Source organism: Pseudomonas sp. LABIM340, from assembly GCF_040017195.2.
Taxonomy (GTDB): Bacteria; Pseudomonadota; Gammaproteobacteria; order Pseudomonadales; family Pseudomonadaceae; genus Pseudomonas.
On sequence record NZ_CM200227.1, the window covers coordinates 5,181,889 to 5,239,166 of the forward strand.

General features: G+C 65.0%; 49 protein-coding genes and 1 tRNA gene (2 of these 50 only partly in view). 22 read left to right on the top strand and 28 right to left on the bottom strand.

Translation table 11 applies throughout. The annotated features are described in order from the left end of the window. Positions 1-276, bottom strand: the beginning of a protein-coding gene (queA, locus tag ABKS89_RS23875) for a tRNA preQ1(34) S-adenosylmethionine ribosyltransferase-isomerase QueA (protein ID WP_348587305.1). 768 nt of this gene lie to the left of the window's left edge; 276 of the gene's 1,044 nt are visible here — the first part of the coding sequence; its start codon is at positions 274-276; its stop codon lies off the left edge, out of view. Positions 277-381: 105 nt separating this feature from the next. Here queA and ABKS89_RS23880 point away from each other — a divergent pair. Further along, positions 382-467, top strand: a tRNA-Leu gene (locus ABKS89_RS23880). Between the two features lie 119 nt (positions 468-586). On the opposite strand, the gene ABKS89_RS23885 is transcribed toward ABKS89_RS23880, so the two are convergent. From ABKS89_RS23885 to ABKS89_RS23915, 7 genes are all read right to left on the bottom strand, one after another. Beyond that, entirely contained in the window at positions 587-1,087 is a 501-nt protein-coding gene (locus ABKS89_RS23885; protein ID WP_348587306.1) for a GspH/FimT family pseudopilin, read from the bottom strand. 11 nt (positions 1,088-1,098) lie between these two features. Then, positions 1,099-4,149, bottom strand: coding sequence for a pilus assembly protein (locus ABKS89_RS23890; RefSeq protein WP_348587307.1), 3,051 nt, complete (start codon positions 4,147-4,149; stop codon positions 1,099-1,101). 2 nt (positions 4,150-4,151) lie between these two features. Continuing rightward, positions 4,152-4,640, bottom strand: a complete 489-nt coding sequence (locus ABKS89_RS23895) for a PilX N-terminal domain-containing pilus assembly protein (protein ID WP_045210564.1) — start codon at positions 4,638-4,640, stop codon at positions 4,152-4,154. Further along, positions 4,637-5,755, bottom strand: coding sequence for a PilW family protein (locus tag ABKS89_RS23900; protein ID WP_138216186.1), 1,119 nt, complete (start codon positions 5,753-5,755; stop codon positions 4,637-4,639). Before ABKS89_RS23900 ends, ABKS89_RS23895 begins: the two co-directional genes overlap by 4 nt. Continuing rightward, positions 5,752-6,303, bottom strand: a complete 552-nt coding sequence (gene pilV / locus ABKS89_RS23905) for a type IV pilus modification protein PilV (RefSeq protein WP_138216185.1) — start codon at positions 6,301-6,303, stop codon at positions 5,752-5,754. The genes ABKS89_RS23900 and pilV overlap by 4 nt, the downstream gene beginning before the upstream one ends. 5 nt (positions 6,304-6,308) lie before the next feature. Next, positions 6,309-6,698 carry a type IV pilin protein gene (locus ABKS89_RS23910; RefSeq protein WP_348587308.1) on the bottom strand — a complete coding sequence of 130 codons (390 nt, stop codon included), beginning with the start codon at positions 6,696-6,698 and terminating at the stop codon, positions 6,309-6,311. A gap of 588 nt (positions 6,699-7,286) precedes the next feature. Beyond that, complete coding sequence (locus tag ABKS89_RS23915) at positions 7,287-8,834, bottom strand: EAL domain-containing protein (protein ID WP_138216183.1); 1,548 nt, start codon at positions 8,832-8,834, stop codon at positions 7,287-7,289. A 161-nt stretch (positions 8,835-8,995) separates the two neighbouring features. On the opposite strand from ABKS89_RS23915, the gene ABKS89_RS23920 reads away from it, so the two are divergent. Beyond that, positions 8,996-9,511, top strand: coding sequence for an RDD family protein (locus ABKS89_RS23920; protein ID WP_138216182.1), 516 nt, complete (start codon positions 8,996-8,998; stop codon positions 9,509-9,511). Between the two features lie 70 nt (positions 9,512-9,581). Here ABKS89_RS23920 and lptG read toward each other — a convergent pair whose 3' ends face one another. Together lptG and lptF are read right to left on the bottom strand one after the other, a co-directional pair. Further along, positions 9,582-10,649 carry an LPS export ABC transporter permease LptG gene (gene lptG, locus ABKS89_RS23925; RefSeq protein ID WP_348587309.1) on the bottom strand — a complete coding sequence of 356 codons (1,068 nt, stop codon included), beginning with the start codon at positions 10,647-10,649 and terminating at the stop codon, positions 9,582-9,584. Further along, the gene (lptF, locus tag ABKS89_RS23930; protein WP_138216180.1) at positions 10,642-11,766 is read right to left on the bottom strand and encodes an LPS export ABC transporter permease LptF; all 1,125 of its coding nucleotides are present in this window, start codon (positions 11,764-11,766) and stop codon (positions 10,642-10,644) included. The genes lptG and lptF overlap by 8 nt, the downstream gene beginning before the upstream one ends. 190 nt (positions 11,767-11,956) lie before the next feature. Here lptF and ABKS89_RS23935 point away from each other — a divergent pair, with 190 nt between their 5' ends. The 4 genes from ABKS89_RS23935 (at position 11,957) to ABKS89_RS23950 (ending at position 17,280) form a co-directional block, all read left to right on the top strand. Then, positions 11,957-13,447: a leucyl aminopeptidase gene (locus ABKS89_RS23935; RefSeq protein WP_348587310.1), complete on the top strand. Its 1,491-nt coding sequence runs from the start codon at positions 11,957-11,959 to the stop codon at positions 13,445-13,447. A 34-nt stretch (positions 13,448-13,481) separates the two neighbouring features. After that, entirely contained in the window at positions 13,482-13,910 is a 429-nt protein-coding gene (locus tag ABKS89_RS23940; RefSeq protein ID WP_024762886.1) for a DNA polymerase III subunit chi, read from the top strand. A gap of 20 nt (positions 13,911-13,930) precedes the next feature. Next, positions 13,931-14,299 (top strand): DNA polymerase III subunit chi, encoded by a 369-nt coding sequence (locus ABKS89_RS23945; RefSeq protein ID WP_348587312.1) that lies wholly within the window; start codon positions 13,931-13,933, stop codon positions 14,297-14,299. Between the two features lie 131 nt (positions 14,300-14,430). Next, positions 14,431-17,280 (top strand): valine--tRNA ligase, encoded by a 2,850-nt coding sequence (locus ABKS89_RS23950; protein ID WP_348587314.1) that lies wholly within the window; start codon positions 14,431-14,433, stop codon positions 17,278-17,280. 62 nt (positions 17,281-17,342) lie between these two features. On the opposite strand, the gene ABKS89_RS23955 is transcribed toward ABKS89_RS23950, so the two are convergent. Beyond that, positions 17,343-19,247 (bottom strand): M14 family metallopeptidase, encoded by a 1,905-nt coding sequence (locus ABKS89_RS23955; RefSeq protein ID WP_348587316.1) that lies wholly within the window; start codon positions 19,245-19,247, stop codon positions 17,343-17,345. A 250-nt stretch (positions 19,248-19,497) separates the two neighbouring features. On the opposite strand from ABKS89_RS23955, the gene ABKS89_RS23960 reads away from it, so the two are divergent. From ABKS89_RS23960 to rlmF, 5 genes are all read left to right on the top strand, one after another. Continuing rightward, on the top strand, positions 19,498-21,153 hold the full coding sequence (locus ABKS89_RS23960) for a thiamine pyrophosphate-binding protein (protein WP_348587317.1): 1,656 nt from the start codon (positions 19,498-19,500) through the stop codon (positions 21,151-21,153). A 111-nt stretch (positions 21,154-21,264) separates the two neighbouring features. Continuing rightward, positions 21,265-23,094 carry an SLC13 family permease gene (locus ABKS89_RS23965; protein ID WP_138216174.1) on the top strand — a complete coding sequence of 610 codons (1,830 nt, stop codon included), beginning with the start codon at positions 21,265-21,267 and terminating at the stop codon, positions 23,092-23,094. Between the two features lie 23 nt (positions 23,095-23,117). Then, the gene (locus ABKS89_RS23970) at positions 23,118-23,414 is read left to right on the top strand and encodes a winged helix-turn-helix domain-containing protein (protein WP_024762881.1); all 297 of its coding nucleotides are present in this window, start codon (positions 23,118-23,120) and stop codon (positions 23,412-23,414) included. 10 nt (positions 23,415-23,424) lie between these two features. Next, positions 23,425-24,003 carry a VTT domain-containing protein gene (locus ABKS89_RS23975; RefSeq protein ID WP_138216173.1) on the top strand — a complete coding sequence of 193 codons (579 nt, stop codon included), beginning with the start codon at positions 23,425-23,427 and terminating at the stop codon, positions 24,001-24,003. Between the two features lie 52 nt (positions 24,004-24,055). Continuing rightward, a complete protein-coding gene (rlmF, locus tag ABKS89_RS23980; protein ID WP_348587319.1) occupies positions 24,056-25,057 on the top strand; it encodes a 23S rRNA (adenine(1618)-N(6))-methyltransferase RlmF in 1,002 nt (333 codons plus the stop codon). Positions 25,058-25,199: 142 nt separating this feature from the next. Here rlmF and ABKS89_RS23985 read toward each other — a convergent pair whose 3' ends face one another. Further along, entirely contained in the window at positions 25,200-26,723 is a 1,524-nt protein-coding gene (locus ABKS89_RS23985; RefSeq protein ID WP_348587320.1) for an MFS transporter, read from the bottom strand. 158 nt (positions 26,724-26,881) lie between these two features. Between ABKS89_RS23985 and ABKS89_RS23990 the strand changes: the two genes are divergently transcribed. After that, positions 26,882-27,772, top strand: a complete 891-nt coding sequence (locus ABKS89_RS23990; protein WP_348587322.1) for a LysR family transcriptional regulator — start codon at positions 26,882-26,884, stop codon at positions 27,770-27,772. Between the two features lie 19 nt (positions 27,773-27,791). On the opposite strand, the gene ABKS89_RS23995 is transcribed toward ABKS89_RS23990, so the two are convergent. Beyond that, positions 27,792-28,334 (bottom strand): hydrolase, encoded by a 543-nt coding sequence (locus ABKS89_RS23995; RefSeq protein WP_348587323.1) that lies wholly within the window; start codon positions 28,332-28,334, stop codon positions 27,792-27,794. A gap of 38 nt (positions 28,335-28,372) precedes the next feature. Beyond that, positions 28,373-29,095 carry an energy transducer TonB gene (locus tag ABKS89_RS24000; RefSeq protein ID WP_348587324.1) on the bottom strand — a complete coding sequence of 241 codons (723 nt, stop codon included), beginning with the start codon at positions 29,093-29,095 and terminating at the stop codon, positions 28,373-28,375. A 158-nt stretch (positions 29,096-29,253) separates the two neighbouring features. Between ABKS89_RS24000 and ABKS89_RS24005 the strand changes: the two genes are divergently transcribed. Further along, a complete protein-coding gene (locus ABKS89_RS24005) occupies positions 29,254-30,489 on the top strand; it encodes a dienelactone hydrolase family protein (RefSeq protein ID WP_348587325.1) in 1,236 nt (411 codons plus the stop codon). Positions 30,490-30,518: 29 nt separating this feature from the next. Further along, positions 30,519-31,334, top strand: a complete 816-nt coding sequence (locus tag ABKS89_RS24010; protein WP_348587327.1) for a PA3715 family protein — start codon at positions 30,519-30,521, stop codon at positions 31,332-31,334. Positions 31,335-31,380: 46 nt separating this feature from the next. Here ABKS89_RS24010 and ABKS89_RS24015 read toward each other — a convergent pair whose 3' ends face one another. The 4 genes from ABKS89_RS24015 to sbcD all read right to left on the bottom strand — a co-directional run bounded on the left by ABKS89_RS24015 (position 31,381) and on the right by sbcD (position 37,394). Beyond that, positions 31,381-32,118: a ferritin-like domain-containing protein gene (locus ABKS89_RS24015; RefSeq protein WP_518300964.1), complete on the bottom strand. Its 738-nt coding sequence runs from the start codon at positions 32,116-32,118 to the stop codon at positions 31,381-31,383. Between the two features lie 139 nt (positions 32,119-32,257). Further along, entirely contained in the window at positions 32,258-32,707 is a 450-nt protein-coding gene (gene aac(6'), locus ABKS89_RS24020) for an aminoglycoside 6'-N-acetyltransferase (protein ID WP_431312065.1), read from the bottom strand. A 5-nt stretch (positions 32,708-32,712) separates the two neighbouring features. Beyond that, the gene (locus ABKS89_RS24025) at positions 32,713-36,177 is read right to left on the bottom strand and encodes an AAA family ATPase (RefSeq protein WP_348587328.1); all 3,465 of its coding nucleotides are present in this window, start codon (positions 36,175-36,177) and stop codon (positions 32,713-32,715) included. After that, a complete protein-coding gene (gene sbcD / locus ABKS89_RS24030) occupies positions 36,174-37,394 on the bottom strand; it encodes an exonuclease subunit SbcD (protein ID WP_348587329.1) in 1,221 nt (406 codons plus the stop codon). Before sbcD ends, ABKS89_RS24025 begins: the two co-directional genes overlap by 4 nt. Positions 37,395-37,527: 133 nt before the next feature. Here sbcD and ABKS89_RS24035 point away from each other — a divergent pair, with 133 nt between their 5' ends. Together ABKS89_RS24035 and yejK are read left to right on the top strand one after the other, a co-directional pair. Continuing rightward, positions 37,528-38,892, top strand: coding sequence for a TAXI family TRAP transporter solute-binding subunit (locus ABKS89_RS24035; protein WP_348587330.1), 1,365 nt, complete (start codon positions 37,528-37,530; stop codon positions 38,890-38,892). Between the two features lie 115 nt (positions 38,893-39,007). Continuing rightward, positions 39,008-40,015, top strand: a complete 1,008-nt coding sequence (gene yejK, locus ABKS89_RS24040; protein WP_138216162.1) for a nucleoid-associated protein YejK — start codon at positions 39,008-39,010, stop codon at positions 40,013-40,015. 174 nt (positions 40,016-40,189) lie between these two features. Here the strand turns inward: yejK and ABKS89_RS24045 are convergent, their stop codons facing one another. Further along, a complete protein-coding gene (locus ABKS89_RS24045) occupies positions 40,190-42,061 on the bottom strand; it encodes a sulfatase-like hydrolase/transferase (RefSeq protein WP_348587331.1) in 1,872 nt (623 codons plus the stop codon). 997 nt (positions 42,062-43,058) lie between these two features. Here ABKS89_RS24045 and ABKS89_RS24050 point away from each other — a divergent pair. Continuing rightward, entirely contained in the window at positions 43,059-43,802 is a 744-nt protein-coding gene (locus tag ABKS89_RS24050; RefSeq protein ID WP_348587332.1) for a DUF4344 domain-containing metallopeptidase, read from the top strand. On the opposite strand, the gene ABKS89_RS24055 is transcribed toward ABKS89_RS24050, so the two are convergent. From ABKS89_RS24055 to ABKS89_RS24070, 4 genes are all read right to left on the bottom strand, one after another. Further along, positions 43,783-44,718: a glutathione S-transferase family protein gene (locus ABKS89_RS24055; RefSeq protein WP_348587334.1), complete on the bottom strand. Its 936-nt coding sequence runs from the start codon at positions 44,716-44,718 to the stop codon at positions 43,783-43,785. The two genes, ABKS89_RS24050 and ABKS89_RS24055, sit on opposite strands and share 20 nt — an antisense overlap. Positions 44,719-44,781: 63 nt before the next feature. Beyond that, entirely contained in the window at positions 44,782-45,087 is a 306-nt protein-coding gene (locus tag ABKS89_RS24060; RefSeq protein WP_045210634.1) for a GIY-YIG nuclease family protein, read from the bottom strand. Beyond that, positions 45,084-45,785, bottom strand: coding sequence for a glutathione S-transferase C-terminal domain-containing protein (locus tag ABKS89_RS24065; protein WP_192223974.1), 702 nt, complete (start codon positions 45,783-45,785; stop codon positions 45,084-45,086). The genes ABKS89_RS24060 and ABKS89_RS24065 overlap by 4 nt, the downstream gene beginning before the upstream one ends. Before the next feature lie 73 nt (positions 45,786-45,858). Further along, the gene (locus ABKS89_RS24070) at positions 45,859-46,341 is read right to left on the bottom strand and encodes a nuclear transport factor 2 family protein (protein WP_138216159.1); all 483 of its coding nucleotides are present in this window, start codon (positions 46,339-46,341) and stop codon (positions 45,859-45,861) included. A 123-nt stretch (positions 46,342-46,464) separates the two neighbouring features. On the opposite strand from ABKS89_RS24070, the gene ABKS89_RS24075 reads away from it, so the two are divergent. Next, positions 46,465-47,421, top strand: a complete 957-nt coding sequence (locus tag ABKS89_RS24075) for a GlxA family transcriptional regulator (protein WP_138216158.1) — start codon at positions 46,465-46,467, stop codon at positions 47,419-47,421. 128 nt (positions 47,422-47,549) lie between these two features. Here ABKS89_RS24075 and pcsA read toward each other — a convergent pair whose 3' ends face one another. From pcsA to ABKS89_RS24100, 5 genes are all read right to left on the bottom strand, one after another. Continuing rightward, positions 47,550-48,266 carry a phosphatidylcholine synthase gene (gene pcsA, locus ABKS89_RS24080; RefSeq protein ID WP_138216157.1) on the bottom strand — a complete coding sequence of 239 codons (717 nt, stop codon included), beginning with the start codon at positions 48,264-48,266 and terminating at the stop codon, positions 47,550-47,552. A gap of 245 nt (positions 48,267-48,511) precedes the next feature. Further along, positions 48,512-49,288, bottom strand: coding sequence for an amino acid ABC transporter ATP-binding protein (locus tag ABKS89_RS24085; protein ID WP_024767156.1), 777 nt, complete (start codon positions 49,286-49,288; stop codon positions 48,512-48,514). Positions 49,289-49,300: 12 nt separating this feature from the next. After that, complete coding sequence (locus ABKS89_RS24090) at positions 49,301-50,398, bottom strand: amino acid ABC transporter permease (protein WP_138216156.1); 1,098 nt, start codon at positions 50,396-50,398, stop codon at positions 49,301-49,303. 10 nt (positions 50,399-50,408) lie between these two features. Then, positions 50,409-51,593: an amino acid ABC transporter permease gene (locus ABKS89_RS24095; protein WP_138216155.1), complete on the bottom strand. Its 1,185-nt coding sequence runs from the start codon at positions 51,591-51,593 to the stop codon at positions 50,409-50,411. Positions 51,594-51,711: 118 nt separating this feature from the next. Next, positions 51,712-52,740, bottom strand: coding sequence for an amino acid ABC transporter substrate-binding protein (locus ABKS89_RS24100; RefSeq protein ID WP_138216154.1), 1,029 nt, complete (start codon positions 52,738-52,740; stop codon positions 51,712-51,714). 513 nt (positions 52,741-53,253) lie between these two features. Here ABKS89_RS24100 and ABKS89_RS24105 point away from each other — a divergent pair. The 4 genes from ABKS89_RS24105 to ABKS89_RS24120 all read left to right on the top strand — a co-directional run. Next, positions 53,254-53,907 carry an alpha/beta hydrolase gene (locus tag ABKS89_RS24105; protein ID WP_348587335.1) on the top strand — a complete coding sequence of 218 codons (654 nt, stop codon included), beginning with the start codon at positions 53,254-53,256 and terminating at the stop codon, positions 53,905-53,907. Between the two features lie 32 nt (positions 53,908-53,939). Beyond that, on the top strand, positions 53,940-55,832 hold the full coding sequence (locus ABKS89_RS24110; RefSeq protein ID WP_348587337.1) for an acyl-CoA synthetase: 1,893 nt from the start codon (positions 53,940-53,942) through the stop codon (positions 55,830-55,832). A gap of 151 nt (positions 55,833-55,983) precedes the next feature. Further along, complete coding sequence (locus tag ABKS89_RS24115; RefSeq protein WP_138216151.1) at positions 55,984-56,922, top strand: GGDEF domain-containing protein; 939 nt, start codon at positions 55,984-55,986, stop codon at positions 56,920-56,922. 77 nt (positions 56,923-56,999) lie between these two features. Continuing rightward, positions 57,000-57,278, top strand: partial view of a dipeptidase gene (locus ABKS89_RS24120; protein WP_348587338.1) — the start only. 879 nt of this gene lie beyond the right edge of the window; only the first 279 of its 1,158 coding nucleotides appear in the window; its start codon is at positions 57,000-57,002; the stop codon falls past the right edge of the window.

A 57,278-nucleotide genomic window follows, 5' to 3' on the forward strand; every position in this document is an offset into this window, starting at 1 on the left:
CAGCACGCGGTGGCTGTCCAGTACGCGCTCCACGAGGATTTCCAGTTTGCCGCCGGAAGCCTTCTGGCCGAACAGGCGGGCAGGGATTACCCGGGTGTTGTTGAACACCATCAGGTCACCCGGCTTGAGGAAGCCGAGGATGTCAGCGAATTGCCGGTGGCTGAGCTCGCCGCTCGGACCGTCCAGCACCAGCAGACGGCTGGAGCGGCGTTCAGGTAGCGGATGGCGGGCGATCAGCGCCTCGGGCAGGTCGAAATGAAAGTCAGCGACGCGCATGGGGGAGCTTTCTCGAAGGGGCGCACATCTTACTGGATATGCCGATTTCTGACCATGCGAGCCGATTGACCGGCGCAGAGCGCCTCCCTATACTGCCGCGCCATTGCCTCGGTGGCGGAATGGTAGACGCGGCGGATTCAAAATCCGTTTCTGGCGACAGAGTGAGAGTTCGAGTCTCTCCCGGGGCACCACCACATTGTTCCGGCAGTTCCGATGAACTGTCGAAACCCACGAAAAACCGGCCCTCGGGCCGGTTTTTTGTTGCCTGCGATTTGCCCTGCCGGGTTTTGCCGGCGGCACCCTCTTTGTCTCAGGAGCAACTGCCCGTGGCGGTCTTGCTGACGTAGGCACGCCCGGTCGCACTGACGTTCACCACCCGCTCCTGGGCTCCAGCCGTGGGCGCCGAGCGGCAGACGGTGACGCTCGCCTGGGTATTGCCCACGCCGCTGGGCTGGAAATCGATCTTGGCGACACTGGAAGTGACCTTGAACCCCGTCGGCGCGGCGGGATGTTTCTGGATAACGGTGGAGCCGGAAATGACGATCCAGCCCTGCTCCCAGCCGCCCGAGCCGCAACTGGTGCCATTGGTGGATACGCACATGCTGGTCACCGTGTTGCGTTTGATCGCTTCACTGCGCCCCATGGCGACGCCCGCCACCAGATCGTTGGCACTGGAGGCAAGCTTGCCGGCGAGGGTCGCATCACTAAGCGAAGGCACGGCGATGCCAATCAGGATGGCCAGCACCGCGAGTGTCACCATCAGTTCCAGCAAGGTGAAACCGTTGGCCGGGCGTCTGTTGATCGCTTTCATGGCTCGCCCTCCTATCGCTCGATATCCCAGAACACCCAGGACTTGGGCTGCGGACTGGTACCCGGCGCGGTTGGCTCGGAGACCTTCAACGGCGAGTCGGAAGAACCGCCGATGATGAAGTCCCTCAGGCTGCCGTCGTCGAGTTGTACGCGCCCTGCCACGGGTGACGGAGGCAGGCCGCCGCCGGAGATGACGCCGAAGCGCTGGTCACCGGTGCCTGCGGCGTTCAGGTAGCTGATGTTGTAGACGCGCGCGGTGCCCAGGCTGGAGCAGCTGGTGGGGCTGGCCACGGCAGGCTGGTGGGTGCTGAAGGTGATGTTGTTGTAAAGCAGCAGCGCCGAGGTCACTACCTGCTCGGTGGATTGCAGGCCCAGGTACCAGCCTTTGGGGTAGGCCGCGATCTGCGTATTGGTAGGCGTGGCCGTAGAGGTAATGGGCAGCAGCGAGTTGTTGCAGATCAGGTTGGCGGCGCAGGTGGCGTTCTCCAGAGTCAGCCAGTTGACGTCGCTGGGCTTGTCGCGCAGGGCATAGAAGCGGTTCGCCACGCTGGCGGCGGAGGTGTAGGTGAGCAGCGGCTTCTCGCGGTCGCCGGAGCCCAGCAGGATCACATACTCGCCGTTGACGGAGGCCACCTCCGGGCCATAGAGGAACTTGCGGTTGGCCGTACAGGAGGTCGCCGTTGCGCACCCCAGGGAAGCGATCTTGGTCATGGTCCAGTTGGCCGGTGCGGTGCTGCCGATGGCACTGAAGGCATCGACGCCGGAGATCCGGTAGACGTTGCCCCCCAGGTCGGAGGCATAGCCGTAGGCGATCAAGCCGCTGCTGTTGGTGACCAGTGCGACGCTGCCGACGACGCCGCGATCAGTGTCGAAGGTCTTCAGCAAGGCGCCGGTGTCGGCATCCAGCAGATAGATGTGATTGCCCTTGGAGGACGTCGTGCAGGTATTGGGGTCGGCATCCTCGCACGTGTCGTAGCCACCGCCCATGGCCAGGATCGTCGATGCACCGCTGCCGTAGCCTTGCGCCAGGACAGGAACTGGGGTCGCCCAGGTCTGCCCCATGCCGCTGAGGCCTGTACCACAGCCGGTGTCATTGGCCATGTTGGGACAACCGATCTTCCACTTCAGGGTCGGGCTGGCCGGGGTGGTTACGTCAAAGGCGTAGATGGAGCGACCGCCACGGCGCATGGCGGAATAGATCCAGGTGCTGGTGCCCTGCTGCACCACGGAAACCGAGCCGTCCATGCCGTAGTCCTTGGGCTGCGGCGTGGGCGTACCCGTGGTATGGCCGGGGAAACTGATGGTGGTGGTGTTGTCACGCAGGCGCTTGATCCGCGGGTAGAACTCCGGCGGCATGAACGACCAGATTTCACTGCCGGCCGAGACGCCTGCGACGGTTCCGCTGCGGTTGCCGTTGATGGCGTGCAGCAGCCCGTCGTTGGCACCGTAGTAGACCACCACCAGCGGTGAAGACGTGGTGCCGTAGTTGACCGCTGCGGGGCGCGAGTGCACGACGTCGCCGTGGACCGACGAGCGCATCTCGGTGACGTTGGCGTTTAGGTTCTCGTCCTGATTGTCGGCACCGATGGCCCAACCGATCAGGTTGGTCCGCTCAGTGGCGTCCGCCGCCCCCAGCAGGGCCTGGGTGACTGCCGTGTTGGCGGTGTTGAAATTGGTCAGCGCTGTGCAGGTCGTGGGGTCGCAGGTCTTCATGGTCCGCGAACTGGCCTGGCGCAATACATAGGCCTGGGCGCCCTTCTCGACGATGTTGCCGTCGGGATAGTTGGACACGTCGGACCCGGTCACGGTCAGGCAGTTGCCCTGGGGCTTGAAGGCCCAGTAGTTATCCAGGGAGGTGGGCGTCCAGAAGCTGCGGGCGCATTCGGTGATGAAACCAGTGCCGCTGTTGATTGCGCTGTTGCCGTTGGCGTCCACCGTGGTGAGCTGGCTGCTGACCACGCCCACCTTGTATTGCTTGAGGTTGCCGGGCCAGCGCGGGAAGGAGTCGGAGTCCGGGCGGAACATGCCGACGAACACCTGGTTCAGGTAGGTGCTCTGGGAGCTGACGCTGATCGGCAGGGTGACGGAGGCGAACACGCTGTTGGTGGCCTGGATCTCGGAGAAGATGGCATTCAGCGCATCGGAAATCTGCGTACCACTGGCCGTCACGTCGAAGTACTTGCCACTGCTGACGTTGGCCATGCTTTTCAGCAGGGCGGTCCAGCCCGGCCCCTGGCCGGTGGTGACTTTGTTGATGTCCACGGTATAGGTGGTGATGGCCTGGGTGCTCTTCTTCATGAAGCGCGCCCACTCGTCAGCCATGTTGTCCTGCGAACCGCTGGGGGAGATGGGGATCGCCGTGGTATTGCCCCCGGCGGCGGTCAATGCACTGGTGGCCTGCTTGATATCGTTGCTGTTGTCCTGCGCCGCGCCGTTACTGATGTAGATGATGAAGTTCTTCGCGCAGCCAGCGACGATCGGGTTGTTGTAGGTAGTGGCGTCCTTCGACGCCAGGGCGTTGCCGCCCAGGGCATAGATGGCGTTCGATGCCGTGGTGCCGCCGACGTTGCCGGTGAAGTCTGTCTTGGCTTTCTGGTTACCGGAGTTGGGCGTGCCCGCCGAGTAATACAGCCAGGCTTCCTCCATCGCCTTGCTGATCTTGCCGCCATTGGACTTGTCGCTCCCCACGTCCAGGCTGCTGACCAGCGTCTGGTACTTGGGCTTGGTCGAACTGTCGAGCAGACGCATGGCGGCACGCACATAGGCGCCGTCGTCGCCCTTGTTGCCGCTACCGGTCTCGCTGAACAACATCAGGCTGACGCGGAACTTGTTCACCTGCAGCCCGTTGACCACCGACGCCAGCGCGGTCATCTCGTTGCTGAACGGCGTATTCCAGTTGGCGGTGTTGTCCAGGATGATCAGGACGTTGGGCGCATCCGTGGCACCTGTGGGCGTGCCGACGAACAGGTCGATGTCCTCGGCACGAACGGCCGACTGGACGACACACAGGAGGCAGAGGGCGACTATCCGCCGGAGCATTCCGGCCTGGCAGCTCTTGTTCATGTTCATGCTCCGCACGCGGCGATCTTCTGCGAATCGGTCAGGTGCACCCGCACCCCGGAACGCACTCTTACCGAAGTGCCAGTCACGGCATCGGTGACATTGGCGTTGAGCCCCCAGACGGTGTCCCACCCCGTGGAACACATGGCTGCCTGGCCACCACCACAAGCCAGATTGGAGGGACTCGGCCTGGCGCTCATGCACACCGGCGACGCCATGGAGACCTGGTAGTCGGTGGTGCCGTCGTTATTGATGTCGACATTGAGCTGCTCGGCCGTCGGCGCCGCAGTGAAGGCCGAGCCGATGACCCGCTGGATGCCCACATCTGCCGCGGCGATGGCCTCGTTGCGGAACTGCATGTTGCCCACTGCCTTCAGATTGGTGCCGCTGAGGGTGTAGGCGCTGCCGACCATCAGCATCAGCATCAGCAACATCACCAGGGCGACCACCAGGGTCGCGCCCTGCTGGGCTCTCGAATTGCGCTGCGTCGTCATGGCGTCTGCCTCCGACGGGATACGTTCACCAGCGTGGCGCTGGAGGTGAACAGATGCCGTTTGTAGCCATCGGTGAACGGGCCCAGGGTGGAACCACCCAGGGCGTAGGTCTTGTCCGAGGTGTAGCCCGCGGTCTGGGTACGGGCGCGAGCCAGGACGTAGAGCCGGGCTTCCACCACGTTCGCCAGCTGGGCCACCGTGCAGGAGCCAGCCCCGCAATGGACGAAGCTGCCATCGGGAGAGCCATCACCGCGGTTGGTCACGGTGACCCGGGTATTGGGATCATCCCAATGCGGCGCCGAGAGGTAATCGGTCGGATCGTTCGACTTGCTGAGGCTGTCGAGGCCCAGTTCGACGCGGAATGCCTCGACCCCCTCGATCAGCGGTACCGCCGCCTGCAGCGCGTTGGCCGGCGTGGCCCCACCGGAAAGATCGAAAGTGGAGCGCATCAGCGTCGGTATGCCATCGCCTGCGCTCACCGCGTAATCACGCACGTAATACAGGTCGATGACGAACTTGCGACGCTCGGCGACAGTCAGGCAATTGAGGTTCTTCAGGGTGAAGCCAGTGGTGTCCAGCACAAAGGCGCCGAGGGTCTCGTCCTTGCAGAAGGACGACTGGAAATACACCTTGCCGGCCGCCAGTGCATCGCAATTACCGACGCCCGGTGAGCAGGTATCGACATGCCGCACCACCAGCACATCGGAGTTGCTCGCCAGGTTGGTGACTATTGCCGAACAACCTGGGGGCACCGCGGAGAAGGTCTGTGCCACGATGCCGACGGAATTGATCCTGTCCTGCTGCGTCCAGGTGGAAAAGGCCGAGCACACCGGTGGCAACGCCGTGGGGTAATCGGCCGGTGGATCGGTCGCAGTCAGGTCATCGAACTGCGGTACATAGCCATTCCAGAACCCGGCGTGGGCCAGGTCCTCCTGCAGCAGGCCCACGGCGAAGCGGCCGTTCTCGATCAGCGAATTGGTATTGGCCATGTCGTCGCTGGTGCGACGCAGATTCAGGTAGAGCGTCAGCACCGCGACCATGATCAGCAGGCTGATGGTCACGGCAATCATCATCTCCACCAGGGTGAAGCCCCTGTGGCGGGATACGCCGCTCATAGCGACGCCACCCGCACAACCGTGGTGACCACGCGCCGACACAGATCGCTGCTGCATCCGGAGCTGCCGTTGTAGCTGCCACTGCCGCAGGCCACACTCGAAGGCGGTGCCGAGATCGGCGACATGCCCTGCCAGGCCACCGTGATCAGGTACTGATTGCTGCCCAGCGACTCGATGCAGCCGCGCCCGCCGAGCATGGCGCCGGCCTTCACACTGCCACCACCCACTTCCGCCGCGCCCTGCAGGCTGTTGCACCAGTCGGAAAGGTCCGCTTGCTGGCGGGTCCCGCTACTGGTCGGGCAAGTCATGCCCGCGCCCACCGGCGAGCTGCTGCCGGTGACATAGCTGGAAGAGTTCTTCGCGTTGGCGTTCATCCGACTGGAAATGTCATTGAGCAGCAGCAGCGCCTGGGCGCGCTGGTAGGACTCCATGTCCGACAACTGCATGCGCATCTGCAGCTTGGCCAGACCGAGCAGGCCCAGCGAAATGATGAGGATGCTGACGAGCAGCTCGATCAGGGTGAAGCCGCGTTGCCGGGAGGTCATCATGTTGATCACCACTTCGCCGATGGCGTCCGAGTGCCGTCGCTGCCCAGGGTCAGGTTGCCGTCGCTGGCCTGCCCGCCGCTCGGGGTGAAGGTGATGGTGAAAGTCGGCGGTGTGCCGCTGCCTACGGTGATGTCGTAGCCGTAGTTGCCCGACACCTCACTGGGCAGCGCATAGCCACCGCTTTCCAACGCCGACTTGCTGGCGTAGGTGCGGTTGGCCAGCAGGTACTGCTGCTGGCGGTTGGCGATATCCATCATCTGCGCCTGGGCCGCGGACCGCTTGCCCCGGATGACGTACTGCTGATAGCTGGGGTAAGCGACTGCAGCCAGGATCGCCACTATCGCCGTCACCACCATCAATTCGATCAGGGTAAAACCACGGGAACTAACAGGCATTATCGGAACTCTCTTTTCCGGGTTCTTTTTCAAAGACTCTATTAGTTAAATGGCGAATCGCCACCCCGCCGACACGGTAATTCAATACCAGTCGTCGCCGACGTATCGTCATATATAAAATTAGCTAACGAAAAGATGGCCAATTCTGGAGCGCCAGAATACCAACACCCCTCTAGAACCGCGGCATTAGAGCGAAACCCAAGACTGGCTGCAAGGCCTGTAAACCATGCACATTCGTATCAAGAAGAACACACTCGAGCCAGTTCAAAAGCCACTTCGAGAACAACGGTACCACTTATAAAATAAACATGAAGAAGTTGTGAAAAAAACGTAAAACAAAACTCACCATAGTGCATTTCAAGTTAACAACATCAGCACTGATAACCTATTAAAAATCTGCCACCCCGCAATAACGAACGAGAACTCATTACATCTTTAAAACTATGCTTATCCGACTATTCATCAGCTAACTACTGAGTCAATTAACCCGCACGCAGGAACAGCCGGCTGTTCAGCAACCACTCCACAAGCTGGAAAATTTCAACGGTGCGCCGCACCACTCACCGCAACAGGCACGACAAGCAAGCATCAACCGCCGAGTGACCGCCCCTGAAGTGTCTGGACAAATGCCGCCAGCGGCATAGGTCGATCGAAGAGATACCCTTGCAGCACCTCTACGCCGCGCAGGGCGAGGTAATCCTGCTGCTCCTCGGTTTCCACACCCTCGGCGATGATCATCAGGTCCAGCTTGCCGCACAGCTCGACGATGCTGTCGAGGATGTGCGAAGACAGCGCATCCACGCCGATCATCGCCACGAAGCTCTTGTCGATCTTCAGCGCGTCCACCTTGAAGCGGTGCAGGTAGGCAAGACTGGAGTTGCCGGTGCCGAAGTCGTCGATGGCCAGCTTGACGCCCAGGCCATGGAGGTTGTCGAAGAGTTCGTCGGTCACCTCGCTGGAAACGATCAGCTCGCGCTCGGTCAGCTCCAGAGTCAGCTCCGGTCGATGGGGCAGGAAGCGCGCCTGGAAGTCACGGCAATCACCGAACAACCCCGGCTCCGTGCAATGCCGGGCACTGATGTTGAAGCTCAGGTGGAAGCCTTCGCCCAGCAGATGCCCGTGGGGCGCCAGCCCGTCGGCGACCTGGTGGAACAGTTCGCGGGTCATCGCCACGATCAGCCCGGAGCGCTCGGCCATGGGGATGAACAGGTCGGGGCCGACCATGCCCTCACGCGGATGGACCCAGCGCATCAGCACCTCCGCGCCGACCCAACGGCCATCCCGGGCATCGACCAGCGGTTGCAGGTACGGTACGAACTCCCCGGCGAGCAAGGCGCGCTCCAGCTCCAGGCTTGGCGTCGCCGAACGCCCCCAGAGCCAGTAGCAGGCGACGCCCGATGCCCCGCCCAGCATCAGCATCAGCGCCACCAGCGGCAATGCATCTTCGTGGATATGCCGCCACTGCGCCCCCTCGGGGAAGCCGCCGATGACCTTGTAGGGGAATCGCTCCGAGGTCAGTTCGACATGCCCCAGCGGCAGGCGGGCGGGCTTGCCGTCGAACACCTTGCCCTGCTCGTTCATCCACTGCCCGCCGACCTGCAACTGCAGGTCGCTGCGCTGATCGACCAGCTGCAGCGTGTTGCTCAGATATCGCCCATCCACGGTCGCCAGCGCGGCATGGCGCCCCTCGACCCGCCGCAGGATCAGCAGCGCGTAGTTCGGCGTGATCTCGTTACCGGCCATCATGCGCAGCCGACCGGCGACATACAGGCTCGAATCCAGCGGCGCCTCGAAATCGCCAAACAGCGAGGTGCAATAGATGTGGTCATCGCGAGTCAGGTTGACCGAGCGGACGAACGGCACCACCGCCACCTGCTCGCGCAGCACGAGGGTCGCCTCGTCGCAGCCCTCATCCACATGCAGCAGCGCCACCTGGGCGGCCCCTGCCGCATTGCCCAGCATCACGTCGAACAGCCTTACCGCCTCGTTCGAAGCCGTGCGTGCCTCGACGCTCAAGGTGCGCAGGGCCTGCCAATAGATGATGGCGCTGCCCAGCAGCAGCGGCAGCAGCGCCATGGCGAGGGAGAAGACCAGGCGGGGCAGCAGCCGGCGCCGGGCGTAGTTGCGAAGCGGCATCCTTGTTCCTTGCTCGACGGCGCCGCGACCTGCGACGCATTGCCACTCCCCCATGGGCAGCGGCGTGGTTTGAGCTTAGAACAGCCTCCGCCGCCAGGCGCCGCGCGGTGGAATCCGTATAATCCCCGCCCCATCCATCCTGATCGCCACAGAAGACGCCCATGTCCAAGCCGCAGCAGCTCCAGCCCGTAGGAGACTTCCCGCCCGCCACGCTCCTCCGTCGCTTTGCCGCGATGTTCTACGACTTCCTGCTCTGCGTGGCCCTGCTGATGGTGGTGACGCTGGTCTACCAGCAAGGTTTCCTGCGCCTGATCTATGGCAGCGAGAAGCTCCGGATGCTGGCCGACCAGGGTGCGCTGACCGGCGACCCGCTGCTCTCCAGCCTGCTGTTCATCAGCGTATTCGCCTTCTTCGCGAAGTTCTGGACCCACAGCGGCCAGACCCTGGGCATGCAGGTCTGGGGCGTTCGTGTGCAGAACGCCAACGGCACGCGCATCACCCTGATGCAGGCGCTGCTGCGCTTCGTCATCGCCATCGCGTCCTGGGGCTGCGCCGGCCTGGGCTTCCTCTGGATGCTCTGGGACAAGGACAAGCGCACCTGGCAGGACCGCTACTCGGAAAGTGTGGTGATCCAGATCCCCAAGGCGGTGCGCAAGGCATCGCAGGGCCGGGGCTGATCCCCGGGCAATAAAAAAGCCGGCGATTGCCGGCTTTTTTGTGGGCGCAGGTTCTACCCCGCGATCAGACTCAGCCTGCCCGTTTCAACAACAGCGTGCCGAGGAAGGCGCAGATCGCCGCCGGCACCAGCACCGCCAGCAACGGCGGGAAGTTGAACACCTGGCTGGACGGGCCGAGCAGGTCCTGGGCGATGCGGAAGGTGAAGCCCACCAGCACACCGGTGAACACGCGCTGGCCGAGGGTCACGCTGCGCAGCGGGCCGAAGATGAACGAGATCGCCATCAGCACCAGGGCGGCAGTCACCAGCGGCTGCAGGATCTTGGTCCAGAACGCCAGCCAGTAGCGGTTGGAGCTCAGACCCTGGTCCTGCAGGTAATGGATGTAGTTCCACAGGCCGGTGATCGACAGCGCCTCCGGCTCCATCACCACGGTGTTGAGCAGCTGCGGGCTGAGCTGGATGTTCCAGGTCTCGCTGGGCTTGCTCACGACTTCACTGCGTTTTTCCGCCGAATGCAGCACCGAGGTAGTCACGTCCTGAAGCTGCCACTGGTTGTTCTCGAATACCGCCTGACGGGCGAAGCTCGCGCTTTGCAGGCGACGGTTGTCGTCGAAGTTGTAGCGGGTTACGCCCAGCAGCACGCCATCCGGGCGCACCACGTTGATGTGGATGAACTCATGCCCCTGACGATGCCACAGGCCCGACTTCGAGCTTTGCGAACCGTTACCGCTCTGGGCCAGGGCGCGGCCGCTCTGGGCAGCCGTTTCGGTGTAGGGAATCACGTACTCGCCGACCAGGATGCCGGCGAACATCAGCACCAGCATCGGCTTCATCACCGCCCAGACGATGCGCTGCAACGACACGCCAGCGGCGCGCATGATGGTCAGCTCACTGTTGCTGGCCAGGGTGCCCAGGCCCACCAGGCAGCCGATCAGCGCGGCCATGGGGAGCATGTCGTAGCCACGGCTCGGCGCGGTCAGCAGGACGAACTTGAGCGCCTCGCCGAGTGTGTAGGTGTCGCTGATCTGCCCCAGCTGGTCGACGAAGGCGAACAGCTCGGCCAACCCGAGGATCACCCCGAGCACCGCGAGAATGGAAACGAAGACGGTGGTGCCGATGTAACGATCCAGCTTACGCATGCTTCAGCACTCCGCCCGACTTCGCTCGCTTGGCGGCCAGCTTCAGACGCAGCGGCTCCCAGTACAACAACAACAGGCCGATGGCCAGGAATATCCCGTGGATCCACCACAGGCCCAGGGTCATGGGGATCTTGCCCTTGTCGAGCATGCCACGCCCGGCGATCAGCAGCGCCAGGTAGGCCATGTACAGCAGCACGGCCGGCAGCAGCTTGAGGAAGCGGCCCTGGCGCGGGTTGACGCGCGACAGCGGTACGGCCAGCACGGTCACCACGAAGACCAGCAGCGGGATGGACAGGCGCCATTGCAGCTCGGACTGCATGCGCGGATCGTCGCTGCCCAGCAGGTCGGAGGTCGGGATGGCGTCACGGTCGTCGATCTCGCTGCTCACTTCCGGCTTGGGCAGAAGCGCCGCGTAGGTGTCGTACTTGATCTCTCGGTAATCGGCCTGACCGGGCGTGCCGTCGTAGCGATAGCCGTCCTTGAGGATCAGGTAGCGGCTGCCGTCCGCATGGATTTCCTGCACGCCGGTGGTGCCGACCAGCACCGAAGTGCCGCCGTCCTTGCCATTGCGCGGGCGGTTCTTGTCCGAAATGAACACGCCGCCCAGCTCGGTGCGCTCATTGGCCAGGGTTTCGGTATAGGTCACCCGCGTGCCATCGCGCATCGACTGGAAGCGCCCCGGCGCCAGGGTGTCGAATTCGGTCATCGCATCCTGCTTGTTCAGCAGCAGCTGCATCTGGGTGATGCCCTGGGGCGCCAGCCACAGGCTCAGCCAGGCCACCAGCAGAGCGATGAACAGCGCCGGCGCCAGGGTGATGGCCAGCAGGCGCTGCTGGCTCATGCCGGTGGCGGTGAGCACGGTCATCTCGCTGTCCAGGTACAAGCGGCCATAGGCCAGCAAGATGCCGAGGAACAGGCCCAGCGGCAGGATCAGCTGCAGGAAGCCCGGCAGGCGCACACCCATGATCATGAACAGCGAACCCGGATCGAGCAGGCCTTGGGCCGCCTGCGCCAGGTACTTGATGAAACGGCCGCTCATGATGATGACCAGCAACACGGCGCTCACCGCGCTCATGGTGATCAGCACTTCACGGGACAGGTAACGGAAGACAATCAAACCGGACACTCCAGGGTTGTCACGCTCAGGCGGCTACGCTCAAACTAGCCGCCGTGAAGCATTGCCGGGTGCGCGCGGACGCGACCCAGCGCAAATAGCCGGCATTATCCTGCGATTCGCCAGGCCTGTCACTGCGCAGTCCATCTTCATTCGCAGACCCTTCTGCTCTTTGTCCCGGGGACACTCAGCCATGGAATTCCTTGTAAAAAGCGTAGGTCCGGAAACTCTCAAGACCGCCACCCTGGTCATCGCCGTGGGCGAAGGCCGCAAGCTTGGCGCCACCGCCAAGGCCGTCGACGAAGCCACCGGCGGTGCCATCGCCAACCTGCTCAAGCGTGGCGATCTGGCAGGCAAGGTAGGCCAGACACTACTGCTGCAAGATTTACCCAACATTAAGGCCGAGCGCGTCCTGCTGGTCGGCGCCGGCAAAGAGCGTGAACTCTCCGACCGCGCCTACCGCAAACTGGTTTCCGCCGTCCTTAACAATCTGAAGAACCTGGGTGGCGCCGACGCTGTCCTGGCCCTGGGCGACCTGGCCGTGAAAGGCCGCAATGCCCACGGCAAGGCCCGCCTGCAGGTGGAAACCCTCGCCGACGGTACTTACGTCTTCGATCGCTTCAAGAGCCAGAAGGCCGAAGCGCCGAAGCTGAAGAAAATCACCCTGCTCGCCGAAAAGGCCAACGCCGCCGCTGTCGAACAAGGCGCCAGGGAAGCCCAGGCCATCGCCAACGGCATGGCCCTGACCCGCGACCTGGGCAACCTGCCGCCGAACCTCTGCCACCCGACCTTCCTCGGCGAGCAGGCCAAGGCGCTGGGCAAGGAATACAAGGGCCTGAAGGTCGAAGTCCTCGACGAGAAAAAACTGCGCGAGCTGGGCATGGGCTCCTTCCTCGCCGTCGCCCAGGGCAGCGACCAGCCGCCGCGCCTGATCGTGCTGCAGTACAACGGCGCGAAGAAAAAGGACGAAGCCCCGCACGTACTGGTCGGCAAGGGCATCACCTTCGACACCGGCGGCATCAGCCTCAAGCCCGGCCTGGGCATGGACGAGATGAAGTTCGACATGTGCGGCGCCGCCTCCGTGTTCGGCACCTTCCGCGCCGTGCTGGAACTGCAGCTGCCGATCAACCTGGTGGGCGTGATGGCCTGCGCTGAGAACATGCCCAGCGGCGGCGCCACCCGTCCGGGCGACATCGTCACCACCATGAGCGGCCAGACCGTCGAAATCCTCAACACCGACGCCGAAGGCCGCCTGGTGCTGTGCGACGCGCTGACCTACGTCGAACGCTTCAAGCCGCAGTCGGTGGTCGACATCGCCACCCTCACCGGCGCCTGCATCGTCGCCCTGGGCTCCAACACCTCGGGCCTGATGGGCAACAACGACGCACTGGTCAAGCAACTGCTCAAGGCCGGTGAAGTCGCCGATGACCGCGCCTGGCAGCTGCCGCTGTTCGACGAGTACCAGGAACAGCTGGACAGCCCGTTCGCCGACATCGCCAACATCGGCGGGCCGAAGGCCGGCACCATCACCGCCGGCTGCTTCCTGTCGCGCTTCGCCAAGAAGTTCCACTGGGCGCACCTGGACATCGCCGGCACCGCCTGGATCAGCGGCGGCAAGGACAAGGGCGCCACGGGCCGCCCGGTTCCGCTGCTGACCCAGTACCTGCTGGACCGCGCCAAGTAATGGCACAGTGCAATCTGCCGAAGGGATCGAACGCATGACCCGGGTCGACTTCTACGTCATTCCCAGCGCCGATCCCGACGCACGCCTGACCATCGCCTGCCGCCTGGCCGAAAAGGCCTGGCGGCAAGGCATGCGCATCTTCGTGCTGTGCAGCGACGAGGCCCAGCGCGATGCGCTGGACGCCCGGCTGTGGAACTTCCGGGGCGAAACCTTCATCCCACACAACGCGGTGGAAGAAGATGCCGACTCGCCGATCGTGCTCGCCCTCGGTGAGCCGCCGGAAAGCCACCGGGACCTGCTGATCAACCTGACCCTGGCCATTCCCGCCTTCGTCGACCGTTTCAACCGGGTCGCCGAACTGGTGATCGAGGAACCGGCGATTCGTCAGGCCGCGCGGGAGAATTTCCGTCGCTACCGCGAGCAGGGCTATCCTTTGCAGGACCACCGCCTGCCGCGCCCTTGAGAGCGTCTCAGCCAGACACCATGGACAACCACAAGCCCCCGCACGACCCCGACCACCTGCTGGAAGACCTGAAGAAGATCCAGGACCTGCTGGACGAGTCGGGCGCCGAGCCGCCCCTGCTCACCGAATCCTTCGAGCCGGACAACATCCCGCTGCTCTCCGACGTTGTCACGCCTGCTCCCCAGGCGCCGGAGTCTGCCGTCCAGCCCGAAGCGCCGCAGGCCTCGCCCGAAGCCAGCGAGCTGAACCGCCTGGACCTCGAGCTGCGCGCCGCGGCGCAGCTGATCCTGCAGGACGTCCTCGACGACTTCGCCCCGCAGATCGAAGCCGAACTGCAACGCCGTCTCGAAGCGCGCATGCAGCGCCTGCTGGCCCAGCGCAAGACCTGACGCACCACACCAAACCGCCTTTAGTAGACTCCCATTGGCCACACGGAAAACCGCCCCGGTGGCCTGAACTCCCCGCCTCCCGTTATACTCAGCGGTTTTCCGTCTAGCCTTATCAGGGTCCCGCCGCGCTCATGGACAAGACCTACCAGCCCCACGCCATCGAATCCCACTGGTACCCCCTCTGGGAGAAAGAGAACTACTTCGCCCCGCAAGGTTCCGGCGAGCCGTACACCATCATGATCCCGCCGCCGAACGTCACCGGCAGCCTGCACATGGGCCACGGCTTCAACAACGCCATCATGGACGCGCTGATCCGCTACCGCCGCATGCAGGGCCGCAACACCCTGTGGCAGCCGGGCACCGACCACGCCGGCATCGCCACCCAGATGGTGGTGGAGCGCCAGCTGGCCGCCCAGGGCATCGCCCGTCACGATCTGGGCCGCGAGAAGTTCCTGGAGAAGGTCTGGGAGTGGAAGGATCAGTCCGGCGGCACCATCACCCGCCAGATTCGCCGCCTGGGCTCCTCCGTGGACTGGTCGCGCGAGCGTTTCACCATGGACGAAGGCCTGTCCAACGCCGTGAAGGAAGCCTTCGTGCGCCTGCACGAGGACGGCCTGATCTACCGCGGCAAGCGCCTGGTCAACTGGGACACCAAGTTCCACACCGCCATTTCCGACCTCGAAGTGGAGAACCACGACGAGAAGGGCCACCTCTGGCACCTGCGCTACCCGCTGGCCGACGGCAACAAGACCGCCGACGGCAAGGACCACCTGGTCGTCGCCACCACCCGCCCGGAAACCGTGCTGGGTGACAGCGCCGTCGCCGTGCACCCGGAAGACGAGCGCTACGCCGCGCTGATCGGCACCTTCATCGACCTGCCGCTGGTGGGCCGCCGCATCCCGATCATCGCCGACGACTACGTCGACCGCGAGTTCGGCACCGGCTGCGTGAAGATCACCCCGGCCCACGACTTCAACGACTACGAAGTCGGCAAGCGCCACGACCTGCCGCTGATCAACATCTTCGACAAGGACGCCGCCGTCCTCGCCGTCGCACAGGTGTTCAAGCTCGACGGCAGCGTCAACGCAGAACTGGACGCCAGCCTGCCGGCTGCCTACGCCGGTCTTGACCGCTTCGTCGCGCGCAAGCAGATCGTTGCCGACTTCGAAGCCGCCGGCCTGCTGGAGAAGATCGACGACCACGCGCTGAAAGTGCCCAAGGGCGACCGCTCCGGCACCGTCATCGAGCCGTGGCTGACCGACCAGTGGTACGTCTCCACCAAGCCGCTGGCCGAACCCGCCATCGCTGCCGTGGAAGACGGCAGCATCCAGTTCGTGCCCAAGCAGTACGAAAACATGTACTTCAGCTGGATGCGCGACATCCAGGACTGGTGCATCAGCCGTCAGCTGTGGTGGGGCCACCGCATCCCGGCCTGGTACGACGACGCCGGCAACGTCTACGTCGGCCGCAACGAGGCCGAAGTGCGCGCCAAGCACAACCTGGGCGACGCCAACCTGCGCCAGGACGAAGACGTCCTCGACACCTGGTTCAGCTCGGGCCTGTGGACCTTCTCCACCCTCGGCTGGCCGGAACAGACCGAGTACCTGAAGACCTTCCACCCCACCGACGTGCTGGTGACCGGCTTCGACATCATCTTCTTCTGGGTTGCGCGCATGATCATGCTGACCATGCACCTGATGAAGAATGACGATGGCACCGCGCAGATCCCGTTCAAGACCGTCTACGTCCACGGTCTGGTGCGCGACGGCCAGGGCCAGAAAATGTCCAAGTCCAAGGGCAACGTGCTCGACCCGCTGGACATCGTCGATGGCATCACCCTCGACGAGCTGCTGGAGAAACGCACCAGCGGCATGATGCAGCCCAAGCTCGCCGAGAAGATCGCCAAGCAGACCAAAGCCGAGTTCCCCGAAGGCATCGCCAGCTACGGCACCGACGCCCTGCGCTTCACCTTCTGCTCGCTGGCTTCCACCGGTCGCGACATCAAGTTCGACATGGGCCGCGTCGAGGGCTACCGCAACTTCTGCAACAAGCTGTGGAACGCCGCCAACTTCGTCATCGAGAACACCGATGGCAAGGACACCGGCGTCAATGGCGAGCCGGTCGAGCTGTCCTCGGTGGACCGCTGGATCATCTCCGCCCTGCAGCGCACCGAGATCGAAGTCGCCCGCCAGTTGGACGCCTTCCGCTTCGACCTGGCCACCCAGGCACTCTACGAGTTCATCTGGGACGAGTACTGCGCCTGGTACCTGGAACTGGTCAAGCCGGTGCTGTGGGACGAGAACGCGCCGATCGAGCGTCAGCGCGGCACCCGCCGCACCCTGGCGCGCGTGCTGGAAACCGCACTGCGCCTGGCGCACCCGTTCATGCCGTTCATCACCGAGGAAATCTGGCAGCGCATCAAGACCGCCGCCGGCAAGTCCGGTGACACCCTGATGCTGCAACCCTGGCCGATCGCCGACGAGGCGAAGATCGACGCCGCCGCCGAAGGTGATATCGAGTGGGTCAAGGCCCTGATGCTGGGCATCCGCCAGATCCGCGGCGAGATGAACATCTCCATGGCCAAACGCATCGACCTGGTGCTGAACAACGCATCGCCCGAAGACCACCGCCGCCTGGCCGACAACGAGCCGCTGCTGATGAAGCTGGCCAAGCTCGAGACCATCCGCGTGCTGGACGAAGGCGAAGAGCCGCCGATGTCCGCCACCGCGCTGGTCGGCGACCTGCAGGTGCTGGTGCCGATGGCCGGCCTGATCGACAAGGCTGCCGAGATGGCGCGCCTGGACAAGGAAATCCAGCGCCTGGAAGGCGAAGTCAAACGCGTGGGCGGCAAGCTGTCCAACGAAGGCTTCGTCGCCAAGGCCCCGCCGGAAGTGATCGAGAAGGAACGCGCCAAGCTGGCTGAGGCTGAGCAGGCCGTGACCAACCTGATCCAGCAGCGCGAGAAGATCGCCAGCCTGTAAGGCCTGGAACGGTAATGACAACGGCGCCCTCGGGCGCCGTTGTCATTTCTGCGGACCGGGCTTCAGTACACCACCCCCACCGGGTACACGTAGGCATTCACGTCATGGAACGGCGTGCGCTCGAAGAACCACTGCAGGCGCGCCTGGGCGTCCTTGGCGAAGGCCTTGTCGTCCTTGAGCTTCTTCTCGAACTCGGCCTTGAGCTTCGGGTCCTCGGCGAGCATCTTGCGCGCCATCGGCTCCATCACGTACTCCTCCGGTTCCTCGGCCACCACCAGGGTCGAGTTGAAGAAGCCCCAGGACCAGAACGAGTCCGGACTTTCCGCCGTCAGCAGGTTGACCGCCAGCACGCCCAGCGGCTGGTCGGTTTCGATCACCACCGAGCCTGCCGGGTAGGTCTGCAGGCGCTGGAACGGTTTGCCGACGCCACTGACCAGCAGGTGCCCCTCATAACCGGGAATCTCGTTGGTGGCGGCGCGGTCAGGCTCGAAGCCACCGGCCAGCTTGATGTTGTCCATGCGGTACAGGGTCACTTCGATGGGCGTGGCCTTGTCCAGGGTCTTCATCTGGATGCCGTGGGACTTCAGGCGCGCGATCACCTCGCTCCACTGCACCGGCACCACGTATTGCTTCGGCCGCTTCACCACCAGGTCCGGCACCGAGTTGTCGGTGACCGGCACGTTCAGCTGCTTGGGCTTGTTGCTCCAGACAATGGTCTTCTTGCCGGTGATGGGCGACACCTCATAGCGGTAATCACCCACGGTGAACGGCGTGTGCTGCGGATCGCCGGGCTTCCAGGTAAGGATCACCTCCTTCTGCGCCGCCAGCCGTTCGCGGTCCTTGCCAATGGCCTGTTTCAGCGAATCGGCGTTGTCGCCGATCACCTGGAACATCGCCTTGAGCATCACGTAGTTGCCCAGCACCTGGGTTTCATACGGATGCAGCGCGTGCTGCTCGATGAGGATGGACGGCACGTTGCGGATGTCGCCGTACTGGTTGGAGAAACGCGCCAGGTCGGTGCGGTACGGGTAATAGCCCTGGGTCGGGTCCTGGTTGTCGTCGAAGCTGATGCACTCGTGGACTACATGCCCGTCGCCTTCCAGCTCCTTGTACACCGGGCCGCGCATCACCTTGTCCATCCACTCGCTGGAAGCCGGTGACCAGCCGTTGCCGTTGTGGCAGTAGGAGCTGTCGTAGGGATACATGGCACCGTCGGTGGAGTGGGTGTCGGCGAAGAAACTCAGATCGTACTGGTTGAACACCGAGGCAACGTTGCGGATCTCCGCGCTGTCGAGCTTGGTGAAGTCGCGGTTGAGGTTGTAGTTCAGTCCGTTGACCCGCCAGCCGGTGACGTCCGGGCCGTTCTGGTTGATCCGCCCGTAGGGGCTGCGGCGCAGGTCGCCGTCGATGTTCACGGTGGGAATGAAGAGGATGTTGACCTTGTCCAGCAGAGCAGCCAGCGGCTTGTCGCCGGTGGTCATGTCGCGCAGCAGCATGAACATGGCGTCCTTGCCGTTGGCCTCGCCGGGGTGGATTTCGGCCTCGACGAAGATCGTCGGCTTGCCGGACTTGTTCAGGCCCGCTGCCGACTTGTCTGCCTCGCGGCTGGCGGTCACCAGCAGCATCGGCTCACCGGTGGCGCTGTTCTCCGGCAGGTCGCTGAGGGTGATGGCACCGCCAGAGGCATCGGCCAATTTCTGCAGCCAGGCGCGGGTCTGGTGGTAATCGGAGGTCTGCTTGAAGCCGGTGGATTCGGCCAGGGTGATCAGCGGGTTGTCGGCCTTGGCGATGTACTTCGTGCTGGTGAGCTTCTGCTCGAACATCGCCGGGAGGATGCGGGTCTTGGCGGCGGCGCTGTAGCCACTGTCATCGATGTACCCTGGCGCCGAAGGCAGGGCGGCATACAGGGGCAGGCTGGAGGTGGCGAAGAGGCCGGCGAGCAGCGCTCGGGACGAGAGGTGGTACATGGGAGGTTCTCCTTTTGCAGCAATATCGTCCTGCGGACGCGTCTGCGCCCGTGCATCAACCATAGACAACCACGGGGAAATGCCAGCGCGGTTCGTCGTCGCGCCCGCTCTGGCATGCGCCTCCCTCGAGACGCCGTTCATTCCCCGGAGGAATGACCTTGCGAAGAATGCTCGCTTGGATCACCGCGCCGGTTCGCCGAAGATCAGCGCACAGCTGCACCCTGCTCCCCTGCCAAGGAACCCCACGCCCATGTCCGATACTCCGGTCCGCAACGGCGGCCAGATCCTCGTCGATGCCCTGCTGCACCACGCGGTGGATACCGTCTACTGCATCCCCGGCGAAAGCTACCTGCCGGTGCTCGATGCCCTGCACGACGCCGCCGGCATCCAGACCATCGTCACCCGCCACGAAGGCGCCGCCTCGAACATGGCCGATGCCTACGGCAAGCTCACCGGCCGCCCGGGCATCTGCTTCGTCACCCGCGGACCGGGCGCGACCCACGCAGCCAACGGCGTGCACACGGCGATGCAGGACTCGACGCCGATGATCCTCTTCATCGGCCAGGTGGAAAGCGCCTTCAAGGGTCGCGAAGCCTTCCAGGAAGTGGACTACCGGCAGATGTTCGGCGGCCTGGCCAAGTGGGCCACCGAGGTCGACGACATCCGTCGCCTCCCCGAGATCGTCGCCCGCGCCTTCCGCGTCGCCCAGTCCGGGCGGCCCGGCCCGGTGGTGATCGGGCTGCCGGAGGAAGTGCTGTTCGGCTCCGCGCCGGTCGCCGATATCGTTCCGACACCCATCACCCGCGCAGCTCCCAGCACCGACGCCCTGGCCGAACTGCGCGAGCGCCTGAGCCAGGCCCGGCGCCCGCTGCTGATCGTCGGCGGCACCGGTTGGACGCCAGAGGCCTGCGCGCAGGTTCGCGCCTTCGCCCGCGCCAACCGCTTGCCGCTGGTGGCCTCGTTCCGCCGCCAGGACCTGATCGACAACCGCGACGAGCAGTACGCCGGCCAGCTCGGCTTCGGCGCCTCGCCCAAGCTCACCGCCCGCGTGCAGGAAGCCGACCTGCTGCTGGTGCTCGGCTCGCGCCTGAGTGAAACGCCCAGCGCCGGCTACAGCCTGATCCAGAGCCCACGCCCGCTGCAGGGCATGATTCACGTCTACCCCGATGCCAGCGAGCTGGGCCGCGTCTACCAGGCGGACCAGAGCATCCAGGCCGGCATGCCGGAGGTCGCCGCCGCCCTCGCCGGCCTCACACCTATCGCCGAGACGCCCTGGGCCGAGTGGACCGCCGCGGCACGCGCCGATTACCTCAGCTACATCACCCCACCGCAGAACGCTGAACCGCCACAGGGCGTGGACCTCACCCAGGTCGTCCAGTACCTGAACGAAACGTTGCCGGACGACGCGGTGATCAGCAACGGCGCCGGCAACTACGCCGTCTGGGTGCACCGCTTCTATCGCTATCGCTCGCCGCGCAGCCAGCTCGCCCCCACCAACGGCGCCATGGGCTACGGCTTCCCCGCCGCAATCGCCGCCAAGCTGCGCGACCCGCAGCGCAGCGTGGTGTGCTTCGCTGGCGACGGCTGCTTCATGATGTACCCGCAGGAGCTGGCCACCGCCGTTCAGTACGGCGCGGCGCTGACTGTCATCGTGGTCAACAACGGCATGCTCGGCACCATCCGCATGCACCAGGAGCGCGAATACCCCGGCCGCATCAGCGCTACCGAGCTGCGCAACCCCGACTTCGTCGCCCTCGCCCGCGCCTTCGGAGCCCATGGCGAGCTGGTGGAGCGAACCGAGGATTTCGCCGCCGCCTTCGAGCGTGCACAGGCCAGCGGCAAACCCGCGCTGATCGAACTGCGCACCGACCCACAGCAGATCACCCCGGTCGCGCGGCTGCCCTGAGGACTTCCAGCATCCCCCGCAGCAGCGCAGGCTTCGCTAAGCTGCACCGGGTCAAGGCATTGCGCCCGCTCCTGCGGGCACAATGGCGCCGGGAAATCGCTAGGGAAGCGCATGAGTCTGCAACTGATCTGGGTCCTCGCCCTGCTCGCCACCGCCGTCGGGCTGTTTGTCATCAACCGTCCGCGCATGGACGTGGTCGCCCTGCTGGTAATGGTCGCCCTGCCGCTGTCGGGCATCCTCAGCGTGCAGGAATCGCTGGCCGGCTTCGCCGATCCCAACGTCATCCTGATCGCCGCGCTGTTCGTCATCGGCGAAGGCCTGGTGCGCACCGGCGTGGCCTACCGCATCGGCGAATGGCTGACCCGCCGCGCCGGCGCCAGCGAGACGCGCCTGCTGGTGTTGCTGATGCTCGCCGTGGCCGGGCTCGGCTCAGTGATGAGTTCCACCGGCGTGGTCGCCATCTTCATTCCCGTGGTGCTGAGCATCGCCGCGCGCCTGCACGTTTCGCCGCGCCGGCTGATGATGCCGCTGAGCTTCGCCGGGCTGATCAGCGGCATGCTCACCCTGGTCGCCACCGCACCCAACGTGGTGATCCACAGCGAACTGGTGCGCGAAGGTTCGAAGGGTTTCGGCTTCTTCAGCTTCACGCCGTTCGGCCTGGTGGTGCTGGTGCTCGGCGTTGGCTACATGCTGGTGGCGCGGCGCTGGCTGGGCGATGACGGCGACGACGACGGGCAGCGAGTCAAGCGCCGCACCCTGGGCGACCTGATCCGCGACTACCAGCTCGCTGGCCGCGAGCGCCGCCTGCGCATCCGCCCCGATTCGCAATTGGTGGGCAAGAGCCTGGGCGACATCGAGTTGCGCGCCCGTGCCGGCACCAACGTGGTGGCCATCGAGCGCATGGTGCACTTCCGCCTGAAGATACTGAGCCCCGGCGCCAACATCGTGCTGCACGCCGGCGACGTGCTGCTGGTGGATATCTACGGCGAGCGCAGCGACCTGCTGGGCATGTACCACGAGTTCGGCCTCGAGCCACTGAGCCTGCAGGGCGACTACTTCACCGAACGCGCCCATGAAGTGGGCATGGCCGAGGTGACCATGCCACCGGAGTCCGTCCTGCTCGGCAAGAGCGTGCTGGACCTGGAGTTCCGCAGCCAGTTCGGCCTCAACGTGGTCGGCCTGCGGCGCAACCGCGAGGCGCTGGTGGAAGGCCTGCTGGATGCCAAGCTGAAGGTCGGCGACACCCTGCTGGTGATCGGCGGCTGGAAGGAAATCCGCCAACTGCAGGCGCGCGCCCGTGACTTTCTGGTGCTCAGCCTGCCCGCCGAGGTGGACGAAGCCGCCCCCGCCGCCAGTCAGGCGCCCCACGCACTGTTCAGCCTGGCGGTGATGGTGATCCTGATGGTCAGCGGGCTGGTGCCCAACGTCATGGCCGCACTGATCGCGTGCCTGCTGATGGGCTCGTTCCGCTGCATCGACATGGACAGCGCCTACCGCGCCATCCACTGGCAGAGCCTGCTACTGATCGTCGGCATGCTGCCCTTCGCCCTGGCGCTGCAGAAGACCGGCGGCATCACCCTGGCGGTCAACGGCCTGGTCGGCGCCCTCGGCGGCGCCGGGCCCTACGCCATCCTCGCCAGCCTGTTCGTGCTGACCGCGGTGATCGGCCTGTTCATCTCCAACACCGCCACCGCCGTGCTCATGGCTCCGGTCGCGATCGCCACGGCCAAGGCCCTGGGCGCTTCCCCGGAAGCCTTCGCGATGATCGTCGCGCTGGCCGCCTCGGCCGCCTTCATGACGCCGATTTCCTCGCCGGTGAACACTCTGGTACTGGGACCGGGCCGCTATCGTTTCGCCGATTTCGTCAAGGTTGGCGTACCCTTCACGATTCTGGTGATGATCGTCAGCGTTGTGCTGGTACCCTGGCTGCTGCCGCTGTAGCCGTCCGCAAAGGAATCGTCTCGATGGAAGTGAGCAAGACCAAAAGCAGTTTCTACCGCCGCCTGTACGTCGCCTGGCTGATCGACAGCGGCACTGCGACCAGCGTCCCCGCGCTGATGGAAGCCACCGGCATGCCCCGGCGCACCGCCCAGGACACTCTGGCCGCGCTGGCCGACCTGGACATCGACTGCGCCTTCGAGCAGCACGACGGCGAGCGCAACAACGCCGGCCACTACCGCATCCGCGACTGGGGCGCCATCGATCCGCGCTGGATCGCCGCGCACCTGCCGAAGATCAAGGACATCCTGCAGTACCCCTGAGCCCGCCCGCATGCTTGCCGTCCCACCCGCCCTCTGGCGCTTGCGCCGACTGATCCTGCTGCTCGCCTTCGCCGTGGTGCTGGTGCTGCTCTACCGCGCCAGCGGGCTGCACGAGGAATTCAGCCTCGACTACCTGCGCAACGAGCTGACCGACAACCGCCTGCGCGGCCTGCTGCTGTTCGTCGGCCTGTTCGCCCTGGGCAACCTGCTGCACATCCCCGGCCTGCTGTTCCTCGCCGCCGCCGTGCTGGCCATGGGCAAGCTGTGGGGCGGGCTGATCACCTATTGCGCGGCGGTATTCTCCTGCGGCTTCACTTTCCTGATCGTGCGCGCCGTCGGCGGCAATGGCCTGCGCCTGCTGAACAACAAGCTGACCCGCGCGGTGTTCAGCCACCTTGACCAGCGCCCGGCGAGCAGCGTGTTCCTGCTGCGCCACGCCTTCATCACCTCGCCGACGCTGAACTACAGCCTCGCGCTGTCGGGCATCGGTTTCTGGCCCTATATGCTCGGCACCCTGCTCGGCCTGCCGATTCCGCTGCTGCTCTGCTGCCTGCTGTTCGACCGCCTGGGCAACGTGCTGCTCGGCTGAAGCACGCAACTGTGGGAAAATCGCCCACCGCCTCCCAGCCCCGCGCGCCCTCATGTCGAAAGCACCCAGACCGCCCAAACGCCCCGCCGCCCCGGCAAAGCCTGCCCAACCCCTGCGCGACCCTGCCGCCAAGCGGCCGAACCTGTTGCACCCGCGCAACCGCCACCAGGGGCACTACGACTTCCCGACGCTGATCGAGGGCTGCCCGGAGCTGGGCCGCTTCGTCATCACCAACCCCTACGGCAAGCCGAGCATCGATTTCGCCAGCCCCGAGGCGGTGCGGGTGTTCAACCGCGCGCTGCTGAAAGCGCAGTACGGCATCGGCCAGTGGGACATCCCCGCCGGCTTTCTCTGCCCGCCGATCCCCGGCCGCGCGGACTACGTGCACTACCTCGCCGACCTGCTCGCCGAGGAAAATGGCGGCAGCGTGCCGCGCGGGCCGGACGTGCGCATGCTGGACATCGGCGTCGGCGCCAATTGCATCTACCCGTTGATCGGCCACCGCGACTACGGCTGGCGCTTCCTCGGCTCGGACATCGAGCCGGCCGCCCTGGCCTCCGCCCACGCCATCGTCAACGGCAATCCGGGCCTGGCCGAGGCCATCGAACTGCGCCAGCAGCACGATCCGAAACACATCTTCCGCGGCCTGCTCGGCGCCAACGAGCGCTTCGACGCAACCCTGTGCAACCCGCCCTTCCACTCCTCGCCCGACGAAGCCAGCAGCGGCAGCCGGCGCAAATGGAAGAACCTCGGCAAGCTCGACCCGTCGCGGCAGCTGCCCAAGCTGAACTTCGGCGGGCAGAGCAACGAGCTGTGGTGCGAAGGCGGCGAGATCGCCTTCCTGCGCAAGTTGGCGGCGGAAAGCGCCGAGATCGGCCAGCAGGTCCGCTGGTTCAGCTCGCTGGTGTCCAAGGCCGGCAACCTGGACGACTTCCGCCGCGCCCTGAAGAAGGCCGGCGCCATCTCCGTTCGCACCGTGGACATGGCCCAGGGTCAGAAGCAGAGCCGCTTCGTCGCCTGGACCTTCCTCGAGCCGGAACACCGCCGCTACTGAATCAAGCCGCCACCACCCCGCGCACAACGGCTCGGCGGATAACCGCAAGCGGTTATCCGCCCTACGTCCCCGAACCAAAGCCCTCCGAGCACGACCGTAGGGCGCATAACGCGGCACGCGTTATCCGCCGTCCGCCCCGAGCTCAAGTCTCGGCGACGAGCACCGGCGCCCGCTCCCGGCCCAGCAGCAGGAACACCAGCCCGGCGACCACGAAGGTCACGCCCGCCAGCAGCTCCAGCACCCGGCTGAACACCGCGACGTAATCGCTGCGCAGTTGCTCGGGCGCCAGCTGCGGCAGTTGCTCGACCACCGCCGCCAGATTGCCGATAGCCAGCTGGTTGGCGCTCATCAGGCGCTCCGCCGTGGCCAGGCCCAGCGGCTCCAGTTGCGCCGCGATCAGGGTCGCCAGCAAGGCCCCGACCACGGCGATCGCCACCGCATCGGCGGACACCCGCACCGTATTGAAGATGCCCGTCGCCATACCGGCGCGTTCGCGCTCGACCACGCTCACCGCCAGACCGTCCATCAGCCCCCAGGGCAGGCCGATACCGATACCGATCACCAGCAGCGGCATATCCGGCGCGACACCGCCCGCCAGGTTGCGCGCCAGCCAGAGCAAGCCACCCGCGACGATCAGCAGGCCGAGCGCCGAGAGACTGCCAGCGCTGAAGTGCTTCGCCAGCAGCGCCGCCAGGAAGGGCACCACCAGCAGCGGCGCCGACAGCGCCAGCATGGTCCAGCCCGCCTGCAGCGCGCCCTGCCCCTCGATGCCGATGAAACGCCCCGGCAGCAGCACGATCAGCACCACGTAAGCGAACGCCGGCGACGCGCCCAGCAGCTGCACGCCGACGAAACGCCATTGGCTGAACAGCGACAAGTCCAGCAACGGCCGCTCGACTCGGCGCTCGACGACCACGAACGCGGCCAGCAACACGCCGCTCAGCGCCAGCGTGGCGATCACGACCAGGCTCGCCCAGCCCTGCTCCGGCGCCAACAGCAGGCCGTAGGTGAACAGGCTGAGCGCGGCGGTGAAGCTCAGCGCGCCGGGCCAGTCGAGGCCGCGCGCCCGTGGGTCGCGTGTCTCGAGGCAAAAACGCACGACCACCGGCACCGAGGCCAGCGCGCACACCGCCGGCACCAGGAACACCCAGCGCCAGCCCGGCCCGTCGGTGAGCCAGCCGGCGAGCAGCGGGCCGAACGCCAGGCCGACGCCGAAGGTGGTGCCCAGCAGGCTGAATACCCGTGTGCGGATCGGCCCGTCGAACTCCTGCGCCAGCGCCGCCATGGCGGCGGCGAAGGCCGCGGAGCCGCCCGCGCCCTGGACCAGGCGCAGCACGTCGATGGCCGCCACCGAACCGGCCAGCGGGATCGCCAGGGTAGTCACGCTGAACAGCGCCAGGCCGACCAGCCAGACGCGCTTGCGCCCGTAGACATCCGCCAGGCTGCCCGCCGCCATCATCGCCGCGCCGTAGGCCAGCACGTAGCCGTTGACGATCCAGTTCAGCGCCACCGCCGAGCCGCCCAGCTCATGGGCAATGGCCGGCAGCACCACGGCCGGGCCGGTGAAGCACAGGGGAATCAGCACCGCCGTCAGGCTGGCGGCGAGCAACAGCAGCCAGCGCGAGGCCTCGGGTCGGTTTTCAGGGGTGTCGTGGGAAGGCTTCATGGTGGGTCCGCATGGAATCAAGGAAGACCGGCCCAAAGCTAATCAACCCGGCATTGCGGAAAAACAGGCTAGGATTCCGAACAAAACGGACGCTTGTGTCCGCAATCGATCCCCCATCGCGCGGCACAATGGCGGCCCGCCCGCACGGAAACCTTTCCATGGACAGCCTCAACGGCCTGCGCGTCTTCCTCCAGGTCGCCGACTCCCTGAGCTTCGCCCAGGCCGCGCGCCTGCTCGGCCTTTCCGCCTCGGCAGTGGGCAAGAGCATTGCGCGCCTCGAAGAGCGCCTGGGCGTGCGCCTGTTCCACCGCAGCACGCGCAGCCTGAGCCTGTCCAATGAAGGCCAGCTGTTCCTCGAACGCTGCCGGCGCATCCTCGACGAGCTGGAAGCGGCGGAGCAGGAACTGGCGCTGTCCACCCAACAGGCTCGCGGCCGACTGAAGATCAGCATGCCGCTGGTGGCCGGGCTGCTGCCGCAGGTGCTGCCGGAATTCCTCCGCTGCTATCCGCGTATCCAGTTGGACATCGACTTCACCGACCGCCTGGTGGACGTCATCGAAGAGGGCTTCGACCTCGTGGTGCGCGGCGGCGAGCTGCGCGACTCGCGGCTGAAGGCGCGCAAGCTGGGCGATTTCAGCCTGCTGCTGGTGGCCTCGCCCGGTTACCTGCGCCAGTACGGCACGCCGCGGCGGCCGGCGGACCTCGACCAGCACCTGTGCCTGCACTACCGCTACCCGAGCAGCGGGCTGGTGCAGCGCTGGCCGCTCAAGCTCGCCCCCGGAGAAACCGAACCACGCCTGGACGGCGGGCTGATCTGCAACACCGCCGACATGCTGATCAACGTCGCCAGCCAGGGCATGGGCATCGCCTGCCTGCCCGACTTTGCGGTGCGCAGCGCGCTGAACGACGGCCGGCTGGTGCAGGTGCTGAGCGAACACACCACGCATCAGGGCAGCTTCCACGCGCTGTGGCCGGCGGGCCGGCGCATGCCGCTGAAGCTGCGGGTGTTCCTCGACTTCCTCGGCGACCACCTGTTCGTCACCCGTTGAGAGTGGACCCACAGTCAGCTCAGCGGATGAACTGCCTGCTGATCTCGCGGAAGACTTCCGTCCCCGCGCGCTCCAGCCACTCGAAGGCGACCATCTCCCGCGAGACGATCACCGCTCCGGCCTGACGCATCCGCTCCAGCGCCAGCGCCTTGTCCTGCGGGCGGCGCGAGCCGACGGCCTCCGCCACCACGAACACCTCGCGGTCCTCCGCCAACAGGCCCAATACCGTCTGCAGCACGCACACATGGGCCTCGGTACCGCACACCACGAACTGCCGGCGATCACCACCGGGCAGTTGCGACAGGCCGGGATCGGTGACGGCGGAGAAAGCGATCTTCTCCAGCACCTCACCTTCGGCCAGCTCGTCGCGCAGCGCCGGCAGCGTCGGGCCGAGGCCCTTGGGGTACTGCTCGGTGGCCAGCACCGGCACACCCAGCCGCCGCGCGATCGCCAGCAGCCAGGCGCTGTGCTCGAGCACTGCCTCATTGTCGTGAATCGCCGGGAACAGGCGTTCCTGGATGTCGATGATCAGCAGGCAGGCGGTTTGCGCGCGTATCAGCATGGCTAGGTTCCTCGCAGGTCCAACCTGTGTTTTTCGGCTCAGGAGCCGGCGCTGTCAACCTGTGCGCGGCGCATCTCCTCGGCGAGCACATCGGAATAAACGGCTTCAGGCTCCCGCTGGCAGCGCTCCAGCACCCGCGGCAGAGCCGCATCGAAGCGCTTGCCGATCAGCCGGTTCTTCTCCACATCCAGCTTGCCACCGAGCTGGGCAAGGAACAGCGCGCCACTGGTCATGCGGAAGGTCGCCAGTTGATCCAGCGGTCGGTCCGGGTAGGCCTGATGGAACTCGGCGTACTGGCTGCTGATCGCGCTGCAGGGCTGGGCGAGGAGCTCGCGCACGGTGTTCGCCAGGCTCTCCTCGGAGTTCCCCGCAGCCTTGCCCGAGGGCAGCGTCGGGGTTCCGGCTTCGGCCTGCTTGAACTCGAAGGTCTTGATCACCTGCTGTGGCGCGGGGTATTTGGCGGTTGGCTGCCAGGGCTCGAAACGCCACTGGGCCACGCGCTCACGCACGGTTTCGGCGAGCGCGGCGTTACTCGACTCGACGATCTGCACGTTGGACACGTGCCCGCTGGCCTCGATATCGAAGGTGGTCTTCACCGTGCCGTCGATACCCCGCGGCTTGAACTGCTGCGGATACTCCGGTGGCGCCATGTAGCGTGGTACCAGTCGCGGCCGCTCGTCCTTCGGCACGCTGCTGCAGGCGGTCATTGCCACTACTGCCAGCAGCAGACCAACACGCGCGATCCCCGACTTCCTCTCCATGCGATGCAATCCCGCAGCTCCTTTTTCATGAGGGGCGCGATGGTAGCGCTGCGCTACTTTCCCTCACAAGCATCAGGCCCCCTTGGCAGGCGCCGCTCAAGCACGCACCCTATGCGGCGCCAGAACAACACAACAACGAGCCTGGGAGAGAAGGGAACATGGGCAAGAACATCAGCATCGCCGCGCGTGACGGTAGCGGCAGCTTCAGCGGTTATCTCGCGGTACCGGCCAGCGGGCACGGCCCCGGCGTGGTGATCGGCCAGGAGATCTTCGGCGTCAACGCCAACATGCGCAGCATCGCCGACAGCTATGCCGAAGAAGGTTACGTCGCCCTGGTGCCCGACCTGTTCTGGCGCCTGCAGCCGAACCTGGAGCTGGGCTACAGCGAGGCCGAGTTCGGCCAGGCCATCGGCCTCTTCCAGCGCTTCGATGTGGACAAGGGCGTGGACGACATCGCCGCCGCCATGGACGCCCTGCGCGCGCTGCCGGAGGTCGAGGAGCGCGGCATCGGCTACGTCGGCTTCTGCCTGGGCGGCAAGCTCGCCTACCTTACTGCCGCGCGCACTGACGCCGCCTGCTCGGTGGGCTACTACGGCATGGGCATCGAACAGATGCTCGACGAGGCGCAGAACATCAAAGGCCGCCTGGTGCTGCACTTCGCCGAGCAGGACGTGTACTGCGACGCCAACGCCCGCGCCGCCATCGGCGAAGTCCTCGGCAAACTGCCGAAGGCGGAAATCTACAGCTACCCCGGCGTCGACCACGCCTTCGCCCGCCCGGGTGGCATGCACTTCGACAAGCCCGCCGCACTGATGGCCCACGAGCGCAGCATCGGCGCGCTGAAACGCGAGATCGGCCCGGACTTCGACCTCTCGCAGCTGTGGGAAGACCACATCCACCACGAGTTCGCCGCCCGCGACGTGCCCGCCACCATGGCGACCATGGTCGCCCAGCCCTACGTCAACCACATCCCGACCATGACCGGCGGCGTCGGCCAGGACGAACTGGCGCGCTTCTATCGCAACCATTTCGTCCACGGCAACCCGCCGGACATGAAGCTGGTGCCGATCTCCCGCACCGTTGGCGCGCTGCAGGTGGTGGACGAATTCGTCATGTGCTTCACCCACACCAGCGAGATCGACTGGATGCTTCCCGGCGTGCCGCCCACTGGCAAGTACGTGGAGATCCCCATGCTCGGCGTGATCCGCTTCCGTGGCGACAAGCTGTGCCACGAGCACATCTACTGGGACCAGGCCAGCGTGCTGGTGCAGATCGGCCTGCTCGACCCCGCCGGGCTGCCGGTGGCCGGCGTGGAGACGGCGAAGAAGCTGCTCGACGAGAGCCTGGAATCGAACACCCTGATGACCAAGTGGAAGGACAGCGAAGGCCGCTGATCCTCCTCGGAGAACCCAAGGAGCACCCGATGTACCCCATAGGGAAATGGACCTGCGCCGCGTTGCTGGCCCTTGCCGGCAGCGCCGGCGCGGCGGAACGCACCGCGCAGCCCTGCGACGCAGCTACCCTGCAGACACTGGCCGGGCTGCTCGGCCAGCAGGGCTGGCAGGCACCGGGGTCAGGAGCGGCAACGCCCGTGGTGGCCGCGGCCTGCAAGCCCTGGCCGGACGATCCGAAGCTGCAGGTAGTGGCCGTCGCCTACAGCGCGGCGGGCGACAAGGCCGAACCGGGCGAGCGCAACCTGAACCTGCTGGTCGGCCAGCTCGACACACACAGCGGCAAGCTGGTGACGCGCAGCGACGACAGCATCGGCGAAGACGCCATGGTGGAAATCGACAGTTCCAGCCTGTGGCTCGACACCGCACGCTATCGCCTGGCGCCGGAGGTGCGCGGCTTCGGCCTGATCATTGGCAGCGTGGCGCGCGGCGCAAGCTGCCCGGACGCCTGGTCCTATGACGACTTCAGCCTCTACACGCCGCAGGGCGACAAGCTCAAGGAAGTGTTCCGCACCTACCTGCGGCAGTGGACGACGCTCGAAGGCGTGGTCTGCGGCGGCGCCGACAAGCTGGTCATCGAACGCTCGCAACTCACCCTGGCCATGGGCAAGGACAGTCATCACGGCTATGCCGACCTGATCGTGACTTCGAAGGTGCAGCGCGAGCACGAAGGCGACAACGTCGGCGCGTCCAAGACCGTGCGCAAGACCGTCAGCTACGACGGCACGCGCTATCCGTTCGAGGAGTTCTCCACCTTTTGGCAGAGCCAGCCCGCGGCGGCGCAGTAACGAAAAAGGCCCCTCGCGGGGCCTTTTTCTATTGCCGGCACAAGGATCAGTGACCGGTGTTGTCACCCCGGCGACTGGTCTCGAAGAGGAACCAGGTGCGCTGCTCGGTCTCGTCGATCCAGTTCTCGATCAGGCTGGCCGTGGCGATGTCGTGGTACTCGTCGCACAGGTCATGGACCTCGCGCATGTAGGAGGTCAGCGATTTGTTGTCCTCCTGCAGCTCGGCCAGCATGTCCAGCGGCTGGACGAACTCGGCATCGTTGTCGAGGATGCGCTTCAGCCGCGAGATATGGCCGATGGAACGGATGGTGTTGCCGCCGATCTTGCGGTTGCGCTCGGCAATCGCATCGGTCATCGCGAAGATTTCGGTGGCGTGGTCATCCAGCAGCAGGTGGTAGTCACGGAAGTGCGGACCGCTCACGTGCCAGTGGAAGTTCTTGGTCTTCAGGTACAGCGCGAAGACATCCGCCAGCAGGCGGTTGAGCGCTGCCGACAGGTCGCGGGTGGCGTTCTTGCTCAGGTCCGACGGCGTGGCCAGCGCGGGGGCGCGGCGCGGCGCGGCCTTGGCAGCAGCCGGTTTGGCAGCGGCGGGTTTGGCGGCAGAAGTCTTGGCGGCGGGCTTGGCCGCTGCAGCCTTGGCGGCGTCGGGTTTGCTGGCAGCAGGCTTGGCGGCCGGCTTGGCAGCGGCAGGTTTTGCGGCAGGTTTGCTGGCCGCTTTCGCAGCCGGCTTCGCGGCGGGTTTGGCCGCTGCGGGTTTCTTCGGAGCCGATGCGGATTGCTTCATCACAAATCACCTCTACGAAAGATCACTTGGTTGCCGACCCTGGCGGGAAGCGGCTCAGTTGCGCGGTCTTGAGCCTATCTCGCCTGACGTCGATTGCAAGTTGACCGCAGTGCCGCGCTCGCGTTCCGACTGATGTGGATCAATCGTGGAGGGGTTTGCGGAAGTACACGACACGCTCGGTTTCGACGAAGCCCAGGGCACGATGCAGGGCATGGCTGACGCTGTTGTCCAGCGCCGCATCGGAGGCGAAATCCACGCAGCCGCGCGCACGGCCCCAGGCCTGCACCGCGTGTACCAGAGCCCGCGCCACGCCTTGCCGGCGGGCGTCTTCACGGACGTAGATGCCTTCGAGAAACAGCACGGGCGATCCTTCTGTGCCATTCACGTAGTCGCTGCGCACCGAGGCTTCCGCCAACCCTAGCGCCCTGTCCTGCTCATCGTGGATGAGCCACGCGCCGTAGCGTTGCGGCTGCGCAAGCATGTCACGCGCTTCCTCGAGAAACTCTTCTGCGTGATCGCCCGGCCAGAGCAGCAGGCGCAGGTCGATCCAGTCGGCCAGATCGTTTTCTTCGCAGTGACGCACGGGCATGTCCATCAGGCTTTCTCCGACTCGATTCGCTCCGGGTTGAAACGGAAGCATGCGTCGAGCTGGCTGTAACCCATGCCGACGCCCTTGTGTACTTTGAGCTGCACCGGGATGCGCTCCTTCAGCGCCTCGACGTGGCTGATCACGCCGATGGTCTTGCCCGTGGCGTTGAGGCTGTCGAGGGCGTCCAGCGCAACCTCCAGCGTCTCGCCGTCGAGGGTGCCGAAGCCTTCGTCGAGGAACAGCGAATCGATGCTGGTCTTGTGGCTGACCAGGTCGGACAGCGCCAGCGCCAGCGCGAGGCTGACCAGGAAGCTCTCGCCACCGGACAGTGTCTTGCAGTCGCGCGCGGTGTCGCCCTGCCAGGTATCCACCACTTCCAGTTCCAGCTCGCCATCGCTGCGCCGCGCCAGCTGGTAGCGGCCATGCAGGCGCTGCAGCTGGCGGTTGGCGAGGTGCACCAGGTGGTCGAGGGTCAGGCCCTGGGCGAAGCGTCGGTAGCGCGCACCGTCGGAGGCGCCGATCAGGCTGTTGAGGCGCTGCCAGAGGTCGTGTTCCTCCTCCTGCCGGGCGATTTCCGCAAACAGGCTCTGCTGGCTGGCGCGGCGGCTGTCGTCGCCCTGCAACTGGGCGCGGATCTCGCCCTGGCGCTGGCCGAGCTCGCGCAGCTGCGCAGCGAACGCCTGCAACTGCTGATCGAGTTCCTCCAGCGGCAGTTCACCGTGGGGCTCGGCCTGCAGGCGCTCGACATCCTGGGTCGCGGCGGCGCGCAGGGTGACGGCCTCGGTGATGGCCGTTTCCAGACGCTGGCGCAGCTGGTTGAGTTCGCTGCGCCGGGCATCGTCCAGCAGCGCGGCGAGGTAGGTCGCTTCGTCAGCGAACGGACTCGCCGCCAGCGCCTGTTGCCAGCTCGCCAGGTGCTCCGCAAGGCGCGCCTGCTCCTGCTCCAACCGTTCCGCCAGGGACTGCTCGCGGCCTTGCAAGGCATCGGCCTGGCGCTGGGCAGTTGCCAGTTGTTCCCCGGCCTGCGCCAACGCCTGTTGTGGCGCCGCGTGAAGCACCAGCGGCTGGCGCGCTTCGAAGCCAGCTGTCTGCCAACGCTGCTGCCATTGCGCGGCAATCTGTTGCGCCGTGCGGGCAGCCTGTTCGGCGTCGCGCTCGGCCGCAGCCAGTTCCTGGCCACGCTGCTGGTCCTGCTGCCATTGCTGCCATTCCGTAGTGCGCTCGGCAAGCCATTGCTCTCCGTCGTCCGGCACGCTGTAGCCCAGTTCGCCCAGCGTGGTGGCCAATGTCTTGTCCTGCTGTTGCAGGTCAGTACGCTGAACCGCGAGTTGCTGCGCGCGCTCTTCCTGGCGCTGGCGTTCGTGGGTCTGTTGCTGGTCGAAGAGTGCCAGCTGCTGTGCGGCTTCGGCGTGATCGCGCTCGGCGCGCTGGCGTTGCTGCTGCGCCTGCTGGAGTTCAATCCGAAGCGCTTCCAGCGCCTTCAGTTGCTGCTGCAAGGCAGCCAGCGACGACTCATGGCGCTCGCGCTCGGCGCTGAGCTGCTGGTCGTCCTTCAGCACAATGCCCTGCGCTGCACACTGTTGCTGCCAAGCCTGCTGGTGCTGTGCCTGCGCGGCCTGGGCTTCGTCCAGCTGACGCTGGCCCTGCTGCAGTTGCGCATCCAGTTCGGCCAGCTCGCCACGCAGGGCAATGCCCTGGCTTCCCAGCTCAGCCAATTGCTGGCGTGCCTGCTCCAGTGCCTGCTGAGTAGTGGACACATCCAGCGCCTGGTAGGCCGCCACCGCCGGATGCTCTGGTGAGCCGCACAACGGGCAGGCCTCGCCGGGCTGCAATTGCGCGCGCAGGTGCTCCAGCTGGTGAATGCGCTGCTCCTGCTGCAGGAGTTTTTCCTTGTCGGCGACCTGCTGCTTGGTCGCCTGATAACGCTCGCGCAACGCAACGATGGCCGTGTCGCGCTCGGCCTTTTTCTGGCGTAGCGTATCCAGTTCGGACTGCCAGCGTGCCAACTGCGCAGCAGCCTGAGTACGGGCCTGGGCCAGTTGTTCCAGACGGTCCAGCCCACGGCTTTGCAGTTGCGCCTGTTGCAGGCGTTCACGCAGCTCAGTTTCAGTTGCGCCGTCCAGCAAGGCATCGAGCTGCTGCTGGTGCTGACGCTCCTGCGCGCCGGCCGAGTCGGACTGCTGCTGCATGAACGTGACGTTGCCCTGCAGCGTCTGCCGCTGCGCGGTCGCGTTCTGCAATGCCTGGTCGGCTGCCTGCGCCTGCCGCTGCAGATCGGCAATCGCCTGGGCCAGACGCGAGCGCTGGGCGAACTGTGCGCGCCAGCCGCCGAGCAGTTCTCCCAGTTTCGCGCGCTGCGGATGCTGCGCCAGACGCGCCTGCAGTTCCTGGTGTTGTTCGCTGACAGCCTTCTGCTCGCCCTCGCGCGCAGCCAGCATCTGCTGCGCGTACTGGCTGGCCGCCCACAGAGCCTGGGCGACCGCTTCGCGGTTGGACACCTGCTGCGTGCGGTTGTCCTCCAGCGCCGCGCGGCCCTGTTCGACACTCTCGTGGGTGCTGCGCCAGGCGTGGTGCAACGGTTGCAGTCGTGCGGCGGGCTCGCTGTCCGCCAGACGTTGCAGATCGGGTTGCGCCTGCTCCAGCGCCTGGCGCGCGCCTGCCTCTTTCGCACCGGCCTGCTCGACCTGCTGCTGCGCGCGGGTCAGGTCTTCTCGCCAGCGGCGTTGTGCCTGGAGTGCTGCGTGCTGTGCTTGCCAGGCGGTTTCCTGCACGGCGGCGTCGCGGCCCTGCTGCTCCAGTTCGCCGCGTTGTTCGGCGCTGAGCAGTTCGAAGCCTTCGGCGCGGGCGCGCAACTGATCCAGCGCGCCGCGCACTTCGCGAGTGCGCTCGAACACGCGCTGGGAAATCAGCCCGTAGATTTCCGTACCGGTGAGTTCCTCCAGCAACTCCGCGCGCTGGTTGGCGTTGGCTTCGAGGAAGGCGGCAAAGCCGCCCTGAGCCAGCAGCATGGATTTGGTGAAGCGCTCGAAGTCGAGGCCCGTGAGCGTCTCGGTCTGCTTCAGCTTGTCGTTGATCTTGTCGGTGAGAATCTGCCCTTCACCGGTGGCGCGGTCGATGCGCACCAGCTCCACCTTCGGCGCCTGCAACGCACCTTCGGCCTTGTCGCGGGCGCGGCGCTGGCTCCAGAAGGCGCGGTAAGGCTGGCCCTTCACCTCGAATTCCACTTCGGCAAGACAGTCGGCGGTGTGCCGGGTCATCAGTTCGTTGCCGCTCTGCGACAGCACGCTCATGCGCGGCGTGCGGTGGTACAGGGCGAGGCAGATGGCATCGAGCAGCGTGGTCTTGCCCGCCCCAGTCGGCCCGGTGATGGCGAACAGGCCGTTGCCGGCGAAGGGCTCGGCGGTGAAGTCGATCTTCCATTCACCCTTGAGCGAGTTGAGGTTCTTCAGGCGCAGGCTGAGGATTCTCACGGGTGCTCCTCCTGCAGATCGGCCACGACCTGTCGGTAGAGCCCGGTCAGTCGCTCGCGCAGCGGCGCCTCCAGGTCCTCGGCGTCCAGGCGCTGGCGGAACACGTCTTCGGGGCTGAGCTCGTCGAGGGTTTCCTTGGCTTCGCTGAACAGCACCGCCTGCGTGGTGCCGCGCTCGCGACGGGTGCGCAGGACGATCACCGGCAGCTCCTCGCAGAGCTGCTCGACGCGCAGCTGGATGTCGGTCAAGTAGTCGTCGGTGTGCACCATGACTTCCAGCCAGACCGGCTGCTCCGCGCTGCCTTCGCGGGCGACGCGGGCCAGTTCGGCGGGCAGCTCGGCGAGGCTGCCGGACACCGACTTCAGCGGCTGGAAACGCGGCACCGGCAGCGCGGTGACGCTGCGCAGGCCACCGTCATCCAGGTCCACCAGCAGCACTTCCTTGCCCTGGGTCGCCTCGTCGAAGCTCAGCGCGATGGGCGAGCCGCAATAGCGGATGTGCTCCAGGCCACCGACCTTCTGCGGCCGGTGGATATGGCCGAGGGCGATGTAGTCCGCCGCCGGGAAGGCGCTGGTGGGGAAGGCTTCCAGGGTGCCGACGTAGATTTCCCGCACCGACTCGCTGGCGCTGGCGCCGACGGTAGTGAGGTGGCCGGTGGCGATGATCGGCAGGTGTCGGCCGAGGGCTGCACGTTGCGCCTCGGCACGCTCGAACAGCTCGCGGTAGTGCATCTGGATCGCCTGCTGCAGCGCCAGTTGCTTGTCCTGCGCGCTCTGCCCGGCCTGGCTGGTGAGCACGTCGCGCGGGCGGATGAAAGGGATCGCGCAGAGGATGGCGCCGGGCTGGCCGTCATGTTGCGGCAGCACCAGCAACTGGCGGTCGAGGTCGGTGCCGACGGCAGCGATCACCTGGGTATCCAGGCAGGCCAGCAGGTCACGGGATTCCTCCAGCATCGCCACCGAATCGTGGTTGCCGCCCAGCACCACCAGGCGCGCGCCGGTGCTGCGCAGCTCGACGATGAAGCGGTTGTACTGCTCGCGGGCGTAGCTGGGCGGCGCACCGGTATCGAACACGTCGCCGGCGATGATCACCGCGTCCACGGCCTGCTCGCGTACCTGTTCGACCAGCCAGGCGCAGAACGCCTGGTGCTCGGCCTCGCGGCTCTTGCCCATGAAATGCTGGCCCAGGTGCCAGTCGGAGGTGTGGAGAATGCGCATGCCGTGAAGTCCGCAGCCGTGTTTCGAGGCTTGCGATGATAGCGGTTTGCGCCTTGCCGATGGCGGATTCGCCGGCCGCCGTCGCGCAGGCTGGCTATCTTTTCAGGACAGCACGTCGTCACAAGGACTCGCCATGCAACGCCTTCTGAACATGCTCAAGGACCTCGCCATCCTGGTGCGCGCCAACCTCTGGCTGGTGCCGGTGCTGGCTGCGCTGGTCGCCGCGGTCTTCTACTTCGTCGCGCCGCCGCCACCGATGAGCGCCACCCTGGCCACCGGCGCGCCGGGTGGCGGCTACGCGGTGTTCGGCCAACGGCTCAAGGAGGAGCTGGCCAAGCAGGGCTTCGACCTGCAGCTGGTACGCACCGCAGGTTCCCGCGACAACCTCGGCAAGCTGCTGGACGGCAAGAGCGGCGTGGACCTGGCGCTGGTGCAGAGCGGCCAGGAGCAACAGCTCGAACCCAAGCAACGCGCGCACCTGCAGACACTGGGTGCCGTGTTCCAGGAGCCGCTGTGGCTGTTCCAGCGCCGCGAGGCGAAGATCGACCGCCTGGCCGACCTGCTCGCCCTGCGCGTCGCCATCGGCGGTTCCGGCAGCGGCACCGAGGCGGTGACCGAGGCCATCCTCAAAGCCAACGAGATTCCCACCGATCCCCTGCCCGCCGGCTGGCAGGCCCACGGCGGCAACGCGGTGGCCAACCAGTTGCTGGCCGGCGAACTGGACGCCGCTTTCTTCGTCGGCCCGGCGGAGAACCCGCTGATCCAGCGCCTGGCGGCGAGCTCCGAGCTCAAGCTCACGGGCTTTCGCCGCGCCCATGCCTACGAGGCGCGGATTCCCTTCCTCAAGCGCGTGGAAGTCAGCGAGGGCCTGCTGAACCTGGCGCAGAACGTGCCGGACCAGGACCTTGCGACCCTCTCGCCGGTCGCCACCCTGGTGGTCAACGGCGATTTCCACCCGGCGCTCACCCCGCTGATCCTCGAGGCCGCGCGCGCGGTGATGAAGAGCGGCACCCTGCTCGACCCGGCCGGCGCCTTCCCCAGCGCCGAGCCACGCACCCTGGCCCTGCAGGAAGACGCCGAGCGTTACTACAAGAGCGGCCCGCCGCTGCTGCAACGCTTCCTGCCGTTCCGCATCGCTTCCCTGGCGGACCGCTACATCATCCTGCTGATCCCCTTCATCGCCATCCTCATCCCACTGCTCAAGTCCATTGGCCCGCTGTATCGCTGGCGCATCCGTGCGCGCATCTACCGCTGGTACCGCTACCTGCGCGAGATCGACCGGCGCCTGGACGAGCGCACCGGCAGCGCCGAGCTGAGCACCGAGATCGAACGCCTGGAGCAGCTGGAGGCCGAGCTGGCCAAGGTCGAGGTGCCGCTGTCCTACTACAACGAGCTGTATGAGCTGCACCTGCACCTGAACTATGTGATCCGCCGCCTGCGCCAGCTGCGCCGCAACCGCCGTGAGCGCGACGAAGGGCTGGTGCCGGCGGCGGACTGATCGGCGTCGCGCATCCCGGCGCCGGGTCGGGTAAACTCTGGCGTTTTCCAATCCGCCCGCCCCGCCGCCGCTTCGATGCGTGTGGCGCCGCCGGCACTGAACATCCGGGTCCGCCATGCCGATTCGTCACGCCATCGTCCACCTGATCGACAAGAAGCCCGACGGCAACCCCGCGACGCTGCACGCGCGCGACGCCGAGCTGGGCGACTCCCAGGCCATCGAGAACCTGATGGCCGACCTCAACGAGAGCTACAACGCCAAGCCGAACAAGGCCTGGGGCCTGTTCCAGAGCGAGTCCGGCGCCTACCCGTTCAGCGGCTGGCTGAGCGAGTACCTGGACAGCGGCAAGGACTTCGTCGCCTTCTCCAAGCAGGCGGTGGAGCACCTGAAGACGCTGATGGAGGAGTCCAACCTCTCCACCGGCGGCCACGTACTGTTCTGCCATTACCAGCAGGGCATGACCGACTACCTGTCCATCGCCCTGCTGCACCACAGCGAAGGCGTGGCGGTGACCGACGCGCTGGAAGTGACCCCTTCGCGCCACCTGGACCTGGGCCAGCTGCACATGGCCGCGCGGATCAACATCTCCGAGTGGCAGAACAACAAGACGTCCAAGCAGTACATCTCGTTCATCAAGGGCAAGGGCGGCAAGAAAGTCTCCGACTACTTCCGCGACTTCATCGGCTGCACCGAAGGCGTCGACGGCCCGAGCGAAACCCGCACCCTGCTCAAGGCCTTCAGCGACTTCGTGGAGAGCGAAGACCTGCCCGAAGAGCAGGCCCGCGAGAAGACCGACGTGCTGGTGGACTACGCCACCAGCCAGGCCAAGATCGGCGAGCCGATGGCCCTGGACGCGCTCTCCGAACTGATGGACGACCAGGCGCCACGCGCCTTCTACGACTACATCCGCAACAAGGACTACGGCCTGTCGCCGGAGATCCCGGCGGACAAGCGCACCCTCAACCAGTTCCGCCGCTTCACCGGCCGCGCCGAGGGGCTGTCGATCAGCTTCGAGGCGCACCTGCTGGGCAGCAAGGTGGAGTACGACGAGGCCCGCGACATGCTGATCATCCGCGGCCTGCCGACCCAGCTGCAGGACCAGCTCAAGCGCCGCAAGGACTAAATGCCTGCTACCACGGGAATGCCCCTGGAGAAATGGGCATCCCCAGTATGGGTCTCACCAGATACAGGTACAAAATCCCGGCATTACCAGTCGTATTGGGTGACGCCTGCCGTACAATGTCCAACGTCACCGACGCTCTCCCAAGACGTTGTACGGCGCCTGTCAACGACATCTTCAGCGATACTGAACACCCGCCGGCAGTGCCCCCGACTGCTGCTTCAAATGTTCACGCCACTCATTCATGAGCTCCGGCGCGACTTTACCGGAAATATCAAACTCCTCCTTGCGATCAGATAAAAGACTATATGTAAAAGTATTACCAGACTGAGTATCGACCCAGAACTTATATTGCTCACGCGATTTAGTATCTATCAAACCCAGCAGTTTTGCCTGTTGAAAATCTATATATCGACGACTGTACGGTGTTTGCAGCGCAGCCCCCATCCAGACATCTGGAACCTTCATACCAAGAGCCTGAAGCACTGTTGGTGCAATATCAATCTGCGAGATTACCTCGGAAGATCGAAGCAAAACCGGATCAGCCTTGCCAAAGGCAATCACTATAAAAGGAACTCGTAGAGACTCTTCCCAAACACCTCGAACATGGCCATACAAACCACGCTCCCCCAAAGACTCACCGTGATCCCCGGTAACGACCACCAGAGCGTCCTTAAGATATCCAAGCGCCTTTAATCTTTCCAATAAACTCCCAATAACTGCGTCAGCCTGGAGCACACCTCTATCGTAATAATTATTTGCTGATTCAACTGTACTCGTCGACCAGTCTCGAATCACCCCATAAGGGCGCCCGGGACCAAACTCTGGTGTCTCATCTAAACGCAGCCCAAGAAAATGCGCTGACATCAAGTGAAACTGAAACATTGTGGGAGTACCATCCCACTTCGGCTGAGCATTCAAACGATCAAGCAGGATCCGATCATCATTTATATAGCGACCTTTCTGGCTGGCACCATCAAAATAGCTATCCACCCGGCCATACATATTCGCCAATCCGTAGAAATTTGTATGATCACCAGACAGGACGAGGTTGACCTTGTACCCGTACTTTCTTACAACATCATATACGGAGAACGGGTGCTCCGCCTGGTTAGCTACAGTTTGAGAGCTTGCCAACCCACGTAAGCCACAAAATGACTCATTGCAAACTGCTACCGCTGATGTCGCCACACTCATGGCGCCTTCAGATCTGATGCGCTCCAAGCCCGGGGATGTCTTTCGGTTATACCCGAACAAGGAAAGATGGTCCGCACGCAATGCATCAACGACTATGAAAATAATGTTGCTCTTGTGCACACCTGCGCTGGGAACGTATGAAGTTCGAGCAGCATCGTGCTTGCTCTGCAACTCTGCCATGCGTAAAAGTCCAACATGATGACTCTGAGCCACCAGGTCACCCTGATTAGGAAAAAGGGCAAGGCTCAGTGGTTCTCCTTGAGCCCCCCACTCCCTGTTCTCGAAGGAAAGTGCATAAACCGAGAACAGACACAAAAGACTGGCAGCCACTACCCCACTAGTAATAGGTGACATACTCTCGCGAAATCTCAGAGCCCAATCATATTTTTTAAGATAAGAATATGCTGAACCCACAACAATCAAAGCAAACAAACTGGCGACACCGACCACCCAGTAAATACTTATATCCATCACCCTTAAAGTAGCTGCAGCCTGTGAAAAGTATATGGAAACGAGCTGCAACGAAGCTGGCCTTCCCCATAGCTTCACCCCGACGACAACGCCACTGTACAGAGCGACAAAACCGAAAAACACGCAACCGACTGCCAAAGATGACAACATTCGCCTCAGAGCCGTTTCAATTGGTAACAGGCTTATTAAAATGCGGACCCCCGCCAAGGCCATTGCAAACCAGGCGACCACGCGCACATGAACACCAAACACACTCAAAGGCGCATGTAGCCACTCAAAATACACCAAGAGAAAAAGCAGCGGAACCATCAGAAAAATAGCAGTCGAAATACCAAGCTGACGCACTATTTCCGGCCAACTTTTAGAAAAGGAAACGGACATTCTTGGCACACACCCCACAAGGCAGGTTAAATCTCTCTACCAGGTCACCCCTGGAGATAATCGTTCATACATCCGCCAAAATCTTTATTTGAGCCAATCCGGCCTCCTCCGCCCCTACTCCAACTCTGGCAAAGGCACAAAGGAGCCTTCCATTAAGTTAATCCCAATCATTATACAATCATCCTAATCAACAACCCTTCCATTTCCGCCTTTGCCCGTAGCGACACGCACCCACTGCCCAAGGAACGCGCTCTTACTACAAGAATAGCAGCAGCCAGAAGCCCACTTATCCTGTTCGCAACCTTGAGATTTTCTTTATTCCTGATAAAAAAGCAAATCCTATTATTCGAGTTTTCGGCGGTGCTCTCATTTCCCACACTCAACCAAAGCCACGGACGACCTCGGAAATTTTCCACCTTTTTATTTAGCTGGCTAAGCAATTAGTCACGAGGCGTTCTTTTACCCATTGACCTGCTTGAGGCGGGCCGCTCCTTCACGATGAACTATCAATTTCATTACTAGCAGCCAAAAGAGAGGAAGCGGCGGTTCGCCTCGGCGATCAAAGTGATCACCGGCAACCCTGTGCCGATTCATAAGCGCAGCATCAACGACAACAGGAATCGATTGCTACTAAGACCGGGAGTCTCTTCGTAGTAAATGAGCTGCTTCAGGGGTGGCTCAGATGTTTTATACACCTCAGCGATCAATCAAACAGGCATATAATCAAAGGCATACAGTAACCCCGTCGGTTCAACGCAGGTTGCCCCGCAACGGAATGCTAGAGTCAAAAGAACCGCCCCACTTCTTGGTGGCCGCTATGTCCGGCCCATTCCCAGCAAGAGCCGCAGACACACTCCCCGGGATCCTCCGGACACACCTCTCGTATCTCGCACTTCTGTTGCTGCTGTGCTTCAACTTCGCTGGCGCTGGCCCCCCGTCCGCCGCACTTACACCGAACGTCGCGCGCTTCGTGCTGGCCAATGCGGAGTTCAGCGTTATGCACGAGATGGGGCATGTGCTGATCGCCGAGTATGACCTTCCGGTGCTCGGGCGTGAGGAGGATGCGGCGGACCAGCTCGGCTTCATCCTGCTGTTCCACCTCTACGCCAGGTTGCCGCGCGACGAGGTCGACGCGCGCCTGCTGGACATCGCCGACTACTGGCGGCTGGAGTGGCAGACGCCCAAGCCGCCGCCGGACCAGGTGCTGGCGTGGGACAGCCACCCGCTGGACGAGCAGCGCTACTACAACATCGCCTGCCTGCTCTACGGCAGCGACATGGCGCGGCTGGACTGGCTGCCGTCGCTCACCGGCCTGCCCTACGAACGAGCGGTCTACTGCGACCAGGAATTCCGCCAGGCGAGCAAGGCGTTCGAATGGATCCGGCACACCCGGCGTACGTCCTCGATCCAGCACCACGCAGCCTGGCACCTGACCTGGGACACGCCTTCGATGAATCCGGCGGAAGCCGGGCCGCTGATCGCCCTGCTGCGCGACGGCGATCACCTGCAACTGATGGTCAACGAAGTCTTCCGCCTGTTCCACCCGCCGCGCCCGCTGAACCTGCGGCTGGTCAGCTGCGGCGCACCGGACGCCTGGTACAACAGCAACAGCGGGGAAATGGCGCTCTGCTACGAGCGCCTGCAGCACTTCCGCGAAATGGCCGAGAACCTGCCGCGCCTGCGTACGCCGGTGACGCGGCAGTGCCCCGGCCCGGCCGGACTCAGGCCGGGCGGATGCTGAAGCCGATACGCGGGAAGTGTACGTGGACGGTGCCGGCGCGTGGGTCTTCGCGGCGCAGGATCAGGCTCTCCAGCCCGGCGTGCAGCAGCTCGCCGTCCACCGGGTCGCAGCCGTAGTCGGTGGCGGCGATCACCACGCGCTGGCCGGCCTTGAAGCCGTTGGGATCGACGAAGGCCTCTTCCGGCAATGCCGCCGGCTGACTGTCACGGGCCAGGGCGATGGCCTCCTCGGCACTCATCTCGCTGGCGGCGCCATGGCCAAAGCCCAGGACGCGACCGAGCCAGGCCGCGACCGACGGATAATCGTCCACCAGTGGCGCGGTGACCGGCGTGCCCTTGAGGAACCAAAGGCAGTGGGCCAGGGCGAAATCGGCAATGGAGGGTTCGCCGAACAGGAAGTCGCCTTCCTCGCGGGACAGCTGTTCGTCGACGCGCGCCATGAAGGCAGGCCACTGGTGCTTGGCCTGCTCGGCCGGCAGCTTGCTGGCGGTGCCACCGCTGAACAGCTGGCTGCGGTCGGCGACGAAGGCCTGGAGGAACTGCGGCGGCAGCTTGCCGAAGCGCATGGCGATGGATTCGGGCTGGAACACCAGGCTGACGGCGTGCTGGAAGATCACCGAGTCGGCCCACAGGGCGAAGCTGGCCGAGGTGAATTCATGGCCTTCGGGGAACAGCGCGGGCACGGCCTTTTCCTGCTCCAGGCGGCGGGCGATCAGCGCGGTGTCGCAGTAGATGTCGGCGCCGACCTGCAGCACCGGGGTCTTGCGGTAGCCACCGGTGAGGGCCATGAGGTCCGGCTTGGGCATCAGCGGCGGGATGGTCACCGAGCGCCAGGACAGCTGCTTGAAGCCCAGCATCAGACGCGCCTTTTCGGCGAAGGGCGAAGTCGGGTAGTGGTGCAGGATCAGCTCGGACATGGTGGGCTCCAGCGGCCGGAAGGTGGTCCGGCAGCTTAACCCTTACGTAGGACGAGTCCTACCTCATCCCTCGGATGGGACGACATCCACGGCGCTGATGGTGAAGGGATTGGCCAGCACCAGGCGCTCCTTGGCTTTTTTGGTCAGCGCCTTGATTGCGCGCTCGCGGCGCAGGGCATCACCCTTGCCAGGACAGGCTTCGACATAGACCAGCGCCTGGGCCGGGCTGGAATGGAAGAAGCGCGCGCCCTTGCCGGTGCGATGGGTTTCGAAGCGCCGTTGCGCGTCGTCGCTGATGCCGCAGTACAGCGCGCCGTTCTCGGCGCGCACCAGGTAGACGAACCAGGGTTTGGGCTCGGCGACGGTCACGACGCCCAGACTCGTGCCTGCATGCGGTCGCAGTAGGCGACCAGGCGCTCGTAGCTGCGAGCCATGTCGTTGAGCGGGGTTTCCAGGGTGCTAAGAATCAGGTTGGCCAGCACGCCGTAGGTCGCCGCATCGGCGCTGCACGGCTGGGCGCCGCCGAAGTACGGCAGGTCGCCGAGCATGCCGTCCAAGGCTTCGAGGTCGTCGCGGGCGAAGCCAAGCAATTCCTCGCGGCTGTGGCGCAGCAGGCCGCGGCCCTTGAGGTCGCCGCGGATCTTGCGCTGCAGCATCGCGCCTACCACCGGCCGCAGCGGCCCGGGCACGCCGCGGAACATCACGTCCTTCACCTGGCGAAAGCCCTGCTCGTCGAGCCAGCGGAAGTACACCAGCAGCGGCACCAGGTGCTCGTCGCACAGGCGGGTGATCGACACCGCCCAGCCACGGCCACGGGCATCGAGGCCGGCGTCGAGGTCGAATTCGTAGTACTGCTGCAGCGTGCGCATGATGATCGCCGTGTCGGCGACGGCTTTGCCGTCCAGCGTAATGAACGGCAGCTTGCCCTTGGGCCCCTTTCGCGGGTCCATCACATGCTTGATCTGGTACTCCAGCCCGGCGAGGCGCAGGAAGGTCTCCAGCTTCAGGCAGAAGGGGCTGACGTTGGGTACGTTGAAGGCGGGCGGGAACTGGAAAAGTGTGATCATGGCGGCGTCCGGCTCTCAGTCGCCTGTCATTTAAGCCTATCCCGCCGCCACGGGCGAGCCCGAAAGCCCGCTATCAGGCCTTCCCCACCCGTTGTGCGCGGTACGCCGCAAGGCCTTTGGCGGCCTGGGCGCGGATCGCACCCTGCACCGGCGGCGCCCAGCCCAGCAGGGCGCCCTTGGCGCCGAGGGCCTGGCGCGCCCACTTCCAGAGGTCGAAGCTGTCCACGTGCTGACAGATCAATCCGTCGCGGAAGTGGAAATGTGCCTGGATGTGATTGATCACTTTCCGACCAGTCTGGGTGAAGGTGTAGGACGCCACCCAGCGTGCGGAACCGCGCGCCTCGTCAGCCTCGACGCCCTCATAGGTCAGCGAAAAGTCCTGCGCGCGCGCCGTGAGCATGCGCCACATGTCGCCCGCCTCGGCACCACGCAGATCGGTGAAGACCGGGTCGCTGAACTGCACATCGGCGCTGTAGCAGGCGGCCATGGCCTCACCGTCGCGGCGCTGGAAGGCCTGGTAGAAACGTTCGATCAGTTGAGCGTTGGGGTGCGCCATGGCAGGGCTCGTGTCAGGAGAGATGGCTCAGTATCAGCGGTGGATCGACTGGACACGATTGGCAATATCGACAACATTATGATCAATAGCGCCACTTCTATCGACAGAGCAAAGCGAGACGCCATGTTCAGGATAGCCCTGTTCGTCTGCCCGCAAACCCTGTGTTCCAGCCTTGGCCTGGCCATGGACAGTTTCCACCTCGCCAACCGCCTGGCCGGCGAGCGGCGTTTCGAAGTGCTGCGGGTCAGCGTCGACGGAGCGCCGGTAGCGTTACCCTTCGGCCGCGTGGAAGTGGAAGGCGGGCTCGACCTCGCCGCGCGCTGCGACCTGCTGCTGATTCCCGCCACCGGCGCGGATATCGACACCACCTTCGCTGCCAATCAGCCGCTGCTCGCCTGGTTGCGCCGCGCCCCCGCCAGCGTGCAGCTGGGCAGCCTGTGCAGCAGCGCCTTCCTGCTGGCTGAAGCCGGTGTGCTCGACGACCGCCGGGCCACCACGCACTGGGCGCTGGAAGCGGCCTTCCGCGAACGCTATCCCCAGGTGCGTCTGGACATCGACGCCCTGTGCACCGACGACCGCGGCCGGCTCTGCTCCGGCGGCGCGCAGGCCGGGTTGGACCTGTGCCTGTACCTGATCGAGCGCCATGCCGGCGCCGCACTGGCGCGGCGCGCGGCGGCGACCCTGGTGTTCGAGCACGGGCGCGGCCGCCAGCGGCGCTTCACCCCGCTGCTGCCCGACCCGCTGCCCGCAGGCTCGCCACTGGAGCCGCTGCTGGCCTGGCTGGAAGACAACTATGCGCAGCCCTTCGACCTCGCCAGCCTGGCGCAGCGCGTGCACTGCTCCACGCGCACGCTGCTGCGGCGCTTCCGCGAGCAGGTCGGGATGTCGCCGAACGATTACGTGCAACGCCTGCGCATCGCTTCGGCGCAGGAGGCACTGGGTGATCCGGGGCGTTCGCTGGAGCGCATCGCCAGCGATGTCGGCTACGCCGACCGGGCGAGCTTCGCGCGCTTGTTCAAGCAGGTGTGCGGGGAGACGCCGGGGGCTTTCCGGCAGCGGCTGATGGGGCGGCAGGCGTAAGACGTCTGGGCGGTGCAGGAGCGTAGGATGGAGCTTGCGATACCCATGCTGCTGGATGCATGGGTATCGACGGGTATCGCTTCGCTCCACACCATCCTACGTGGAAGCAAACCGCGGTTCCGGCTCGGTCAGTTGAACCACTCCATGGCCGTGCGCCACACGCAGACACCGACGAAGTAGGCCGAAGCCACGAACCACAAGCCGAGCAGCCAGGGCTGGTCCACCGGATGCTGGAGGATCAGCAGTGCGCTGCTGAGCATCCAGACGAAGGTCACGGCAATGTTCAGTGGCATGAACTGGCGTACGCGGAAGGGGTGCAGGAACTTCATGCGGGTCAGGGTCAGCGCGGCCAGCACCAGCACGGTGACGAAGCTCACCCAGGGGTTCAGGTCGAGCACGAAGAAGTACACCGCCACCACGTTCCAGGCGGCCGGGAAGCCGACGAAGTAGTTGTCCTTGCTCTTCATGTTGACGTTGCAGAAGCAGAACAGCGAGGACACCAGGATCACCCCCACCGCCAGCAACTCGGTATGCACCGGCAGCGGCACGTAGCGGTAGATGAAGATCGCGGGAATGAAGACGTAGGTGAGGTAGTCGATCACCAGGTCCAGGGTCGAGCCATCGAAGTGCGGCAGCACCGCCTTGACGTCGAACTTGCGCGCCAGGGTGCCGTCCAGACCGTCCACCAGCAAGGCCGCACCCAGCCAAAGCAGGCAGGCCTGAGGCTTGTTGTCGACCAGCGCGAGAAGCGCGAGCAGTGCGAGGATGACACCGCTAGAGGTCACCGCGTGGGCGCCCCAGGCCTTGGCTTTGCTGAGGTTCAATGGCGATAGGATCAGGTTCACGTCGGCTCTCTTCCTTTGGACGGCGGATGCAGGGGAGCTACCTGAAACGGTAGCCCATCCCTGGCAAACCACTGCACATGGGAACACCGATGGGGCGGCCGAGTTCAGCCGGTTTTCCCGATGCACACCTTGTTGCGGTGGAACCGGCAGCATACGCCGTTGCGGCGCCGGCTTGCCATCGGGGGAGACGAGCGTTGCAAGCGATCACCTGCCCCTCTCCCAAAGGAGAGGGGCAGGTTCGGATATCAGTGCAGGATCTGGCTGAGGAACAGCTTGGTGCGGTCCGACTGCGGGTTGTCGAAGAACTGGTCCGGCGGCGCCTGCTCGACGATCTCGCCCTTGTCCATGAAGATCACCCGGTTCGCCACGGTGCGGGCAAAGCCCATCTCGTGGGTCACGCAGAGCATCGTCATGCCGCTCTGCGCCAGGCCGATCATGGTGTCGAGCACTTCCTTGACCATTTCCGGGTCGAGCGCCGAAGTGGGTTCGTCGAACAGCATGATCTTCGGCTTCATGCACAGCGCACGGGCGATCGCCACCCGCTGCTGTTGCCCGCCGGAGAGCTGGCCGGGGAACTTGTTGGCCTGCTCCGGGATGCGCACGCGCTCCAGGTAATGCATGGCGACTTCCTCGGCCTGGCGCTTGGGCATCTTGCGCACCCACATGGGCGCCAGGATGCAGTTCTGCAGCACGGTCAGGTGCGGGAACAGATTAAAGTGCTGGAACACCATGCCGACTTCGCTGCGGATCGCCTCGATCTGCTTGAGGTCGTTGGTCAGCTCGGTGCCGTCGACCACGATGCTGCCCTGCTGGTGTTCCTCCAGACGGTTGATGCAGCGGATAGTGGTGGACTTGCCCGAGCCGGACGGCCCGCAGAGCACGATGCGCTCGCCCTGCTTGACCTCCAGGTTGATGTCCTTGAGTACGTGGAACTGGCCGTACCACTTGTTCACACCCTTCATGGTGATCATCACGTGATCGCCGATGGCCGGCTGTGCGGTCTTGTTGGTGGCTTCAGACATGATGAATCGCTCCTAACGCTTGTGGCCCGTGTCCAGCTTGTGCTCCAGGTGCATGGAGTAGCGGGACATGCCGAAACAGAAAATCCAGTAGACGACCGCGGCGAACACATAGCCTTCGGTGGCCATGCCCAGCCAGGCCGGGTCCGCGGTGGCGCGCTTGATGCTATTCAGGAAGTCGAACAGGCCGATGATGATCACCAGGCTGGTGTCCTTGAACAGCGCGATGAAGGTGTTGACGATGCCGGGGATCACCAGCTTGAGCGCCTGCGGCAGGATTACCAGGCCCATGGTCCGCCAGTAGCCCAGGCCCATGGCGGCCGCGGCTTCGTACTGCCCCTTCGGGATGGCCTGCATGCCGCCGCGCACCACCTCGGCGATGTACGCGGCCTCGAACAGCACCACCATCACCATCGCGCGCAGCAGCTTGTCCAGGTTCATCCCCTCGGGGAGGAACAGCGGCAGCATCACCGAGGACATGAACAGCACGGTGATCAGCGGCACGCCGCGCCAGAACTCGATGGTGGTGACGCAGATGACCTTGATCGCCGGCATCTTCGAACGCCGCCCGAGCGCCAGCAGGATGCCCAGCGGCATCGCCCCGCAGATGCCGACGGCGGCGATCACCACGGTGAGCATCAGCCCGCCCCAGGCGCTGGTCGGCACGCTTTCCAGGCCAAGGAAGCCGCCGTGCAGCAGCCAGTAGGCCACGATCGGCAGCGCCACGAGGAAGCCCAGGCCGTACTTCACCTTGTAGGCGAAGCGTTTGAGGAACAGCGGCGCCGCGCCGAACACCACGAACAGCACGGTGAGGTCCACGCGCCAGCGCAGTTCCTCGGGGTAGAAGCCGTACATGAACTGGCCGAAGCGCGACCCGATGAACACCCAGCAGGCGCCCTCGCGGGAGCAATCGGCGCGGGTGGTGCCGGTCCAGTCGGCCTTGATGATCGCCCACTCCAGCAGCGGCGGCAGGATCAGCCAGACCAGATAGAGGCCGACCAGCGTCAGCAGGGTGTTGAACCAGCTGGAGAACAGGTTGCCGCGCAGCCAGGCGAGCACGCCGACGCTGCGCGCGGGGGGCGGCAGGTCGGGTTTGAAGGTATGAGTTGTCATGGTTTGTCCCCTACCGCTCGACCAGCGCGATGTGCTTGTTGTACCAGTTCATCAGCAGCGAAATGCTGATGCTGATGGCCAGGTACACGCTCATGGTGATGGCCATGGTCTCGATGGCCTGACCGGTCTGGTTGAGCACCGTGCCGGCGAACAGCGAAACCATGTCCGGGTAGCCGATGGCGGCGGCCAGCGAGGAGTTCTTCGCCAGGTTCAGGTACTGGCTGGTCAGCGGCGGAATGATCACCCGCAGCGCCTGCGGGATGATCACCAGGCGCAGGGTCTGTCCCGGGCGCAGGCCCAGCGAACCGGCAGCCTCGGTCTGGCCGTGGCTGACCGCCTGGATGCCGGCGCGCACCGTCTCGCCGATGAAGGCGGCGGTGTAGACCGACAGTGCGAGCACGATGGACACCAGCTCCGGGATCACCACCCAGCCGCCACGGAAGTTGAAGCCCTGCAGCACCGGCACGTCCCAGTGGAACGGCGCGCCGGCCACCAGCGACACCAGGCCCGGCAGCACCACCAGCAGCGCCAGGCCACTGAGGAACACCGGGAAGGCCTTGCCGGTGGCATGGCGACGGGCCTTGGCCCACTTCCAGATCACCGCCCAGCCGACGAGGGCCAGGATCACCGCGACGATGAACGGGCCGAGGCCGTCGGCAGCGATCGGCGCCGGCATCTGCAGGCCGCGGTTGTTGACGAAGAACAGGTCGCCGAAGCTGATGCTCTGCCGCGGGTTCGGCAGCGGGCCGAGCACGGCGAAGTACCAGAAGAAGATCTGCAGCAGCGGCGGGATGTTGCGGAAGGTCTCGATGTACAGGGTCGCCAGCTTGCGGATCAGCCAGTTGGGCGACAACCGCGCCACGCCGAGGATGAAGCCGAGGATGGTGGCGAAGACGATGCCGATCACCGTGACCAGCAGCGTGTTCAGCAGGCCGACCATGAACACCCGTCCGTAGGTGTCGCTTTCGCTGTAGTCGATCAGGTGCTGGGAGATGCCGAAGCCGGCGCTGTGATCGAGGAAGCCGAAACCGGACTGGATGCCGCGGTGGGCGAGATTGGTCTGGGTGTTGTCGAAGAGGAACCAGCCGACCGCCACGACGAAGATGACGGCGATGACCTGGAATGCCCAGCCGCGCACGACGGGATCGTTGAGCGATACCCCCCGCGGACGCTGGGCCTTGACGGAATTCTGCATGTAAGCCCTCTCGGAAGGCCGCCGGGCGACCAAGGGGCTACGCCCGAGATCGCCCGGAAGGCTTCACGTCGTTCGAAACAGTCCGGCGCCCACACTCCGGGCGCCGGAGCGGGTCAGGTCAGCGCACCGGCGGCGCGTACTGCAGACCACCCTTGTTCCACTGGGCGTTGAGGCCACGCTTGATCTTCAGGTCGCTGCCGTCGCCGACGTTGCGATCGAAGATCTCGCCGTAGTTACCCACTTGCTTGACGATCTGTACCGCCCAGTCCTTGGGCAGCTTGAGGTCCTTGCCGTAGTCACCCTCGGCGCCGAGCAGACGCGCGACGTCCGGGTTCTTGGTGCTCTTGGCCTGTTCCTCGACGTTCTTCGAGTTGATGCCCAGTTCCTCGGCGTTGAGCATCGCGAAGAGCGTCCAGCGGGCGATGTCGAACCACTCCTCGTCACCCTGGCGCACGGCCGGGCCGAGGGGCTCCTTGGAGATCACTTCGGGCAGCACCACGTACTCGTCCGGCGCGGCCAGCTTGATGCGCTGGGCGTAGAGCTGCGACTGGTCGGAGGTCAGCACGTCGCAACGGCCGGACTCCAGCGACTTGGCGCTCTCGTCGGAGGTGTCGTAGGTGATGGGGGTGTACTTGAGGTTGTTGGAGCGGAAGTAGTCGGACAGGTTGAGCTCGGTGGTGGTGCCGGCCTGGATGCACACGGTGGCTCCGTCGAGTTCCTTGGCGCTGGAGACGCCGAGCTTCTTGTTCACCAGGAAGCCCTGGCCGTCGTAGTAGGTCACGCCGACGAAGTTCAGGCCCATCGCGCTGTCGCGGGAGCTGGTCCAGGTGGTGTTGCGCGAGAGGATGTCGATCTCGCCGGACTGCAGCGCAGTGAAGCGCTCCTTGGCCGTCAGCGGGCTGTACTTGACCTTGCTCGCGTCGCCGAACACGGCCGCCGCCACGGCGCGGCAGACGTCCACGTCGATGCCCTTGTACTGGCCCTTGGCGTCGGCATACGAGAAGCCGGGAAGACCGTCACTGATACCGCACTGCACGTAGCCTTTCTTCTTCACTGCATCCAGGGTGGCGCCGGCATGTGCGAGGCCGCTGATGCCGAACACGGCGGCGGTGGTCAGCACTGCCAGGGTGGATTTCACCATCTTCATCGATCTTCTCCGTTGCTTTTTTAGTGTTTTGGAGTCCCGGTTCCACCGCCGTACCCTCGTGAGGCACCAGCAAGACAACAAACGGGATGGAGACCTGAAAGTGAGTCTAGACGGCTTGCGAAATTTCCTTCGGCAAGCCGCGAACACACCTTCGAGCGCGCAGGTCTTGCGCGCTGGAACGGGTCATCAAGGGATCATTGCGTGAAGGCGAAGGCCCACCGCGCCGGCTGTTGACCGCAGCCGGCGCGGTGGGCCCTGAAGCAGCCCAAGGCTTTCGCGGCGCCACTTCCGGTACAGCTTTCCGGATGGGGTCGGTAGAGTGTTACCGGAAGTGGGGCCGCACAGCCTGCCAGTAGCGATAGCAAGGGGCGTACCAGCCTAGGAACGTTCGTGCAAATTCGTGCAGTCAAGTCCCACAAGTTATGGCCATGCGACATCTTCTTGCATCGCCCCTCCTCCCTTTTTCCCACGCAGCGCCCCTTCCTAGAGCGCCTGCCCCATCCTGGAGCCTCCATGACCCAGCCCCTGATCCTCGAACCCAGCCAGAGCGCCGACTCCTGCGTCATTTGGTTGCACGGCCTGGGCGCCGACCGTTACGACTTCGAACCGGTAGCACAGATGCTGCAACGCAGCTTCACCGCGACGCGCTTCATCCTGCCCCAGGCGCCTACCCGCCCGGTCACCGTGTTCAACGGCATGCCCGCGCCCAGCTGGTACGACATCCTCGCCATGGCCCCGGCCCGCGCCATCGACGACGCGCAACTGGAAGCCTCGGCCGACAGCGTGATCGCGCTGATCCAGGGACAGATCGACCAGGGCATCGCACCCAGACGCATCATCCTCGCCGGCTTCTCCCAGGGCGGCGCAGTGGTGCTGCACACCGGCTACCTGCGCTGGGACGGCGAGCTGGGCGGGGTCATGGCCCTCTCCACCTATGGCCCGACATTCAGCGAAGGCATAAGCCTGCCGGCTACAAAAAGACAACTGTCCGCCCTTTGCCTGCATGGCACTTTCGATGACGTGGTGACGCCGGCCATGGGCCGCGCCGCGTACGACTTCCTGCAGGCCAACGAGGTGCCCGCCCAGTGGCGCACCTACCCGATGAGCCACGAAGTGAGCAACGAGGAACTTGGCGATATCGGCGCCTGGCTGCGGGAGCGCCTGTGATCCCCTGAACCCTGCGGAGAACAAGAAGAAGCATGAACGCCCCGATCAGCAGCCTGCGTGACGTCGAAGCCCTGGAACAGGTCCCGCTGCAAGACCGCGACCTGCCGCCCAACACCTATGAACTGCTGCGCCGTTCGGCGCAGCAGTACGGCCCGTCCACCGCCCTGAGCTTCCTGCTGCAGGGTTCGGCGGCAGAGGAACCGGTCAAGGTCAGCTACGAGCAGTTGTTCGCCCGCGTCACCCAGGCGGCGAATGCCTTCCACCGCCTTGGCGTGCGGCCGGGCACTTCGGTGTCGTTCTTGCTACCCAACCTGCCGCAGACCCACTACGTGATCTGGGGCGGCGAAGCGGCGGGGATCGTCAACGCGATCAACCCGCTGCTCGATCCCGAGCACATTGCCGAGCTGGTGCGCGCCGCCGATTCGCGCGTGCTGGTGACCCTGGCGCCCTTCCCCGGCACCGATCTCTGGAACAAGGTCGCCGGCCTGCGCGAGCACCTGCCGGAATTGAACGCCATCGTCACCGTCGACATCGCCAACCTGCTGCCCGAGCCGCAACGCTCGGCGATCAAGGCCGCCCGCGGCGCGCTGCCCGAAGGCGTGCTGGACTTCGACGAACTGCTCGCCCAGTGCCCGGCGGACCACCTGGAAAGCGGCCGGGTGATCGGCCCCGACGAAGTCGCCTCCTACTTCCACACCGGTGGCACCACCGGCACGCCCAAGCTTGCGCCGCACAGCCATTTCAACGAAGTGGCGATGGCCGAGATCATGGGCCTGAACTCCGACTACGACGGCAATGACGTGCTGCTCTGCGGTCTGCCGCTGTTCCACGTCAACGGCGTGATGGTCACCGGCCTTGCGCCCTTCATGCGCGGCGGCGAGGTGCTGCTGGCCGGCACCCAGGGCTATCGCAACCCGACACTGATCCAGGACTTCTGGAAGCTGGTGGAGCGCTACAAGGTCACCAGCTTCAGCGGCGTGCCGACCATCTACGCCGCTCTGCTGCAGGTGCCCAGCGAGGGCCGCGACCTCTCCAGCCTGCGCTTTGCCCTGTGCGGCGCGGCGCCCATGCCGGTGGAGCTGATCCGCCAGTTCGAAGCCAAGACCGGCCTGAAAATCATCGAAGGCTACGGCATGACCGAAGGCACCTGCGGCACCAGCTGCAACCCGCGCGGCGGCGAGCGCCGTCCCGGCTCCATCGGCCTACGCCTGCCCTACTGCGAGCTGAAATCGGTGATCCTCGACGGCGACGGCCAGTACCTGCGCGACGCCGCCGTGGACGAGATCGGCAACATCTGCCTGCGCGGCCCCACCGTGTTCAAGGGCTACCTGCAGGCCAGCAAGAACAAGGACATCTGGGTCGACGGCGACTGGTTCAACACCGGCGACCTGGGCCGCATCGACGCCGACGGCTACATCTGGCTCACCGGCCGCAGCAAGGACCTGATCATCCGGGGCGGCCACAACATCGACCCGCAGATGATCGAGGAAGCCCTGCACCGCCACCCCGCCGTGGCCATGGCCGCCGCCGTGGGCAAGCCGTGCCTGAAGGCCGGCGAGCTGCCGGTGGTGTACATCCAGCTCAAGCCGGGCATGCAGGCCAGCGAGGCGGAACTGCTGGAGCACGCCGCGCAGCACGTGCCCGAACGCGCGGCGGTGCCCAAGGACGTCTGGCTGCTGGACGCCATCCCCGTCACCGCGGTGGGCAAGACCTTCAAGCCGGCGCTGCGCCTGGATGCCATTCGTCGCGTGTTCGAGGACGAAACCCGGCACCTGTCCCCGTCACCGCGCATTGAGGTGATCGCCGACGACCGCGTTGGCCAGAAAGCGCGTCTTTTCGTTGACGGCCTCGACCTAGACTCACGCGCCGCACTGGCCGAGCGCCTGGGCGGTTATGCCGTGCACGTGGAGCTGCTGGAAAGCTGATGAAACACCCGGCCGACCGCCGGTCGGCCGGGTCTGGATGCGAATTGCCAGTAGTCAAATCTGACTAATACTGATGGCTCAATGTGCGAAGAGGACTACAGGGAGAGTCAGTCGTGCACATCATCAGCCGCTACCCGACGTCCGCTGCGCCATGAAAGCCGCGCAGTGGAAAGAGGACATCCGCCAACTCCAGCACTTGCGCCTGTTCCAGAACGTGGCCGCGGCCAACCTGCAGCAGTTGCTCAAGGATTTCCGCGCCTGCGAACTGGAGCGCGGCGAAATCCTGTTGTCGCCCTTCAACCGCAACCACTTCCTTTATATGGTCCTCTCCGGGCACCTGACGGTGTACCTGGGGTCGCTGGACAACCAGCCGGTAAGCACCCTGCATCCGGGTGACTGCGCTGGCGAAATCAGCTTCATCGACAGCGACCACCCCTCGGCCTACGTCGTCGCCAGCGAACCGACCACCGTACTGCGCCTGCACCGCGAGGCGCTGATCGGCCTGTTCGAGCACTCCCCGCAGGTCATGCAGAACCTCCTCGCGGTGCTCTGCGAGCGGGTGCGCGAGGGCAACCGGATCATTCTCGACACCGAGCAGAACGCCAACATCGACACCCTCACCGGGCTGTTCAATCGGCGCTGGCTGGAGCACATCTACGACCGCGAGAGCACGCGCTGTGCCTTCAACGAACAGCCCATGTGCATGCTCATGCTCGATGTCGACCACTTCAAGAACTACAACGACGAGCACGGCCACCTGGCCGGCGACTACGCGCTGTGCCTGGTCGCCCATACCCTGCGCAGCCAGCTGCGGCCCAAGGACAGCATGGCGCGCTATGGCGGCGAGGAGTTCGTCATCCTGCTGCCGGAAATCGCCATCGATGAAGCCCGGCGCATCGGTAATCGCCTGCGCCAGAGCCTGGAGCAGGTCGCCTCCTTCTACTCGCCGGTGGGCGTGCTGCCCGGCGTCACCGTGTCCCTGGGGCTGGCCGAGATGGACATCCAGGAGAACCTGCCGAGCCTGATCCTGCGGGCCGACGGCGCCCTCTACCAGGCCAAGCAGAAAGGCCGCAACTGCCTCTGCGGCTGAGCTCCGCTTCCCTTCATCCGCCCTTCTGTTAGATTGCGCCCCAGCAAGAAAACCAATAACAAAGCTGGGAAGCTGACATGCGCAAACTGCTGATCATCCTGCTCGTCCTGCTGGCCGTTGGCCTGGGGATCTTCTTCAACCTGCCGGGCTACATGGACCGCAAGATGAACACCGTGGCCAGCCCGCCGCCCTACCCCGCCTCGCCCGAGGCCCAGGCGCTGCACCAGACCCTGTTCGTCGCCGACCTGCACGACGACGCCCTGCTCTGGGACCGCAACCTGCTGGATCGCCACGACCACGGCCACACCGACCTGCCGCGCCTGCTCGAAGGCCACGTCGGCCTGCAGGTGTTCTCC

Excerpts from the sequence above, each read along its gene's own strand:
- ABKS89_RS23885 (WP_348587306.1), bottom strand. The coding sequence starts at position 1,087 with ATGAAAGCGATCAACAGACGCCCGGCCAACGGTTTCACCTTGCTGGAA.
- ABKS89_RS23890 (WP_348587307.1), bottom strand. The coding sequence starts at position 4,149 with ATGAACAAGAGCTGCCAGGCCGGAATGCTCCGGCGGATAGTCGCCCTC.
- ABKS89_RS23895 (WP_045210564.1), bottom strand. The coding sequence starts at position 4,640 with ATGACGACGCAGCGCAATTCGAGAGCCCAGCAGGGCGCGACCCTGGTG.
- ABKS89_RS23900 (WP_138216186.1), bottom strand. The coding sequence starts at position 5,755 with ATGAGCGGCGTATCCCGCCACAGGGGCTTCACCCTGGTGGAGATGATG.
- pilV (WP_138216185.1), bottom strand. The coding sequence starts at position 6,303 with ATGATGACCTCCCGGCAACGCGGCTTCACCCTGATCGAGCTGCTCGTC.
- ABKS89_RS23910 (WP_348587308.1), bottom strand. The coding sequence starts at position 6,698 with ATGCCTGTTAGTTCCCGTGGTTTTACCCTGATCGAATTGATGGTGGTG.
- ABKS89_RS23915 (WP_138216183.1), bottom strand. The coding sequence starts at position 8,834 with ATGCCGCTTCGCAACTACGCCCGGCGCCGGCTGCTGCCCCGCCTGGTC.
- ABKS89_RS23920 (WP_138216182.1), top strand. The coding sequence starts at position 8,996 with ATGTCCAAGCCGCAGCAGCTCCAGCCCGTAGGAGACTTCCCGCCCGCC.
- lptG (WP_348587309.1), bottom strand. The coding sequence starts at position 10,649 with ATGCGTAAGCTGGATCGTTACATCGGCACCACCGTCTTCGTTTCCATT.
- ABKS89_RS23935 (WP_348587310.1), top strand. The coding sequence starts at position 11,957 with ATGGAATTCCTTGTAAAAAGCGTAGGTCCGGAAACTCTCAAGACCGCC.
- ABKS89_RS23940 (WP_024762886.1), top strand. The coding sequence starts at position 13,482 with ATGACCCGGGTCGACTTCTACGTCATTCCCAGCGCCGATCCCGACGCA.
- ABKS89_RS23945 (WP_348587312.1), top strand. The coding sequence starts at position 13,931 with ATGGACAACCACAAGCCCCCGCACGACCCCGACCACCTGCTGGAAGAC.
- ABKS89_RS23950 (WP_348587314.1), top strand. The coding sequence starts at position 14,431 with ATGGACAAGACCTACCAGCCCCACGCCATCGAATCCCACTGGTACCCC.
- ABKS89_RS23955 (WP_348587316.1), bottom strand. The coding sequence starts at position 19,247 with ATGTACCACCTCTCGTCCCGAGCGCTGCTCGCCGGCCTCTTCGCCACC.
- ABKS89_RS23960 (WP_348587317.1), top strand. The coding sequence starts at position 19,498 with ATGTCCGATACTCCGGTCCGCAACGGCGGCCAGATCCTCGTCGATGCC.
- ABKS89_RS23965 (WP_138216174.1), top strand. The coding sequence starts at position 21,265 with ATGAGTCTGCAACTGATCTGGGTCCTCGCCCTGCTCGCCACCGCCGTC.
- ABKS89_RS23970 (WP_024762881.1), top strand. The coding sequence starts at position 23,118 with ATGGAAGTGAGCAAGACCAAAAGCAGTTTCTACCGCCGCCTGTACGTC.
- ABKS89_RS23975 (WP_138216173.1), top strand. The coding sequence starts at position 23,425 with ATGCTTGCCGTCCCACCCGCCCTCTGGCGCTTGCGCCGACTGATCCTG.
- rlmF (WP_348587319.1), top strand. The coding sequence starts at position 24,056 with ATGTCGAAAGCACCCAGACCGCCCAAACGCCCCGCCGCCCCGGCAAAG.
- ABKS89_RS23985 (WP_348587320.1), bottom strand. The coding sequence starts at position 26,723 with ATGAAGCCTTCCCACGACACCCCTGAAAACCGACCCGAGGCCTCGCGC.
- ABKS89_RS23990 (WP_348587322.1), top strand. The coding sequence starts at position 26,882 with ATGGACAGCCTCAACGGCCTGCGCGTCTTCCTCCAGGTCGCCGACTCC.
- ABKS89_RS23995 (WP_348587323.1), bottom strand. The coding sequence starts at position 28,334 with ATGCTGATACGCGCGCAAACCGCCTGCCTGCTGATCATCGACATCCAG.
- ABKS89_RS24000 (WP_348587324.1), bottom strand. The coding sequence starts at position 29,095 with ATGGAGAGGAAGTCGGGGATCGCGCGTGTTGGTCTGCTGCTGGCAGTA.
- ABKS89_RS24005 (WP_348587325.1), top strand. The coding sequence starts at position 29,254 with ATGGGCAAGAACATCAGCATCGCCGCGCGTGACGGTAGCGGCAGCTTC.
- ABKS89_RS24010 (WP_348587327.1), top strand. The coding sequence starts at position 30,519 with ATGTACCCCATAGGGAAATGGACCTGCGCCGCGTTGCTGGCCCTTGCC.
- ABKS89_RS24015 (WP_518300964.1), bottom strand. The coding sequence starts at position 32,118 with ATGAAGCAATCCGCATCGGCTCCGAAGAAACCCGCAGCGGCCAAACCC.
- sbcD (WP_348587329.1), bottom strand. The coding sequence starts at position 37,394 with ATGCGCATTCTCCACACCTCCGACTGGCACCTGGGCCAGCATTTCATG.
- ABKS89_RS24035 (WP_348587330.1), top strand. The coding sequence starts at position 37,528 with ATGCAACGCCTTCTGAACATGCTCAAGGACCTCGCCATCCTGGTGCGC.
- yejK (WP_138216162.1), top strand. The coding sequence starts at position 39,008 with ATGCCGATTCGTCACGCCATCGTCCACCTGATCGACAAGAAGCCCGAC.
- ABKS89_RS24045 (WP_348587331.1), bottom strand. The coding sequence starts at position 42,061 with ATGTCCGTTTCCTTTTCTAAAAGTTGGCCGGAAATAGTGCGTCAGCTT.
- ABKS89_RS24050 (WP_348587332.1), top strand. The coding sequence starts at position 43,059 with ATGCACGAGATGGGGCATGTGCTGATCGCCGAGTATGACCTTCCGGTG.
- ABKS89_RS24055 (WP_348587334.1), bottom strand. The coding sequence starts at position 44,718 with ATGTCCGAGCTGATCCTGCACCACTACCCGACTTCGCCCTTCGCCGAA.
- ABKS89_RS24065 (WP_192223974.1), bottom strand. The coding sequence starts at position 45,785 with ATGATCACACTTTTCCAGTTCCCGCCCGCCTTCAACGTACCCAACGTC.
- ABKS89_RS24070 (WP_138216159.1), bottom strand. The coding sequence starts at position 46,341 with ATGGCGCACCCCAACGCTCAACTGATCGAACGTTTCTACCAGGCCTTC.
- ABKS89_RS24075 (WP_138216158.1), top strand. The coding sequence starts at position 46,465 with ATGTTCAGGATAGCCCTGTTCGTCTGCCCGCAAACCCTGTGTTCCAGC.
- ABKS89_RS24085 (WP_024767156.1), bottom strand. The coding sequence starts at position 49,288 with ATGTCTGAAGCCACCAACAAGACCGCACAGCCGGCCATCGGCGATCAC.
- ABKS89_RS24090 (WP_138216156.1), bottom strand. The coding sequence starts at position 50,398 with ATGACAACTCATACCTTCAAACCCGACCTGCCGCCCCCCGCGCGCAGC.
- ABKS89_RS24095 (WP_138216155.1), bottom strand. The coding sequence starts at position 51,593 with ATGCAGAATTCCGTCAAGGCCCAGCGTCCGCGGGGGGTATCGCTCAAC.
- ABKS89_RS24100 (WP_138216154.1), bottom strand. The coding sequence starts at position 52,740 with ATGAAGATGGTGAAATCCACCCTGGCAGTGCTGACCACCGCCGCCGTG.
- ABKS89_RS24105 (WP_348587335.1), top strand. The coding sequence starts at position 53,254 with ATGACCCAGCCCCTGATCCTCGAACCCAGCCAGAGCGCCGACTCCTGC.
- ABKS89_RS24110 (WP_348587337.1), top strand. The coding sequence starts at position 53,940 with ATGAACGCCCCGATCAGCAGCCTGCGTGACGTCGAAGCCCTGGAACAG.
- ABKS89_RS24115 (WP_138216151.1), top strand. The coding sequence starts at position 55,984 with ATGAAAGCCGCGCAGTGGAAAGAGGACATCCGCCAACTCCAGCACTTG.